43 protein-coding genes (1 of these 43 running past the window's edge) are annotated in these 57,671 nt (G+C 47.1%); 39 read left to right on the forward strand and 4 right to left on the reverse strand.

Annotated features, from left to right (window positions below; genetic code table 11):
• Positions 1 to 419 precede the first annotated feature (419 nt).
• The 10 genes from AC3WQ3_RS13830 to atzF all read left to right on the forward strand — a co-directional run bounded on the left by AC3WQ3_RS13830 (position 420) and on the right by atzF (position 11,006).
• Complete coding sequence (locus AC3WQ3_RS13830; protein ID WP_492472546.1) at positions 420 to 1,622, forward strand: glycoside hydrolase family 5 protein; 1,203 nt, start codon at positions 420 to 422, stop codon at positions 1,620 to 1,622.
• A gap of 217 nt (positions 1,623 to 1,839) precedes the next feature.
• Positions 1,840 to 2,379 carry a GNAT family N-acetyltransferase gene (locus AC3WQ3_RS13835; RefSeq protein ID WP_336781882.1) on the forward strand — a complete coding sequence of 180 codons (540 nt, stop codon included), beginning with the start codon at positions 1,840 to 1,842 and terminating at the stop codon, positions 2,377 to 2,379.
• Positions 2,380 to 2,702: 323 nt separating this feature from the next.
• Positions 2,703 to 3,386, forward strand: coding sequence for a biuret amidohydrolase (gene biuH / locus AC3WQ3_RS13840; RefSeq protein WP_492472547.1), 684 nt, complete (start codon positions 2,703 to 2,705; stop codon positions 3,384 to 3,386).
• Between the two features lie 48 nt (positions 3,387 to 3,434).
• Positions 3,435 to 4,442: an ABC transporter substrate-binding protein gene (locus AC3WQ3_RS13845; RefSeq protein WP_492472548.1), complete on the forward strand. Its 1,008-nt coding sequence runs from the start codon at positions 3,435 to 3,437 to the stop codon at positions 4,440 to 4,442.
• Between the two features lie 11 nt (positions 4,443 to 4,453).
• On the forward strand, positions 4,454 to 5,278 hold the full coding sequence (locus AC3WQ3_RS13850) for an ABC transporter ATP-binding protein (RefSeq protein WP_492472549.1): 825 nt from the start codon (positions 4,454 to 4,456) through the stop codon (positions 5,276 to 5,278).
• Positions 5,275 to 6,027: an ABC transporter permease gene (locus tag AC3WQ3_RS13855; RefSeq protein ID WP_095357493.1), complete on the forward strand. Its 753-nt coding sequence runs from the start codon at positions 5,275 to 5,277 to the stop codon at positions 6,025 to 6,027. The genes AC3WQ3_RS13850 and AC3WQ3_RS13855 overlap by 4 nt, the downstream gene beginning before the upstream one ends.
• A gap of 11 nt (positions 6,028 to 6,038) precedes the next feature.
• Positions 6,039 to 7,097 (forward strand): cyanuric acid amidohydrolase, encoded by a 1,059-nt coding sequence (gene atzD, locus AC3WQ3_RS13860; protein ID WP_492472550.1) that lies wholly within the window; start codon positions 6,039 to 6,041, stop codon positions 7,095 to 7,097.
• Positions 7,098 to 7,137: 40 nt separating this feature from the next.
• Complete coding sequence (locus AC3WQ3_RS13865; protein WP_154893917.1) at positions 7,138 to 7,572, forward strand: cupin domain-containing protein; 435 nt, start codon at positions 7,138 to 7,140, stop codon at positions 7,570 to 7,572.
• A gap of 16 nt (positions 7,573 to 7,588) precedes the next feature.
• Positions 7,589 to 9,196 carry a PucR family transcriptional regulator gene (locus AC3WQ3_RS13870; RefSeq protein WP_492472551.1) on the forward strand — a complete coding sequence of 536 codons (1,608 nt, stop codon included), beginning with the start codon at positions 7,589 to 7,591 and terminating at the stop codon, positions 9,194 to 9,196.
• A 31-nt stretch (positions 9,197 to 9,227) separates the two neighbouring features.
• Positions 9,228 to 11,006, forward strand: a complete 1,779-nt coding sequence (gene atzF, locus AC3WQ3_RS13875) for an allophanate hydrolase (RefSeq protein WP_492472552.1) — start codon at positions 9,228 to 9,230, stop codon at positions 11,004 to 11,006.
• A gap of 276 nt (positions 11,007 to 11,282) precedes the next feature.
• Here atzF and AC3WQ3_RS13880 read toward each other — a convergent pair whose 3' ends face one another.
• The gene (locus AC3WQ3_RS13880; protein WP_492472553.1) at positions 11,283 to 12,437 is read right to left on the reverse strand and encodes a glycosyltransferase family 61 protein; all 1,155 of its coding nucleotides are present in this window, start codon (positions 12,435 to 12,437) and stop codon (positions 11,283 to 11,285) included.
• Positions 12,438 to 12,874: 437 nt separating this feature from the next.
• Between AC3WQ3_RS13880 and AC3WQ3_RS13885 the strand changes: the two genes are divergently transcribed.
• The 13 genes from AC3WQ3_RS13885 to AC3WQ3_RS13945 all read left to right on the forward strand — a co-directional run bounded on the left by AC3WQ3_RS13885 (position 12,875) and on the right by AC3WQ3_RS13945 (position 32,642).
• Positions 12,875 to 14,401, forward strand: a complete 1,527-nt coding sequence (locus AC3WQ3_RS13885) for a response regulator transcription factor (RefSeq protein ID WP_492472554.1) — start codon at positions 12,875 to 12,877, stop codon at positions 14,399 to 14,401.
• A 48-nt stretch (positions 14,402 to 14,449) separates the two neighbouring features.
• Positions 14,450 to 16,273 (forward strand): sensor histidine kinase, encoded by a 1,824-nt coding sequence (locus AC3WQ3_RS13890; protein WP_127536833.1) that lies wholly within the window; start codon positions 14,450 to 14,452, stop codon positions 16,271 to 16,273.
• Positions 16,263 to 17,804: a response regulator transcription factor gene (locus AC3WQ3_RS13895; protein ID WP_492472555.1), complete on the forward strand. Its 1,542-nt coding sequence runs from the start codon at positions 16,263 to 16,265 to the stop codon at positions 17,802 to 17,804. Before AC3WQ3_RS13890 ends, AC3WQ3_RS13895 begins: the two co-directional genes overlap by 11 nt.
• A 178-nt stretch (positions 17,805 to 17,982) precedes the next feature.
• Positions 17,983 to 19,659, forward strand: a complete 1,677-nt coding sequence (locus tag AC3WQ3_RS13900) for a type 2 periplasmic-binding domain-containing protein (protein ID WP_336781870.1) — start codon at positions 17,983 to 17,985, stop codon at positions 19,657 to 19,659.
• Between the two features lie 128 nt (positions 19,660 to 19,787).
• Positions 19,788 to 20,753: an ABC transporter permease gene (locus tag AC3WQ3_RS13905; RefSeq protein ID WP_127536836.1), complete on the forward strand. Its 966-nt coding sequence runs from the start codon at positions 19,788 to 19,790 to the stop codon at positions 20,751 to 20,753.
• Between the two features lie 112 nt (positions 20,754 to 20,865).
• Positions 20,866 to 21,705: a carbohydrate ABC transporter permease gene (locus AC3WQ3_RS13910; RefSeq protein WP_251641078.1), complete on the forward strand. Its 840-nt coding sequence runs from the start codon at positions 20,866 to 20,868 to the stop codon at positions 21,703 to 21,705.
• The gene (locus tag AC3WQ3_RS13915) at positions 21,706 to 23,262 is read left to right on the forward strand and encodes a glycoside hydrolase family 43 protein (protein ID WP_492472556.1); all 1,557 of its coding nucleotides are present in this window, start codon (positions 21,706 to 21,708) and stop codon (positions 23,260 to 23,262) included.
• A 60-nt stretch (positions 23,263 to 23,322) separates the two neighbouring features.
• On the forward strand, positions 23,323 to 24,357 hold the full coding sequence (locus AC3WQ3_RS13920; RefSeq protein ID WP_419720027.1) for an endo-1,4-beta-xylanase: 1,035 nt from the start codon (positions 23,323 to 23,325) through the stop codon (positions 24,355 to 24,357).
• A 69-nt stretch (positions 24,358 to 24,426) separates the two neighbouring features.
• The gene (locus AC3WQ3_RS13925; RefSeq protein ID WP_336781868.1) at positions 24,427 to 25,413 is read left to right on the forward strand and encodes a glycoside hydrolase family 43 protein; all 987 of its coding nucleotides are present in this window, start codon (positions 24,427 to 24,429) and stop codon (positions 25,411 to 25,413) included.
• A 434-nt stretch (positions 25,414 to 25,847) separates the two neighbouring features.
• On the forward strand, positions 25,848 to 27,383 hold the full coding sequence (locus AC3WQ3_RS13930; RefSeq protein WP_492472557.1) for a glycoside hydrolase family 43 protein: 1,536 nt from the start codon (positions 25,848 to 25,850) through the stop codon (positions 27,381 to 27,383).
• Positions 27,384 to 27,530: 147 nt separating this feature from the next.
• Positions 27,531 to 29,231 carry an extracellular solute-binding protein gene (locus AC3WQ3_RS13935; RefSeq protein WP_492472558.1) on the forward strand — a complete coding sequence of 567 codons (1,701 nt, stop codon included), beginning with the start codon at positions 27,531 to 27,533 and terminating at the stop codon, positions 29,229 to 29,231.
• A 42-nt stretch (positions 29,232 to 29,273) separates the two neighbouring features.
• Positions 29,274 to 31,016 (forward strand): sensor histidine kinase, encoded by a 1,743-nt coding sequence (locus AC3WQ3_RS13940; RefSeq protein ID WP_336781865.1) that lies wholly within the window; start codon positions 29,274 to 29,276, stop codon positions 31,014 to 31,016.
• 3 nt (positions 31,017 to 31,019) lie between these two features.
• On the forward strand, positions 31,020 to 32,642 hold the full coding sequence (locus AC3WQ3_RS13945; protein ID WP_492472559.1) for a response regulator: 1,623 nt from the start codon (positions 31,020 to 31,022) through the stop codon (positions 32,640 to 32,642).
• Positions 32,643 to 32,837: 195 nt separating this feature from the next.
• On the opposite strand, the gene AC3WQ3_RS13950 is transcribed toward AC3WQ3_RS13945, so the two are convergent.
• Positions 32,838 to 33,593 (reverse strand): helix-turn-helix domain-containing protein, encoded by a 756-nt coding sequence (locus tag AC3WQ3_RS13950; protein ID WP_336782068.1) that lies wholly within the window; start codon positions 33,591 to 33,593, stop codon positions 32,838 to 32,840.
• A gap of 283 nt (positions 33,594 to 33,876) precedes the next feature.
• Here AC3WQ3_RS13950 and AC3WQ3_RS13955 point away from each other — a divergent pair, with 283 nt between their 5' ends.
• The 10 genes from AC3WQ3_RS13955 (at position 33,877) to AC3WQ3_RS14000 (ending at position 48,563) form a co-directional block, all read left to right on the forward strand.
• Complete coding sequence (locus AC3WQ3_RS13955; protein ID WP_492472560.1) at positions 33,877 to 35,232, forward strand: extracellular solute-binding protein; 1,356 nt, start codon at positions 33,877 to 33,879, stop codon at positions 35,230 to 35,232.
• Positions 35,233 to 35,344: 112 nt separating this feature from the next.
• Positions 35,345 to 38,242, forward strand: a complete 2,898-nt coding sequence (locus tag AC3WQ3_RS13960; protein WP_492472561.1) for an extracellular solute-binding protein — start codon at positions 35,345 to 35,347, stop codon at positions 38,240 to 38,242.
• Positions 38,243 to 38,300: 58 nt separating this feature from the next.
• Complete coding sequence (locus AC3WQ3_RS13965) at positions 38,301 to 39,218, forward strand: carbohydrate ABC transporter permease (RefSeq protein ID WP_376035425.1); 918 nt, start codon at positions 38,301 to 38,303, stop codon at positions 39,216 to 39,218.
• A 2-nt stretch (positions 39,219 to 39,220) separates the two neighbouring features.
• Positions 39,221 to 40,096, forward strand: coding sequence for a carbohydrate ABC transporter permease (locus AC3WQ3_RS13970; RefSeq protein WP_492472562.1), 876 nt, complete (start codon positions 39,221 to 39,223; stop codon positions 40,094 to 40,096).
• A 15-nt stretch (positions 40,097 to 40,111) separates the two neighbouring features.
• Positions 40,112 to 41,575, forward strand: coding sequence for a hypothetical protein (locus tag AC3WQ3_RS13975; RefSeq protein ID WP_492472563.1), 1,464 nt, complete (start codon positions 40,112 to 40,114; stop codon positions 41,573 to 41,575).
• Positions 41,559 to 42,194 (forward strand): Yip1 family protein, encoded by a 636-nt coding sequence (locus tag AC3WQ3_RS13980; protein WP_336781859.1) that lies wholly within the window; start codon positions 41,559 to 41,561, stop codon positions 42,192 to 42,194. The genes AC3WQ3_RS13975 and AC3WQ3_RS13980 overlap by 17 nt, the downstream gene beginning before the upstream one ends.
• A 16-nt stretch (positions 42,195 to 42,210) precedes the next feature.
• The gene (locus AC3WQ3_RS13985; protein ID WP_492472564.1) at positions 42,211 to 44,793 is read left to right on the forward strand and encodes a DUF5696 domain-containing protein; all 2,583 of its coding nucleotides are present in this window, start codon (positions 42,211 to 42,213) and stop codon (positions 44,791 to 44,793) included.
• Between the two features lie 53 nt (positions 44,794 to 44,846).
• Positions 44,847 to 45,692: a carbohydrate ABC transporter permease gene (locus AC3WQ3_RS13990; protein ID WP_095357516.1), complete on the forward strand. Its 846-nt coding sequence runs from the start codon at positions 44,847 to 44,849 to the stop codon at positions 45,690 to 45,692.
• Positions 45,693 to 45,709: 17 nt separating this feature from the next.
• Positions 45,710 to 46,654, forward strand: a complete 945-nt coding sequence (locus AC3WQ3_RS13995; RefSeq protein WP_110823077.1) for a carbohydrate ABC transporter permease — start codon at positions 45,710 to 45,712, stop codon at positions 46,652 to 46,654.
• A 211-nt stretch (positions 46,655 to 46,865) separates the two neighbouring features.
• The gene (locus AC3WQ3_RS14000) at positions 46,866 to 48,563 is read left to right on the forward strand and encodes an RICIN domain-containing protein (RefSeq protein ID WP_239299211.1); all 1,698 of its coding nucleotides are present in this window, start codon (positions 46,866 to 46,868) and stop codon (positions 48,561 to 48,563) included.
• Between the two features lie 128 nt (positions 48,564 to 48,691).
• On the opposite strand, the gene AC3WQ3_RS14005 is transcribed toward AC3WQ3_RS14000, so the two are convergent.
• Positions 48,692 to 49,834, reverse strand: a complete 1,143-nt coding sequence (locus AC3WQ3_RS14005) for a family 8 glycosyl hydrolase (RefSeq protein ID WP_492472565.1) — start codon at positions 49,832 to 49,834, stop codon at positions 48,692 to 48,694.
• 281 nt (positions 49,835 to 50,115) lie between these two features.
• Between AC3WQ3_RS14005 and AC3WQ3_RS14010 the strand changes: the two genes are divergently transcribed.
• The 6 genes from AC3WQ3_RS14010 (at position 50,116) to AC3WQ3_RS14035 (ending at position 57,019) form a co-directional block, all read left to right on the forward strand.
• Entirely contained in the window at positions 50,116 to 51,408 is a 1,293-nt protein-coding gene (locus AC3WQ3_RS14010; protein ID WP_492472566.1) for an SGNH/GDSL hydrolase family protein, read from the forward strand.
• 60 nt (positions 51,409 to 51,468) lie between these two features.
• A complete protein-coding gene (locus AC3WQ3_RS14015) occupies positions 51,469 to 52,236 on the forward strand; it encodes an alpha/beta hydrolase (RefSeq protein WP_492472567.1) in 768 nt (255 codons plus the stop codon).
• Between the two features lie 87 nt (positions 52,237 to 52,323).
• Positions 52,324 to 52,956: a glycoside hydrolase family 11 protein gene (locus tag AC3WQ3_RS14020; protein WP_336781852.1), complete on the forward strand. Its 633-nt coding sequence runs from the start codon at positions 52,324 to 52,326 to the stop codon at positions 52,954 to 52,956.
• A gap of 94 nt (positions 52,957 to 53,050) precedes the next feature.
• Positions 53,051 to 53,893, forward strand: a complete 843-nt coding sequence (locus AC3WQ3_RS14025; RefSeq protein WP_154893940.1) for a formylglycine-generating enzyme family protein — start codon at positions 53,051 to 53,053, stop codon at positions 53,891 to 53,893.
• Between the two features lie 248 nt (positions 53,894 to 54,141).
• Positions 54,142 to 54,855 (forward strand): beta-glucanase, encoded by a 714-nt coding sequence (gene bglS / locus AC3WQ3_RS14030; RefSeq protein WP_154893941.1) that lies wholly within the window; start codon positions 54,142 to 54,144, stop codon positions 54,853 to 54,855.
• Positions 54,856 to 55,381: 526 nt separating this feature from the next.
• Complete coding sequence (locus AC3WQ3_RS14035; protein ID WP_492472574.1) at positions 55,382 to 57,019, forward strand: extracellular solute-binding protein; 1,638 nt, start codon at positions 55,382 to 55,384, stop codon at positions 57,017 to 57,019.
• 118 nt (positions 57,020 to 57,137) lie between these two features.
• Here AC3WQ3_RS14035 and AC3WQ3_RS14040 read toward each other — a convergent pair whose 3' ends face one another.
• Positions 57,138 to 57,671, reverse strand: partial view of a response regulator gene (locus AC3WQ3_RS14040; protein WP_492472568.1) — the 3' end only. Its footprint extends 1,107 nt past the window's final position; the window shows 534 of its 1,641 coding nt (coding positions 1,108–1,641); the start codon falls outside the window, past its right edge — the gene reads right to left on this strand; its stop codon occupies positions 57,138 to 57,140.

The following is a 57,671-nucleotide window of genomic DNA, read 5'->3' on the forward strand; positions in this document are numbered from 1 at the left end:
CGAAAAAACATGTGAATATTATTGGAAATAGGTAGGCGAGAAATAGCTGAAATTGTTGCAAAAGCCAATAATCATTCAATGTCTACATCACTCCGAAAAAAAGTTGAATGGTATGTCTAATTGGTAAATAGGTCACAGCAATAATAGAGAAAAACTCTGAATATTTGGGCAGGATTTTTCTAAAGAATTTCTGAGTATGACGGGATATAGCCAATATTGGGACAGATTGTTTTCGTCGAAAATCCCATGCAGAATATTGTTCTTTATTTTCCATTTTTGTGTTATTCTGTTGATGATAGGCGACCATTTCATTGGTGTGATCGATATAGAAGGGAGGGACATCTGCTCGATTCCTTCAATTGGTATAAAGAGAGTAACGGCACTGCTTGTAAAAAATGACAATAAGCGGAGGTTTGGTTATGCTCAAAAAAATGAAGAAATTTGGCTTTTGCAGTTTGGCACTTGTATTGTTTGCGGCTGCGGCATTGACCGGGTGGAGTACGAAAGCATCGGCAGCGGATTTCAGATCATTGAACGCTTCACAGATCGTATCGGAGATGGGTGCAGGATGGAATCTGGGGAACCAGCTTGAAGCAACGGTGAATGGCGTCCCTAGTGAAACGGCTTGGGGCAATCCTGTCGTTACTCCAGAGTTGATTAAAAAGGTAAAGGCAGCAGGCTTCAAGACCATTCGCATTCCTGTATCCTATTTCAATCATATTGGAAGCGCTCCCAATTATACGATTAACGCTGCGTGGTTGAATCGAGTCCAAACCGTCGTTGATTATGCATATAATGAAGGTTTATATGTCGTTATTAACATTCATGGAGATGGGTATAATTCCATCCCGGGCGGATGGCTTCTTGTGAATGGCAGCAATCAGGCTGCAATTAAAGAAAAATACCAAAAGGTGTGGCAGCAGATTGCTACCAAGTTCAGCAATTATAACGAGCGTCTTATTTTTGAATCGATGAATGAAGTGTTCGACGGAAATTACGGCAATCCGAATGCGGCATACTATGCTAACTTGAACGCCTATAATCAAATTTTTGTGGACACGGTCAGGCAGACTGGGGGCAACAACAACGCCAGATGGCTACTGATTCCAGGCTGGAACACGAATATTGACTATACGGTGGGTAATTATGGCTTTGCTCTTCCTACAGATCATTTCAGATCCTCGGCAATCCCGAGTTCTCAGAAGAGAATTATGATCTCTGCACATTACTACTCTCCGTGGGATTTTGCTGGTGAGGAGAATGGAAATATCACGCAGTGGGGCGCAGCGGCAACAAATCCTTCGAAGAAATCAACCTGGGGTCAGGAAGACTATCTGAATGCACAGTTCAAATCGATGTACGATAAGTTTGTAATGCAGGGCTATCCGGTTGTCATTGGAGAATTCGGATCCATCGACAAAACGACGTATGACTCCACCAATAACGTTTATCGTCAAGCTTATGCCAAGGCGGTAACGGCAACTGCCAAGAAGTACGGGGCCGTGCCGGTGTATTGGGACAATGGCCATAACGGTCAGCATGGTTTCGCTTTGTTTAACCGCTCAAACAATACGGTTACCCAGCAAGGGATTATTAATGCCATTATGCAGGGTATGCAGTAATCCAATCATGCGTTTAATCGTATAAAAGGCATGTCCTCTCATAAGAAAGGACATGCCTTTTTTTATGCATTACTCGTTTGGTATCATTCAAACACAAATATCATATTGCCAAATGAATTTTACATAAGCCACATACAGAATTCATTAAACGCCACAATACCTTTTATATACTTAATTTGCTTATATAGCGAACTAAAAGGACTAGGTGGTAGACAGAATGTTAAAAAAACGCGATTTGCATGAATGCCACGCACTGTACTGCTTATTGAACGACCCCTCAGTGTCACCTTATGTTCGTTACCAATGTCATTCACCTGAGGAATATGTATTCCTGACCAAACAGTTGATAGACGAGGAAGAACAGAAAACCACGATTTCCCGTACAATTCTAAACGAAGCGGGCCTGCCCATTGGAACCATTGATTTGTATCATATCGTAAACCATACAGGGTTTCTGGCCACATGGATTGGAGCACCTTACTTCGGTAACGGATACAGTCAACGGGCGAAATCCATCTTTTTGAGTGAACTATTTCTCGAACATGCCATAGAAACGGTATTTTTGAAGATTCGCAAACAAAATATTCGGTCGAGCAAAGCTGCACAAAAACTGCCCTATGTAAAACTGGCCAATGTTTCGCATTCTGAATTATACGGATCCATCAATACCAGGGAGCAGATTTATGACCTCTATCGCGTGGAACGGATCGACTTTATCGAATACAGTATGATCCTGAACCAGGGAGTGGCTACATAACTGCACAATTCTATAAGGTCAAAGATAGGTAGTATTATCATCTTAACAACTCATACCAATCAAGAGTCGCTGAATCAGCGGCTTTTTTTGTTGCTCTTTAGGCCAGGAGATAAAGGGTTATGTGATAATTTATAACACATTGATTGAATGGTTGTGAAAAATAACAAAAAATAATGAAGCTTTTTTATGGAAAACTACAAAGACATTCAGAAATGTTCGTAATATAATATGACACAAGAAGAATAAATGAAGGAATAAGTAAGGTTATATAACATCTAAATAAACACAGGGATCTCAGTTTCTGTTCTGAAAGGAGAATATCTATGCAAATTACAGCAGCACCTTACAGTTGGCCTTACGACGGGAGCATTGATCCCCGTAAAACCGCATTAATCATTATTGATATGCAAATCGATTTTTGCGGCAAAGGCGGGTATGTGGAACAGATGGGGTATGACTTGTCTCTGACGGCCAAACCCATTGAGCCTATTCGAAAGCTCTTGCATCGGGTCAGGGAGATAGAAGATTTTCACGTCATTCACACGAGAGAGGGACATAAACCGGACCTATCCGATCTGCCTGCAAACAAACGTTGGCGCAGCAAACAGATCGGGGCCGAGATCGGTTCTTCCGGACCGGCAGGGCGCATTTTGGTTCGAGGTGAACCGGGCTGGCAGATTATAGAGGAGCTCGCTCCCATCGAAGGTGAATCGATCATTGATAAGCCGGGTAAAGGCAGTTTTTATGCTACAGACCTGGATCTAATCCTCAAGAATAAAGGCATCACTCATCTGATCTTAACGGGAATTACAACGGATGTTTGTGTGCACACAACCATGCGTGAAGCCAACGACAGAGGATATGAATGTCTGATTCTGGAAGACTGCACGGGAGCAACCGCCCCTGATAATCATCGCGCAGCGCTCCAGATGGTCAAAATGCAGGGAGGCGTGTTCGGCAGCGTCAGTAACTCCAGCGAGGTTTTAAAGGCGCTAGCTGCCTTTTAAGTAACACTGCCATAGCAATAGAAAAACAACAGCATGGGAGGAAATCATATGTGGAGATGGTCCAGAAAGTCACTGCTTATCGTAATGTCGGTTTGTTTGCTCGCACTAACAGCTTGCGGGTCGAACGATGTGCCTAGCTCTGCTTCAGGAGATGGAGAATCCGGTGAACTGAAAAAAGTGGTTCTGCGTCTAAAATGGGTTCACCAAGCACAGTTTGCCGGCTTCTATACCGCCGTAGAGAAGGGGTTTTACAAAGAAGCGGGTTTGGATGTTGAGATCAGACCAGGCGGCGCGGATTTTCCTTCTGTACAGATGATTGCATCAGGTGCGGAGCAATTTGGCGTGACGGGCGCAGATCAAATCCTGATGGCCAGGGAGAAAGGGGTTCCCGTGAAGGCGCTGTCCGCCATTTACAGAAAAACGCCATTTGTGCTATTTAGCCTCAAGGATTCAGGGATCACGAAAATGGAGGATCTGGTCGGCCAGAAGATCGGTGTGAAGCTTGGAGGAAATGAAGAGTTGACTTACCGAGCGATGGTGAAGAATGCGGGCATAGACGGAACCAAGGTGGAGGAAATGCCAGCAAAATATGATCTCAGCCCATTACTCAGCGGACAGGTAAAAGCATGGCCGGGTTATGTCATTAATGAGGTCCTCGCCGTACAGGAGCAGGGGAATGAAGTCAATATTATTGAGCCGAGCGATTATGATATTAACTTTTATGCGGATACGTTGTTTACGACAGAGGACATCATCGAGCGTGATCCCGAAATGGTGAAAAGCTTTGTACAGGCTTCCATGAAGGGCTGGAGCTACGCTATTGAGAACCCGGAAGAGGCTGCCGAATTTGGCTTGAAATACGGGGATAAATTGACCATTGATCATGAAGTTAGCATGATGAACGCAAGCATTCCTTTGCTGGAGCCGGAGAATCTTCCCCTCGGCAAGATGGAATCAGAGGCATGGGACGTACTGCAACAGAACTTGATCGATCTGGAATTCTTGAAGGAAGAGCAAAAGCTTGAAGACGTCTTTTCAAACGAATTTATCGAATAGGGTGTGATTTTATGCTAACAACGGCCAGTGGTCTGGAGAAAGAAGCTTCGGGGCTGCATGAACAACAGACAACCAATTCTTCCAAAAGCGACATCGCGGTTACGTTGAAAAATTGCTCCTTATCCTTTGGTGACGTCAACGTATTGAATAATGTGTCGATTGATATTTATAAAAATGAGTTTGTTTCCATTCTCGGCCCAAGCGGCTGCGGGAAGTCTACGCTGCTCCGGTTAATGCTCGATCTGCTTCAACCCAATGCAGGAGGAGAGATCGTCTATCCATCGAAGGATCTCTCGCTCGGCATGGTGTTTCAGAAGCCTGTATTGATGCCCTGGCTAACCGCAATCCAAAATATATCCCTGCCTCTCACCATCGGAGAGAAGAAGTTCACCAAAAAAGAGATCAAGGAAAAAGCGGAATCCTCGCTGCGGCTGGTTGGACTTCAGGATTTCATGAATCATTTTCCGCATCAGCTGAGCGGCGGCATGCAGCAGCGGATTGCGATTGCAAGGGCACTTGCTGCAGATCCGACAGTATTGCTTATGGATGAGCCCTTTGGGGCGCTCGATGAATTTACGAGAGAAAAGCTGAATTTCGAGCTGCTGCGTCTATGGGAGAGTCCCGAAACGAGCCTAAGTACAGTTGTTATGGTTACCCACTCGATTCAGGAATCCGTGCTGCTATCCAACCGCGTGATCATGATGTCACCAAGGCCTGCCGGCGTGGAGGATATTATTTCGGTTCCCCTGCCTTCACCAAGGGAGATTGGAATGGATGAACTTCCGGCCTTCCACCAGACTGTCAATGAGTTAAGAAAGCGGGTCAAACACCTATGAAAACCAAGATCAAAGATGCCATGTATCCTGTCGTATTCGCCGTTGCCTTTCTTATATTATGGGAACTCATTGTACGCCTTTTCGACATTCCCCTTTATTTGCTTCCATCTCCCACAGGCATCTTATCGGTAATGGACAGCTCCTTATGGTCACATATGCTGGTCACGCTGCTGGAAGCTTTGGCAGGCTTCGTGCTTGCCAATGTCCTGGGATTGATTACCGCAGTGATCTTCGTGCATTCCAAACCCATTGAAAAGGGAGTATTCCCGCTGGCGATTGCACTCAAAACGACCCCGCTTGTCGCTCTGGCCCCGCTTCTGGTCGTATGGATGGGGACGGGATATTCCTCCAAGGTCGTAGCCTCCATGCTAATCTGTTTCTTCCCTATTTTGGTCAACAGCGTAAAGGGTCTGAAAGCCATTGAGCACGAAGCATGGGAGCTGTTCTCCACATATAAAGGCACCAAGTCGGAAATTTTCTGGAAATTACGGCTGCCTGCAAGTTTACCCTATGTGTTTTCAGCGTTGAAAATTTCGACCTCGCTGGCTATCGTGGGTGCCATTGTCGGTGAATTTGTCGGCGCTAACAAAGGGCTCGGCTATGTCGTCTTGGTATCTTCATACCATATGGATACACCTGTGATGTTCTCCGCAATTATTGCATCCGCACTATGCGGACTGGTTCTCTTTTGGGCCATCAGCTTACTTGAGAGAAGAATTATATTCTGGCAAAGGACGGATGACCTATGATGAGATGCACGGTGAACCGTATTCCAAGCCGTTCGCCTAACGATACGGCTGCGATGGAGAAAGCGATCCAAGAGGGAATCATTGATCCTCAAGATGTGGTTGCAGTATTAGGCAAAACAGAGGGCAATGGCTGCGTGAACGATTTTACGCGCGGTTATGCTGTGCTGGCGTTAAAGCAATTTTTTGCCGAATATCGGAAAGAATCAACTTCTTCCATATCCTATGTCATGTCTGGAGGAACCGAGGGCATATTGAGCCCTCACTTTACAGTGATTAGCCGTAAAGGTGCTTATATTCAAGATGGTCAGAAACAAGATCAGAAATCGCTGGCCATTGGCGTCGCGAAAACACGTGATTTCCTTCCAGAGGAAATAGGAAGGCTGGCTCAAGTGGACGAGGTGGAAGCTGCCGTTCAGCGGGCCATAGCGGAAGCCGGCATTGAATCTTCGGCAGATGTACATTTTGTGCAAATTAAGTGTCCGCTGCTAACGTCGGAAGGAGTGCATGATGCATTGAGCAGATCTCAAACCACTGTGACAGAAGATACCTACAAATCCATGGGATATTCACGAGGAGCCTCTGCACTAGGTGCGGCAGTTGCTCTTGGCGAGGTGGAACGGGCTGGACTTCAAGATACGGACATCTGCGATTCATGGCATCTGTTCAGCAGTGTAGCCTCCACGTCGGCAGGCAGCGAGCTGGCGTATTGTGAGGTGATCGTCTTCGGCAATTCTGACTTTGCGGAAGGTCCGTATTTTATCGACCATGCTGTAATGAACGATTCTATTGACGCTCCTGCACTCAAGCGCCTGCTGGATGTTCATGCAGATGCTGAAATGGTGCAGGTGATGGCTAAGGCAGAGGCTGATCCCACCGGATTCATCCGGGGTCACCGGCACACGATGCTTGATGATTCGGATATCAACCATACGAGACATGCGCGAGCTGTCGTCGGAGGTGTGCTTGCTTCGGTGTGTGGTGATCCAATGATCTATGTGTCGGGTGGAGCCGAACATCAGGGGCCGGCTGGCGGCGGGCCGGTGGCGGTCGTTTTTAAACGTAGGAAATAGACGGGATACATCCATAAAAAACAAATGGAGGAATGACACGATGATTACAGCCAAGAAAACTGAGGTTATCACTGGAGAAGACATGCAATGGGGATTAATGCCGAATCATATTCACCTGTATCACCGCGAGATTGTGTCTGCGGAACAGGCAGATCAGATGGGGTTTCGTGCCAGCTCTGTTTTGTGGGAAAAGATTGGAGTCGGCGGTCAGGTACTGCCTCACTATCATGATGTAGCCGAAATCATTCACATCACGGTAGGTAAAGTGAAACTGCTGTGCAATGGAGAATGGAAGAGCTACCAGGCAGGAGATACATTCCATGTCCCGGCAGGCGTTATTCATTCGGTAGCCAATGACGATGTACAGCCGACAGAGCAGATCAGTATTTTTTTGCCGGTTGAAGAAGATACTCCGGTTAACTCCTTTTTTAATACGACATTAGTGGAAGATGTCTTTACCACCAAATTGAAATAGTCAGGCGGGATGGGAGATGGCAGATCACAAGAAGGCAGGATTCACGTGCAGTGATGTTTTGTTGATCCCCGACTTTAAGGAAGCTGTCGTCTTGGCTGGAGCGAGTGGCATGCAGCGAATGATTAATCGTGTCAACGTGATGGAAGTGCCCGATGTGATCGATTGGGTACGCCCGGGGGAGTTTCTGATTACCAGTGGATTTCCATTTCGTGATCAGCCGGAGGCTATTGCGGATATCATACCGCAGCTGGTGGAGAAAGGTGTATCGGCGCTGGGGATCAAAACCAAACGATTCATCGATCATATTCCTGCCCGTGCACTCGAGCTGGCTGACCAATTGGGCTTTCCGATCTTCGAGCTTCCGGCCGCGACCGTATTTTCGGATGTTGTCCGGGATATTATGGAGCGGGTCCTTGTGCAGGAGGCAAGAGAGCTTTCGCTGTTGCAAAGCCGTTTTCAAAAGCTTTCTCAACAGCTCCTGTACGGGAAAGGTTTAGAGGAATTTTTGCAAACGCTGGATGGCATATTGAACAATCCCATTGTATTGCTTGATGACTCGAATCATCTGTTCCTCTCTCCCCAGGCAGAGGAGATTGTGGAGGCAGATAATCCGATACTGTGGTCCGGTCTGCGGGAGGAGAGCAGCCTCGGTGTGAGTTTCATAACACTAGGCGAGCGCCGAATTCGTGTATATGTATCAGCCGTTAATGACAAGCAATACGACAAATGCTTGCTGGTTCTGCTGGAATGGAATCAGGAGCACTCGGTTGTCGATCGACTGACGATCGACCGCGTAGGTGTTTTGGTAGGACTCGAGATGATCAATACCAACGCCAGGCGGGAAGTAGAGCTGAAGTACGTCGATCAGTTTCTGCAGGACTGGGTTACGGGCCGAATTGTAACCATTGAGGATTTGAGGCTGCGAGCGGAAGCGTGCGGGCATGCACTTGATGATGATCAAACGCGGCATGTCGCGTTAGTGCGATTTCTGAACGTCAAACCTAGCATCAGGACCATGCAGCAGGCGATTAAAAGATTGAGAACCAAATCCAGATGTGTGGGGCTTCAGGCAACCATACTGGAGGGAGAGCTTGTCCTTCTTTTCGCAGAAGAAATGCATGGAATTCGGAATGTGGCGATGGAAGCCATTATCGCTGATATGAAAGTGATTTTCCCTGCTGAGAGCTATTCTCTCTGTATCGGCAATCGAACCGAAGCTGCGGAGAAGGTATACGAAAGCTATAACGATGCCAAAAAAATTCATCATATCAGCTCCATTTGCGATTACCGTGAACCTTATGTGGACTATATGAAGCTAGGCGTGTTTCAGCTTTTATACCATCTGCCTGATACGGAGGAGGTTCAGGAGTATCGTGATCGATTCATTCTGCCCTTGCTTGCGTACGATGCGAAACATAATTCCCAGCTGTTTGAAACGTTAAAGGTATACTTTAAGCATAATCGTAATGTGAAAAAGACGTCAGCGGAGCTTTTTACCCATTATAATACCGTTTCCTATCGTGTAGAGCGGGTGTGTGAATTGCTGGGGATCAGCATGGATAATGGCGATGATGTGCTGCAGCTGCATCTAGCGATGAAGCTGAATGAAATGAGACCAGCCTGATTGATATGTACGCGTCAAGGAGGGATGACGGATGAGTAAGCTGGATATGAAAATACCGCGTGAACTGACAATAAACTGGCTACAAGCGCAATATGGGAGCGGGAAGCTCAAGCCGGAGCAGGTCATTGAAGAGATCATCCGCCGTTCCCGTGAGGACGAAGGGATGAATATTTGGATCACTCCGCCTGTGCTGGAGAGAATCAAGCCGTATTTGGACCGTCTCCAAACAATGGATACTTCCTTACCACTGTGGGGTGTACCCTTCGCCATTAAGGACAACATCGATTTGGCTGAAACACCAACAACGGCTGGCTGTCCCGAATATGCATTTGTTCCAGACAGGCCTGCTACAGTTGTAGAACGATTGTTAAATGCCGGTGCGATTCCTGTAGGTAAAACCAATATGGATCAATTCGCAACCGGGCTTGTAGGCACTCGGAGTCCTTATGGTGAGACACATAACGCACTGAGCGCTGAATGGATAAGCGGCGGGTCCAGTTCGGGATCGGCTGTAGCGGTAGCGAGGGGACAGGCGGCATTCGCCCTGGGCACGGATACAGCGGGCTCCGGAAGGGTTCCTGCGGCGCTGAACCGTCTCATCGGCTATAAACCGAGTCTCGGAGCCTGGTCGACAAAAGGTGTTGTTCCCGCTTGTGCCAGTCTGGACTGTGTAACTGTATTTACCCATTCAATAGACGAAGCAAGGATTGTCGATATGCAAGTACGAGGCCTTGAATCATCAGACCCATGGTCCAAGGAAATGCCGCGATTGGTCGATAAGCTTCCCAAAAAGTTGTATCTGCCTGAAAAACCATTAACGTTTTTTGGTCCGTTGGCGGAGGAATACAGCAAGGCATGGGATTCAGCCGTCCAGAGGATCAAACGATTGGAGCTGCCAGTCGAGTATGTTGATTACGCTCTCTTCGAGGCGGCTGCCACACTTCTGTATGATGGACCTTGGGTAGCTGAGCGCTGGGCCAGTGTAGGTGAATTCATTGAATCAAGTCCAGGAGTCACTTTCCCGGTGACGGAACAAGTCTTGCGATCAGGCGGATCAGGCAAGCATGACGCAGCTTCCGTATTTACCGCGATGCATAAGCTTCAGGAGCTGCGAATGATAAGCAACAAGCTTCTCCAGGAAGCGGTTCTAATCATGCCGACCTGTGGAGGCACATGGACGAGAGGACAGGTTGAAGCCGATCCGATAGCTACGAATTCGGACATGGGGCGGTATACGAACCATTGTAATCTTCTAGATTTATGTGCGGTGGCTGTACCAGCGGGTGATGCCGCGTCTCAGATGCCTTTTGGAATTACGTTATTTTCGCTGTCTGGCAATGAGCACTTGATGGAAAACGCTGCGGCCGCGTTTCTTGAAGTAAATTTGCCGCCTCTGGAAGCAAAAAGGCAAGAAACGATCCTGGTTGCCGTCTGCGGCCTGCACATGAGAGGTTATCCACTGGAGAAGCAGATGCTGGAACACGGGGGTCAATTTGTTCGTGAGTCGCATACGGCGGAGAAGTATCAAATGGTGAAACTGCCTACAGTTCCGGCTAAGCCCGGGTTGCTGAAGAAAAAGGTAGGAGGCACTGCTATTGCGCTTGAATTGTGGGAGATGCCTATAGCATCTTTTGGCGCGTTCGCTGCATTAATTCCGGCCCCGCTTGGTATAGGCAAAATTGAATTGCAGGACGGGACAGAGGTGTCTGGTTTTATATGCGAGGGCTACACTGAAGAAGGGGCAGAGGATATATCCGCCTGCGGAGGATGGAGAAACTTAGATAGGTATGAAGAAAGCGGGTTCGCTTAAACGATCGTCCTTCGATCCCAAGAACCGAATATTGTGACAAGGGAAAACAACTATGAGAGCATAAAATTCTTTCTCTTTTTGCTGTCACATGAATAGTCCATGATGTTATATGCAAATTCATCGGTCCATAATCATCAGTCTGATGCATGTCCCGAGTTCAACAAAGGGCTGCTGACTTCCTAGTCAGTAGCCCTTTATATTTTAAGTAATGACCATATAGGAACCCGCTTCCTTACCGATTAGTGATGAGTGGCTCTAAGGGACCTGAACGGCTGTTCAGGTATCCCTTTTATTCAGTCCAGCTATACGCAGCGTTTGCTCCAGTCGATCCAGATCCACGGTGAAGTCCTCTAATCCCGGAAAAAGGTCCGGTGTCGTTCCGTCATCTTGCCCATACATCATATAATAATCAAGTTTGTTATGGTTGCTGATCATCCAGTAAGTAGGGACTACATGCCGGATATGAAAAATTTCTACGACAAGGGTGTCCTTCATGCAAAAAGCGAGATTGGCCAGCCCGGCTCCGTGCGGTGAAACGATCGCTTTTGACGAAGCAAAGAGCTGAATCTGCTGGGCAACACTCCAATCTTCCAGATAGATCGGAACAAACCCGTACGTCTCCAAAAGCCGGATGACTTCACCCTCGTTAGCTATCCGTCGTGCAGCGGCTTTGTTCCGGGAAATGAAAATGCGTTCCGGTGAATGCAGCGTTGTGTCTCGTTCAGGTAGCATAAACATGCGAAGGACAGATGTAGCCCAAGGCGGATAGTGCGAGTTCATCATTAAGGAAGGCACGACCAACCTGTCAGCCTGAAGTTCCCGATTGTCTCCAGTACGAATCACGGACGATTTCGATACGCCAAACATCAATAACGTTTCTTCTACAAATGATGCATAAGGATTCGGATTCATGATCAGCGATTGAAAAGGAACATTTAAAATTCGAAGCATACCCAGTCGCGGCAGCACATCATATAACCAATGAAAATAATTATGACTCCCGCAAAAAGTCAAAACGGCCGAAGTCCCATGGAGATACTGTTGCTCCTGTACCTTACTCCGATACAAAGCAGGGTGTTCTTCCAGTGTCAGCATTCTGTTAAGTCTTCCATCGTATTCGGGAGAAAGGTCGAAGATCAGTTTTTCATCTGATGTCAGGACAGAACCTGATGTTCCCCAAACACGACCATTCGATATGTATGCAACATACCCGCCTTCGGGATGAACTGTATAGGGCATCAGATAACGATGAATTTTCGTTTCAAGGGTTTTCGGTACCTCGTATTTAGCGGCTTCACCAAAATCAAAAGGGGAGACTTTTTCATCTCCGCCGGAGGAAACGGAAGCTCCCCATTCCCAAATGTCCCTGTAGAAACGGGACTTATTAGAATTTGTGCCTGTCGATTTGGCATTTTTACATATTTCATTCATTTTTCAGCCCTCCATAACCTTGTGTTGCTATGAAGCTAATTTATGCATGCAGGCCTCAAAGTGATTAGGGCTGATCATATCCTTTATTTCTTCTGTACAATTTACATGCAGATCTCTTCATTACGCTGTGAACATGTCGCAGTATCATTATTTACTATTAAATAGTAAAGCTTTGGATGCTAAATCAAGTATTGTATGTTGTATATGTGCTAAAAGCTCTGGATAATTAGAATGTTACACAGTTATTATTATAGTCACTTAGACCTGAGGATAGTGCCAGATGTGTTGAATCTCTCTCCATCAGGAGAGAAGATCGACGTATTTTTTAGGTTTAATGATGCTAAGCATATGATAGTATTGGTTGAAAGAAATGAAACATTATAAGTTCGCTATCAAACACGATACGTGCTTCATTTAATGGAGAGGGGGAAACATAAATGATGAATGTTTTGTTGGTGGATGATGAGCCGTGGGTGCTCGAAGGACTGAGAACCATGGTGAATTGGGACAAATACGGTTTTCGCATTTGTGGTGAGGCGGAGAATGGCAATGCCGCCTGGTCCATGATCGAAAGTCTTCAACCGGATCTGGTGTTTACAGATATTCATATGCCCTCTGTGAGTGGCCTGGAACTGATTGACCGTTCCAAGCATGAACTGGCCAAAGCACCCCGATTCGTTATATTAAGTGGATATGACAGCTTTGAGTATGTAAAAACAGCGTTGGAGCAGAGAGTAGAGGACTACTTGCTCAAGCCTATTGATGAAATCGAGATAGAAAACGTATTGGAACAGATGGGCCGTAAAATCCAGGAAGAACAGATTTCGGCAGAAGTACACCAGCGTGATCGTGCCCTGTATGTGAATTGTTTGTTTGATCGCCTGATTCAAGGGGAAGACAGCATGGAGCTGCAGGACGAAGTGAATACCATGCTGCAAATGGAAGGTCATGAGGATATGGCCTGTCTTCTAATTGCCACGGATATCAGTAAAGATGACGTGAAAGGGCGAATACACGCTTTTGGTGGTGTCCATTGGTCGGAACCTTTTGTGGATGCTGAAGGAAACCTAGGTGTGTTCGCTGCCGATATCGATAATTCTTTGAACCTGCTTGAGTCAATGGGCAGAAATATTGTGGAGACCTATGCTGGTCATTCCTCCATGATTGTGGCCGTTGGACATCATTCGGGCACACAAATCGGTATGCGGTCAGCCTACGAGAAAGCTTTATTCGCTCTAAAATGGAAGCGTTATCAGGGAGGGGGCGGATTTGTTCAACATCAGGATCTGCCGCAGAGTGACCCATTGGCCAGCGTAAATCAAAAAGCTTTAGCCAATCTGATGGAAGTCATTCTTTCTGGTGAACAGGATAGGTTGGAAGGGAAGATTCAAGCACTTCTTGCTGATCCTGACTTAGGATTGCCCTTCTCCAATATGGAATACGTCCGGGTTCAATTGCTTGCCCTTGAAATGAGTGTTCTCAAGGAGTTGAAAGAGCTGGATGGAGATATGGGCAGTTTTATGCTTCACGTTCAAAATAAGGCAGGCGGCATTACTAAAATCGACTCCTATCCAGCATTTCGGGATTATGCACGTGTGTTAAGTTTGAACGCTTTGGAGGCGCTGCAGGAGCGGAGAAAAGAGAAGGAATCCAGCACCATTTTTCGTGTGGTGCAATATGTCAATCAGGAATTCCGTAAGAAGCTGCAGCTTCAGGAGCTCGCACATCAATTTCACATGAACGCCAATTATTTGGGGCAGGCATTCAAGCAGCAGACGGGCAAAACGTTTCGGGAATATTTAAACGATAAACGGATTGAGGAAGCAAAAAGACTATTACGCCAAAGCTGCGCATGCGTTGCTGACATTGCGGTACAGTCTGGTTATCCGAATGCAGACTATTTTGTAAGTCAGTTCAAGCGAATGACCGGCATGGCGCCTTCGGCATATCGTAAGCAGCAATAGATCCCCCGAGAGATGAAGAAGTACGAATGAAGGATGGCGATAGCAAACATGTTCAGAACATTCCGTTTTCGCAGCATCGTGAACGATATACCCTTGAATTACAAATTTATCTTGATATATGTCATTGGTATTTTGCTTCCTATCTTTGTAAGCAATGTTTTGTTTATGGATCGTATGTCAGGGTTGATCAAGGAACGGGAAGAGCAGAATTTACAAATCTCACTGGAGCGTGCGAGAAAGGATATTCATACCATGATTGATGGTGGCGTCGCCGTCAGTCATGCCTTGATTACGGACAAGTTGTTGACCGAATCCATGGATCGGGTGTATGACAGTCAGCTGGATTTCTATAACACACTCGATGATCAGCTTCGTCACCGGGTGACTTCCTATATTCCTGTGAACAACCAAATTCAGCGAATAGGGGTTTACACCGAAAATCCGACCATTGTGCCTGGCGGGGATTACTATGTTCTGGACAACGACGTACGCTCCGGAACCTGGTTCGAGCAGTGGAAGGCCGCTGGGGAAACACTCAAAGTGCTTGCATACCGTGATCAGGCAACGAATGATCGTGCAGCAACCTCTTCGTATTTAAGCGTGATTGAAAAAATGGATTACTACAACGCCGACAACTCTTATCAGAAATTGGTACGCATCGATTTCTACGTTAGTCGCTTCTATGATGTGATTGCCAGAGAAAAGAGTTCTCTGGATCTGTATCTGGTGAATGCCCAGAATCAAATTATTGTATCTGCGGATGACAAGTATCAGGGCGAGATGGAGAGTAGCTATGCTTTGTTTGATATGAGCAAAGCGGCAGACAAAGACTTGCATATCGTTCCAATCGGCAGTGCTAGTTATGTGAAAGGCTGGAAGCTTATTGGTGTTCCTCAGGAAACACGTGTCAAACAAGCAATGTTATCCATGCAGCTTTATTTTGGAATGCTGGCCGGGATTATTACCCTGATCACTTCCATTTTCATTTATGTCATGCTCCGTTCCTACAATTATCGTGTCAAGCGGCTGTCGAGACATATGCAGAAGGTGGGTAACGAGAAATTCGAACTAATCAACATGGATGGTGGACATGACGAGATTGGCCATTTGATTAGCAATTTCAATATGATGACGGCACGAATCCATTCATTGATCAACAACGTGTACAAGCTAGAAATTCAGCAGCGAAGCCAGGAGGCTGAGCGCATTCGAGCAGAGCTTAATCTGCTGCAAAGCCAGATGAATCCTCACTTTCTATTTAATACGTTGAATGCGCTGCTTGTAGTTAGCACGAAAAATAACTATGCGGACGTGAAGGATATTATCAAGGATCTGTCCAAGCTGCTTCGCCGTCTGTTGAACTGGAAGGACGATGTGGTCACGCTGGAGGAGGAAATGAGCTTTACGGTCATGTACCTGGGAATTGAGAAATTCCGTTTCCGGGACAAGTTTGAATACTATATTGACATCACTGAAGAGGCAAGGCGATATAAAATACCCAAAATGAGTATCCAACAGCTGGCGGAAAATGCTTGCAAACATGGCATCCAGGCCATTGAGGGGCTTGGCTATGTGAAGATTCAGGCTGAAATTGTGAACGAGCATCTGCGTGTTGTCGTATCTGACAATGGAAAGGGTATGGACAAGGAACGGCTTCAAGAGGTTCTGTATCACATGCGAAGCAAGGAAGAGAGCGGTGGATACAATATTGGAATACGAAATGTGTATCGCCGTCTTGAATTGTACTACGACGATAAAGTGAATTTTAATTTGGTAAGCAGGATTGGGGAGGGGACTGAGGTATCCTTTGAAATCCCGTTGCAATTACTGGAACGTCAGGATGTAAAAGGAGGCGTGGACGATGGCATTTAAAGTGTTGTTAATTGACGATGAGCCTTTGGCGCTTGAGGGTCTGCAGTTATGGATACCATGGGAGAACCTTGGCTTTGAGGTGTGCGGGGTCTGCGGAAACGGTTCGGAAGGCCTGAAGCAAATGGAGGAGCTGAAGCCCGAACTGGTCATGGTTGATATTCATATGCCGGTGATGAACGGCCTGGAGATGATTGAGGAGTGGAGACGCAGGGGCAACGAGTCTACCAAATTCATTATCCTGACAGGGTACAGTGATTTTGATTATGCACGAAAGGCACTCAAATATAGAGTTTCACGCTATTTGCTTAAACCGCTGGATGAGGAACAGGCCGAGCTAGAGATCCGTCAGGTGGGACAGGAACTGGCTAAGGAGCGGGAACAACTATACGTCGGGCAGGTGGCACAGAGAGAGAAGGAAAATCTGGCGATAAAGGAGGCTCTGATTGGCAAAGGATTGTCCACAGAAGCTGCTGGTGTACTGGAGTCCTTGTCTGGCTCCTCTCATGTTTGGAATGTATGCCTCGTTCAGATCGCGGCAGAGGATTATTGCAGGTGGAGCACGGTTGCTGCGGAATTTTTGGACAGGTCAAAAGCCATGTATGTGATTCGCTTGCGAAATGATCTGGTTTCCATCGTGTTTGGCAGTGCTGAACCAGCCTCCCATGGTTCGAGCAGCACAGCCAGACACCGATTGGAGGAATTGGCACGCCGTTTGGCGAACTTTCGCGCATTTATGGCTATTGGTGAAGCGGTGTCTTCACTTCTTTTCATTAATCATTCCAGGGTCACAGCAGAAAAAGCGCTCCTGCATACCTTTTATGAAACGAATAGGAACAGCGTGATGGACTATGAGAGCCTTAAGGATCTTACGTTCCAAAGACATGATGATCAGGTGGAGCTCACAGCGAGAATCTTGGGGGCATTTCAACTCATTGATCACGATGCTTACAGGTCAGCAGTGGATTATATGGAGCGATCTTTTCGCCAGTTACGAGTTCACCCGGAGGAGGCCCGCAAATACGTGATCTACCTACTTCATGAGATTCGAGCATATATGAGATCCGAACTGGCAGAGGATACGAGTGCTCCAAATCGTCTGTTTGATATTCCCAATCTGGATGAACGCCTACTGACATGGATTGATCTGGTCGACATGCTGCAGTCGTGCGGGAGAGTCTGTTTTGAACTTTTGCTTAAGGAGAATGCTTCCGAAGCGCAGGGTATAGTACAGGATATCAACGATTACATTCATGAGCATTACCGGGAAGGCTTGAGCATTAAAATGCTTGCCGAGCGTTTCTTTTTGCATCCAGCCTACCTGGGACAGCTGCTTATACGAAAAAATGGCATTGGTTTCAACGAACTGCTACATAATTTGAGGATTGAGGAAGCTTGCCGTTTACTCCAATTGAATCAGTACAAAAATAGCGAGGTCTCGGAAAAAGTTGGATACTCCACCTACCATCATTTTTTGAAGCAGTTTGAGAAAAGGCTGAACATGTCTCCGAATGAATATAAGAAACATGTCTAACAAAATACCTTTATAAAATCGCGAACGGTTGAATCTATAGATTATAGAATGAAAACCTGAGTTTTTCTCGGAAAGAGCTATAATTCGGGTGTATTTTCCATTTAACATTAAATTTATAATGAAATTATTCAAATGAAAGGGCTTTCATGAAGGCGTAATCAAACTTTGGAGGTGCTTTATGGGGGAAAGTAAAAAGAAGTTTTTCCGTATGGGGGCAACCATGTTGTTGTCACTGAGCGTTGTACTGGCTGGTTGTTCCGGTGGTACAAATGACTCAGGCAGCGGAGAAGAGGGAAGTGGTACAGAGGTAGGGCCTGACAATCCGATAGAAATCTCGGTATTCCTTAACGAGGCCGGACAGCAGCCAACCGCTGACAACAAGATTTACAAGAAAATGAAGGATGAGCTTGGCGTATCATTCAAGTTCGAATTTCTGGCCGGTGACAAAAACCAAAAGCTTGGCGTTATGATTGCTGGTGGGGATTATCCAGACCTGATCTCAGCTGATACCAAACTGACAGCTGCAGGTTCAGTCATTCCGCTTGAAGATCTGATTGAGGAACACGCCCCGAATTTGAAAAAACATTATGAGAAGTACTGGAATCAAATGAAGGATCCAAATGATGGACATATCTACTACCTGCCAAACTATGGTGCATATAACGGCGAAGTAGCTGACACCTATTACAGCGGTCCGGCGTTCTGGATTCAAAAAGCCGTACTGAAAGAGTTCGGTTACCCGACTCCAAAAACACTGGATGAATACTTCGACCTGATCGCGAAATACAAAGAGAAATATCCGACGATTGACGGCAAGCCGACCATCGGTTTTGAGGTCCTGAACTATGACTGGAAAAACTGGGGCTTGTTGAACCCGCCTCAGCATTTGATCGGTCATCCGAATGATGGCGGAGTGGTCGTCAACGATGGCAAGGCGGAGATCTTCGCCGATAAGGATTATGCCAAACAGTACTATCAAAAGTTAAATGAAATCAATGCCCAAGGCTTGCTTGATAAGGAAGCGTTTGCACAGAACTACGATCAATACATGGCCAAATTGTCCAGTGGTTCCGTACTCGGCATGTTTGATCAACATTGGAATTTCCAAAGCGCGGAAGATTCACTCATAACGCAAGACAAAATTGAACGCACTTATGTAGGTTTCCCGCTTGTGTATGACAGCAACACTAAAGATTATTATCGTGACCGCGCAGCACTGAATCTCAACAATGGTTTCGGTATTACCGTGAGTGCCAAAGACCCTGTAAAAATCCTCAAAGTGCTCGACAAACTGATGGAGGAAGAATGGCAGAAAACACTCACTTGGGGCATTGTGGATGAAGACTATTATGTCAATGAAGAAGGCCGCTTCATGAAGACACAAGAGCAACGCGATAATGCATCGGATGCTGCTTGGAAGCTTGCCAACAAAGCTGACGCATTTTATGGAACTGCGCCGAAAACGGAAGGGTACTTTAGCGATGGCAACGCAACTTCGGCAAGTAATCAGCCAGAAGAATACCAGGCAAGCTTGAAACCGTTTGATAAGGAAGTTTTGGATGCATATGGTTTCAATAGCTATGTCGATTTCTTCAGTGCTCCACCAGAGAATCCGGTAACTTACCCTGCTTGGTCTGTCGATGTGGTAGAGGGATCTCCAGCCAAGATTGCCAATACGAAGTTGAACGAATTGTCGACCAAATATCTGCCAAAAGCAATCTTGGCCGGTACATCAGAGTTTGACAATGTTTGGAACGAATACGTTTCCGAGATTCAAAAGCTTGACATCAAGGCATATGAAGATCGTATCAATGAAGTGTTGAAGTGGAGAATTGATAACTGGTCTGTGAAATAAAAACAACTTATGTCAGGAAGGAAGATAACCTTCCTTCCTGATTCTTTTGAAACATGGTTATGGCAGATGTGTTCTGGTTGTTTCGACGTTTTCCTTTGATTATAAAGATGGATAGGGAGCTTGATATTATGGAGGAAATTGTAGTGGGTACCAAGCCGCTCCGCCCGAAGAAAAAACCGAAAATTAGGCGGATAACTTGGCAGAATATTAAAGCACAGAGACAACTCATTTGGATGTCTGTTCCTCTGCTTGCGTACATTATTGTCTTTGCGTATGTACCTGTATGGGGTTGGACGATGGCCTTTCAGGATTATAAACCGGCCCGGAGTTTCTCACAGCAGACGTGGGTAGGATTTAAGCATTTCCAGTTTTTATTTACCGATGACAATTTTTTGCGAGTGCTTCGCAATACGCTAGCGATGAGTATCATCAACATGATTCTGGGTTTCGTAACCGCTATTGTTCTGGCATTGCTGCTTAATGAGATCAAAAAGGTCATGTGGAAGCGGACGGTACAGACGATCTCGTATCTGCCTCACTTCTTATCATGGATTATCGTTACCGGAATCGTAGCGACATCGCTTGCTTCTGACGGTATTGTCAACGATATCCTGATGAAATTGCATTTAATTGATGAGCCTATTTTATGGCTGACGGAAGGCAAGTATTTCTGGGGCGTTGTTGCAAGCTCCCACATTTGGAAAGAGGTTGGATGGAGTACCATCATTTATTTGGCGGCCATGGCCTCGATTGACCCGGCACAGTACGAAGCTGCAGACATTGATGGAGCTAACCGTTATCAAAAAATGTGGAATGTCACCTTGCCTGGAATCAAGCCTACCATTGTCATCCTGTTGATTATGTCGATCGGGCATATTCTAGAGGCCGGTTTTGAGGTTCAATATTTGCTGGGTAACGGATTGGTTGTTGACTGGGCAGAAACGATTGATATCTTTGTGCTCAAATACGGGATTGCACAGGGTAACTATTCGCTTGCGACTGCAGGCGGTATATTCAAGACCGTGGTCAGCATTACGATGTTGCTTGTAGCGAATTGGACAGCCAAGCGGCTTGGGGAAGAGAGGCTCTTATAAGATGAAAAAAACACCATTGTCCGGTTTAGGAAATACATCGGCGCTTTCTGTACGCCGTCCTGGTGCCAGAGGACTTGAACCGTTTCTGTTCGGCACCTTTAATACGATCTTCATGATCGTACTCGTAATTGTGACGCTGTATCCATTTTTAAACACCATTGTAGTTTCGTTTAATGCAGGGAATGACACCATTCGGGGAGGCTTATATTTATGGCCTCGTGATTTCACCTTGCAGAATTACAAAGCAGTTTTTGCTTCGGGCACGATCTATAATGCATTTTTGATTTCAGTTGCGCGGACCGTACTTTCTACTCTGCTTAATATTTTCTTGACCACCATGCTGGCCTACACGCTGAGCCGGCGCGATTATATCTTCCGTAAGCTGATTACAACTGTTTTTGTACTGACCATGTATTTCAACGCTGGTCTGATTCCGGGATACTTCCTTATGAAGGATTTGCATTTGATTAACTCCTTCTGGGTGTATGTCCTGCCATCACTGGTAAGTGCGTTTAACCTGATCGTCATTCGTACTTATATTTACACGATACCTGAAAGCTTGATTGAATCTGCGAAAATAGACGGTGCAGGAGATTTCCGAATTTTCTGGAAAATTATTTTCCCGCTATGTAAACCTGTACTGGCGACCATTGCGCTCTTCGTTGCGGTCGGGGCTTGGAACTCCTGGTTTGATGCTTTTCTGTACACGTCGTCTCGTCAAGAGCTCAGCACGCTGCAATATGAATTGATGAAATTGTTGTCTTCCAGCATGAACGCCAACAGCAATCCTTCCGTTGCCAATGGTATAGGGGCAGAGCATTCGACTCAGGTAACTCCAATTTCCATTCGTGCGGCCGTGACCATTGTGGCTTCCGTTCCGATTTTGCTTGTATACCCGTTCATGCAAAAATACTTTGTCGTAGGACTTAATGTAGGGAGTGTGAAGGAATAAATGTCACAGCTTCAAGTACAACAAATTCGCTATGCGAACCCGATTCTTCCCGGATTCTATCCGGATCCGAGCATTGTGAAGGCAGAGGATTACTTTTACCTTGTTTGCAGTTCGTTTGAGTATTTTCCGGGGGTTCCGATTTTTCGGAGCCCGGATCTGATTCACTGGGAGCAGATCGGCAACGTATTGGATCGGGTGAGCCAGCTTGATTTGACTGGTCAGAAGAGCTCGGACGGGATTTATGCCCCTGCGCTGCGATACCACGAAGGTACGTTTTATATGATCACGACAGATGTTAGAGGTATCGGGAACTTCTATGTTACGGCAACCAACCCTGCCGGACCTTGGTCTGATCCGATTCGCATTCCGTATGGAGGAATTGACCCCTCTCTGTTTTTTGACGATGACGGAAAAGTGTATGTTACGGCTCAGCAAGGAGCCGACTACGATTCTCATGCCATTCAATATGAGATCGACATCACGACAGGAGAGGCGTTGTCCGAACCGCAGGTGGTATGGCACGGAGACGGTGGACCGTGGACCGAGGGGCCGCACTTGTACAAAATCAACGGGATGTACTATATGATGTCTGCTTCCGGAGGGACGGCCAAGGAGCATCGCGAAATCATCGGTCGCAGCGAACATCCGTATGGCCCGTTCGAACGGTATCCAGAGCCGATTCTGACTCACCGCCATTTGGACCACCCTATTCAGTATTTGGGCCATGCCGATCTGGTGGAGGATCATCACGGAGAATGGTGGGCTGTATTCCTTGGCGTCCGCTTGACAGAAGACGGATATAGCGTGCTTGGACGCGAAACATTCCTTGCGCCGGTTGTCTGGAATGAGGGCTGGCCGCACATTGACAACAATGAAGGTACGGTAAGCCTGGACATGACGATTCAGCGTATACCGATGTCAGTTCCTTCTCAAGCGGATGGTAATGCAGCAATTGTTGCAGGCCGGGATGACTTCAATGAAGAACTGGGTCCGCAGTGGATGTTTGTGCGCAATCCGTCAGAAGGAGCATGCTCCATAACGGATAATCCGGGTTCTTTGACACTTTACGGGCAAGAGGCAAATCTCAGCGACGTTGGTCAGATTACGTTTATTGGCCGTAGACAGCAGCATCTTCAGGCCAGCTACACAACCAGCATGACATTTGTGCCGACTGCTGATGGAGAAGAAGCGGGCATGTGCATTCGCCGGGATGAGGATGCACATTATGAGCTTGGTGTTAAAAGGTCGGAAGGACGCAACCTCATTTTTGCCCGTCTGACGGTACGTGGAGAGTCGAAAATCGTGTACGAGAATGAGACTGAAGCAGAGCAGCTGTTTCTTCGGATTGAATCAACGGAGACGGACTATAAACTGAGCTGCTCCTTGGATGAACAGGACTGGGTAACTCTTGGCACGGGTTCGGCACGGGCCATCTCTCCGGAGGACTTTGTGCATAAAATGTGCTTTACCGGAGCGGTAGTCGGGTTATATGCCACGGGCAACGGCCAGGCAAGTCATACACCTGCATGCTTCGATTGGTTCGATTATGAAATCTAGCTAACTGATCTAACGAGACGAACTAATATTACTTATTCGGTAATCAGGAGGAGGGGAATTATGGAATCCAGGCGTGAAGAGGAATCATTGAAGGCGTTATATAAGGATGCTTTTCATATCGGTGCAGCGGTTAATCCCTTGACGATCGACAGCCAGCGCTCACTGCTGGCCCACCACTTCAACAGCTTGACCGCAGAAAATGAGATGAAATTTTCAAGCCTACACCCAGAGGAGAATCTGTACACGTTCGAGAACGCAGACGTCATAGCGGCATTTGCCAGAGAGCAAGGCATGGCACTGCGAGGACATACGCTGGTCTGGCATAATCAGACTCCCGATTGGTTGTTCGAAAACGAAACGGGCGGAAAGGCGGAGCGGGATTTACTTCTTGAACGGCTTCGCTCGCATATTCAGACTGTCGTCGGCAGATATAAGGATGTGATCTACTGCTGGGATGTTGTGAATGAGGTCATCTCTGATGAGAATGATGAAAGTGCATTTTTGCGGCCTTCCAAGTGGCTGGATATTGTCGGGGAGGACTTTATTGCCAAAGCATTCGAGTTTGCTCATGAAGCAGATCCACAGGCTCTCTTGTTTTATAACGACTACAACGAGTCCAACCCGCATAAGCGGGAGCGCATCTACCGGCTTGTTCGTTCACTGCTGGATCAAGGCGTACCGATTCATGGGGTAGGTTTGCAGGCACACTGGAATTTATACGACCCGACGCTGGACGACATGCGTGCTGCCATTGAGCGTTATGCCCAGCTTGGCCTTCAGCTTCAGCTCACTGAGCTTGACGTATCGGTATTTCGCTTTGACGACCGACGTACGGACCTGACTCGTCCTGAGAAGGGAATGCTGGAACTTCAAGCCCAGCGTTATGAATCCATTTTCCGTCTTCTTTACGAATATCGTGAACACATCAGTGCCGTCACATTCTGGGGAGCAGCCGATGATTATACCTGGCTTGATCATTTCCCGGTCAGAGGCAGGAAAAATTGGCCATTTTTGTTCGATGAGTCGCATGCTCCCAAACCGGCTTATGAGCGCGTCGCTCAAATTCCGAAGCGTGCTGCAATGGAGAAAAAGTGATACTTTTATCGTTAAAGCGTCCGAAAAAATGTTGAAATTGAATCATCTTTTTTGAAAGGGAGTATTTGAATGTCTGAAGTGCCTAAACCGCATCAACCGTTAGTCACCCACATCTATACTGCAGATCCATCAGCACATGTTTTTGAAGATCGGATCTATATCTATCCATCTCATGATCTGGATCATGACGGTCCGGTGAATGACAACGGAGACCAATACAAAATGGAGGATTATCATGTATTGTCCATGGCCGATCTGAATTCACCGGTCGTGGATCATGGTGAAGTGCTTCACGTTAAGGATGTCCCGTGGGCATCCAGTCAGATGTGGGCGCCAGATGCTGCATACAAAAACGGAAAATATTATCTGTTTTTCCCCGCACGTGATCATGACGGCATCTTCCGGATCGGCGTAGCAACAAGCTCTTCTCCCCAAGGTCCATTCCAACCTGAGGAGCAGTACATCCCAGGCAGCTTCAGCATTGACCCTGCCGTATTTATTGACGAGGACGACGCGGCCTACATGCTCTTTGGCGGGCTGTGGGGCGGACAGTTGGAGAAGTGGCAGACGGGAAGCTACGTGGAAGATGCCGAAGGTCCTGCTCCGGATGCGCCTGCCCTTGGCCCAAGAATTGCTAAGCTCAGCGAGGATATGCTTTCTATGTCTACGGAAGCATTGGAAATTGTAATCTTGGATCAGGAAGGCAAGCCACTTACCGCGAGCAACGAAGAAAGCAGATATTTCGAAGGACCATGGATGCACAAGTATAATGGCAAGTATTACTTGTCTTACTCCACGGGGACAACGCACAAGCTGGTATATGCTACAGGTGACAATCCTATGGGACCATTCACGTTCCAGGGCACTATATTACCGCCTGTTTTGGGATGGACCACACATCATTCCATTGTTCAATTTGAGGATAAATGGTATTTATTTTATCATGACTGTTCCCTCTCCGGCGGTGTCGATTACAAGCGCTGTGTCAAATTTGCCGAACTGACGTATAACTCCGATGGAACCATTCGCATGATTGACCCATACCCGGAAAAATAACAAGTTTAAGGGGAGGCCTCACGGGCCTCCCTACTTATATAATCATCCTTGAAGCCGCCCTTTAAATCTTTTTTTGGGCATGTATTTGGTTTTAAAGAGAAGGTCACATTGGCTTATCTATTTTTGAAAGCGCTTAAATAATGATTTTATTACTCCACCTTTTACTATAGGATGTGATTGTTCTTGCATCCATAAAATCACTAGCACTCGTCAACTCATGATTAATCTTCTTGTCATATAACGATTGCATGGGAATTTATTATGCTGTATGCGGAAGTGGTATCAACCTTCATTATAGTGGAGAACGATGTTATTTTTTTCTGTTGCTTCTGGATTAAAACATGTAAAATGGGTTTGACTGAGGAGTCAGTGTTTGAATTGCTATTTTTAACGATATTTTTACAATATTCAAAATAAGTGGGGTGTATTAAGGCATGGTTCATCACAATCCCATTCTATGGGCCGATTATCCGGATCTCGATGTCATCCGCGTTGAAGATACGTATTACATGGTGAGTACGACGATGCATATGATGCCAGGATGTGTCATCCTGCGTTCCTATGATCTGATGCAATGGGAAGTGGCAACTCACGTGTATGATAGACTGGATGACACGCCCGCCCAAAGACTGGAAGACGGCAAGCAGATTTATAGTAAAGGAATGTGGGCAGCTTCACTTCGGTATCATCAAGGGACTTTTTATGTAATCTTTGTAGCGAACGATACGCGAAAGACGTATTTGTACACCTCTTCATCTATATTGGGGCCATGGAACAAACGCATTGTTGATGGCTTTTATCATGATTGCTCTCTTTTCTTTGACGATGACGACCGGGTATATCTGGTACATGGCAATACCGAAATTCATCTGATCGAGTTAAAGACTGATCTGTCAGGACCTAAACCGGGGGGATTGCAGCGTTTAATCGTAAAAGAGCGAGAGCCTTACCATCTGGGGTACGAGGGTGCCCATTTCTATAAAATCGATGGAAAGTATTATGTGTTCCTGATTCACATTTCCAAAGAGGCGGGACGAAGAACCCAGGCATACTTTATGGCGGATTCGTTAGATGGTGAATTTGTCGGTGGAGAATGTTTTAACGACGATATGGGGTATTTCAATTCTGGTGTTGCTCAAGGAGGGATCGTCGATACTCCGGATGGTGAGTGGTACGCCATGCTGTTTCAGGATCATGGAGCCGTGGGTCGGATTCCGGTACTTGTTCCCATGCATTTCGAAGGCAGTATACCCGTTTTTGCAAGCAAGGCACCAAAAGAAATTGATATTCCTAGCACAAGGCCGGATTATCAATACAGCCCACTGGTAGGCAGCGACGATTTCAGTTATCACATTGGAGAAGACGGTAGATTACGCCTGCGTGATTTTTGGCAGTGGAATCATACGCCCCATGATGAACTTTGGACTGTAACCGAGAAGCCTGGTACATATCGTATTCGGAGCGGTCAGCTCAGTCCGAACTTAACGTTTGCCGTAAACACATTAACCCAGCGCGCGATGGGACCTGCATGTACGGCTAACGTGACACTGGACGGCAGCGGATTAAACGATGGTGATTATGCAGGCATATGTTTTTTAATAGGAACTTACGGTCTGATTGCGTTAACTAGGGATGAAGGACAGTTCTACCTTGTCATGCATGCACGGGAAAGTGAGGATTCCAGCATATTCGGGAATTTGATTGATCAGGAGCCTGCCACGGAACATGCTCGAATCCCCGTAGCCGGGCCGGTCGTTACTCTCCAGGCGTCAGGTCATTTTGTGAACAATCAGGATGAGTGTTCGTTTGCCTACCTCGATGGCACAGAGTGGAAGTCGCTAGGCATTCCCCACAAGATGTTCTATAAACTGGATCATTTCATGGGCTGCCGGATTGGCTTATTCCTCTACTCAACGAAGGTTATTGGAGGTATAGCCGATTTCTCCAATTTCGAATACCGGGTCATCTAGGCAACGAACACACAATGGTATGCATAAAGTCGCCTGGTGGCGGCTTTTTGTACGCCTACAGATCTTTAGGTATAGAATGATTGAATTCCGGATGATCCATAAAATAAATGGCATGATTCATTCCAATAGAAAGTGGGGCAAGTTGTCGTGTCTAATCGATGGAAGTACAGAACAAGATGGACCTTGATTCTGCTCCTTGCGGTGCTCATGCCTGTAAGCCTTATGCAAGGAATGTCTGAGCAGACGCAACCGTTACCCACGGGGCAGCAGGGAGAGCCTTCCGAGGAGAAAGGAAAATATGTTCCGTCCATACAAGTCACTTTTGTCAGGGAAACAGAGGAGGAACTGGAGCGAATGGTTGAGGAGTTACCGGGTGAAAGTCTGATAGATAATCGCTGGACACGCTTGTATGAAGAAGAATTGGGAATTCAGATTCGTTATGACTGGATCGCAACGGGTGATGTTTATAATCAGAAGCTAGGGGTAGCCCTTGCTTCAGGCCGTTTCCCTGACGTTGTCAAAGTAAACCCATACCAGCTCAGGCAGTTAAGCAATGCCGGATTAATTGAAGACCTAACCGAAGTGTACCAAACGCAAGCCACTCCTCTTACCAAAAAAATATTGGAGGCTGAGGGTAGAGGTGCGTTCGACGCTGCTACCATAAACGGTAGACTGATGGCCATCCCTGAATCGTCATCTTCCATTGAAACCGCGCAGTATCTGTGGATCAGAAAGGATTGGCTGGAAAAACTGGATCTACAGCCCCCAAGAACGATGGAGGATGTCCTAAACATATCGGAAGCGTTCACCAAAGGGGACCCTGATGGTAACGGGAAAAACGACACCTATGGAATGGCGATGACGAGTTATTTGTGGGATCCCGTCATGGGTGTATCCGGATTCATGGCGGGTTACGAGGCTTATCCGAATATCTGGATCAAGGACAAGAAGGGGAATCTCGTTTACGGTGGCATACAACCAGAGGTCAAACAAGCGCTTGAGATGCTGCGAAACTTATACCTTAATGGCCAGGTGGATCCCGAGTTTGCCTACAAAAACGGAAGCAAGGAGTCTCGACTGGTTCAGGACGGTAAAATAGGCATGCTGTATGGTGAACAGTGGACCCCATTCATGCTTCAGACTACGCGCGATAAGGACCCGAGCGCAGAGTGGCAAGCATACCCTCTTGTGGCCGAGTCTGGAAAAGACATACGGGTCCCGCTGCGTTCCAATACAGGACAATATTTTGCCGTAAAAAAAGGATTTGCCCATCCTGAGGTCATCGTTAAGCTTATGAATCTGCATCTGGACAAAAACTGGGGTGAACAAGCTGAGTATGAAAAGTACTACAATGATGACTCACTTGCCGTGTGGAAGCTTTCGCCAGTAACTCCGTTTCCAGGAACCAAAAACATAGATGCTTACAGAGATATTCGTGACGCCACAGAAAAAGGAGACTACTCCAGCCTGGAGAATGAAGCACTTGCGATCCACAAACGAATAGTTGCTTATGACTCCGAAGGCGTAAAGAGTGGATGGGGATGGAAACAGACCTATGGCCCTTCGGGTGCTTTTAGCATTGCCGATGCCTATGACTTGAACGGACAGTTGATGTACGACGAATATACGGGTGGGATAACTGAAAGCATGGTTGACCGGCAAATTATTCTTCGAGATCTCCAGCTTGAAGCCTACATGAATATTATCCTTGGTTCACCCCTCGAAGAGTTTGATCGGTTCGTCGACGATTGGTACAAGCTCGGTGGGGAAGAAATTACATCGGAGGTGAATGCGTGGTTCAGAACCAATGGTGGAGGGGATCACGGCTCGTTGGCATCTTCGAATTAATTCACAATCCTTTCGTGGTTTGGCTTACAGGAGGTGAAAGGGTTGTTTAGGATCCCTGCCCAGTCGTGGCTCAACAGCATATTTGCAAGACTAATCATGACTTACCTGGCTTTTGTCATTCCGCTGATTCTTCTTGGGGTATATCTATATCACTGGAGTTACGATACGGCAAGCCAGGAAATATCCTTGTCGACTGATCGGCGCTTGAACCAATTTGCCATGGAGCTGAACAGGGAGATCGAATGGATGGAACTGCAGCAGTTCGACATCGCGGAAGATCGCAAACTGAACCGGCTTGCCATTCTATGGAACATGATGGATCAAGTGGAACGACGTGAAACGTTGAATTATTTATCGGAACGATTGGCTGCTTTCAAAAACAGCAGTGCTTACATCCGGAACGTTTACGTACATATCCCTTCGGTCAACAAGAGCGTATCGGCCGTGCAGGGCATTGATGACTTTGATCAGGAATCCTTTAGCTACTTTAGTTCAACTCGAGAAGAAAAAGGGATTCGCTTTACTGTGAAAGGTGACAGCTTGAATCTTAGCGCTGTTAGACTAACAGGCCAAAGAGGTGAGGATCCGCTGTTTGTTGTCCAAGTGGAACTGGATAACGCGGAAGTTCAGAATGAATTGTCACAGCTTAATCTTTATCCCGAGAGTGCAACATTGCTGATCGAGGACAAAACGGGGCTTGCCATCTCGGACCAGCGGCGTGATGCCATTCTGTCCAGTCACCGCAAGTCCAGCCTGACAAACTCGCAAACCAACTTTCAGGTGAGTGTGGACGATACCGTGTATCATGTGAACCAGCTTCATATAAGTACGCTGGGCTTGTCCGTAGCCACCTATTTGCCGGAGGAAATCGTAACTAAACCTCTCAGCAGATTTGTTCAATGGGCCTGGATTTTTGCCATCACTTCATTTATCGCCATTGCAGCGTATCTGTATTCCAGCTACAAGCTGATCCATATGCCGCTGCTGCTGCTTGTCAAAAGGTTCAAGAAAATGGAGGGAGGCGTGCTGGACATTCCAATCAACCATCATCGAAAAGATGAATTCGGTTTTTTGTACAGCCGTTTCAATCTTATGATCGAAAATCTTCGGCAGCTGATTGACCGTGATTTCAAAATGACCATGATGATGCAGCGGGCAGAATTAAGACAGCTTCAATCCCAGATTAATCCGCATTTTCTGTACAATAGCTTCTTTATTTTAAATTCCCTGGCGAGAACAGGAGATACGGATCGCATTGAACAATTTACGAACATGCTTGGCGAGTACTTCCGCTTCATCACCCGAAACGGGACAGATCATGTTCCCTTGAAGGAGGAAGTGGAGCATTCGAGAATCTATACGGAAATTCAGCAGCTGCGATTCTCCAGACGCATCAAGGTGGACTTCGGGCAGGTACCCCTGGAGATGGAACAGATTCAGGTGCCCAGGCTGATTATTCAGCCGATTATTGAGAATGCTTACGAGCACAGTCTTGAAAAAAATACAGATACAGGTCTCTTGCGCGTACATTTCTATATGGAGGAATCCTATATCGAATTTGTCGTGGAAGACAACGGAAACGAGCTGCGCATGGAAGATATTAAGCTCCTCCAGGAGCGGCTGCTGAATGAAACAAGTACAGATGAAATGACCGGATTAATGAATATACACCGGCGCCTTAGACTGACCTATGGGGAAAAAAGCGGTCTTTTTCTCTCCAGGAGTGAGCTGCAGGGGCTAAGGGTCGCTGTTCGGATTCAGGCGGAAGGAAGGGGAGACGAATAACGAATGTATAGACTTTTGATCGTGGACGATGAGGAGATTATCACGGATAGTCTGTATGAGACGTTTGCCAGATATATGCCAGACAACCTTGACGTGTGCAAAGCCTATTCTGCTGCGGAGGCGTTATCTTGGATGCGGCGCTCCAGGATAGACATTGTACTGACAGATATCCGCATGCCGGGAACAAGCGGCCTGGAGCTGACCGAGGAGATTAAGGCCCGATGGCCACAATGCCGCGTTATATTCTTGACAGGACACAGTGATTTTGATTATGCCTACAAGGCTTTTCAAATGGGCAACGTAAGGTATTTACTCAAAACGGAGGGCTATGACAAAGTGATGTCCGTCGTCGAACAGGTGATCCAAGAGATTCGGCAAAGTCATACCATGAATGAAGTGCTGGAACAGTCTGATGAGATCACTTCCAGATTAGCCGCTATGCAGCAGGAGGAATATGTGCGTAAGCTGCTTCAGCAGTGTAAGCCGGCCGGTTCAGCAGATGAGATCCAAGCTGAACTGACTCGAAGAAACATTGAATTGCAAGCCGATTCCCCGGTGTACCTGGTGCTTGGACGATTTAACACAATGCCTGTAAACCCGGCTGATCTCGAACATGTTCAAGCATCCATTCGAGTGATCGGCTCTTCGCTTATTCGTGAACATGCGATATCTGCCAGCGTAACCGATCATTATGGCGATGCGGTCTGGCTGATTCAACCGAATAGAGAGAACATCAGCTCGGACGATCATTTTGTCACCTATGTCGAAGGGACATTGGAACTTGTACAAGAAGCTTGCCAGTCCTCATTAGGTGTATCCATTGCATTTGCATTAAGCGGACAGGGCTGTCCATGGTCCCAAATTCCTAGACAATACGAACGTTTGCGTCTCCTGCAATGGATGAAGATCGGGGACGGGATATCCATGGTGTTAACAGATAAAACCGAAGAAACTGCAGTGGGAGCTTCCAAGGATTATTTGCGCATTTCAAGCCGAATCGAACTAATGATCGGTTATTTGGAAACCGGCAGGTTCCAGTCTTTTTATGACGTCTTTGAAGAGCTGATCAATGAATTGCTGCATCAGGACATGATTATGGAGCGAGCGATGGAGACGTACTATCACTTGGCACTGATGCTGTACACCACATTCAATCGTTGGAGGCTTCCGCATGAGATCCCTGATCAGCGAAGCCTTCTTCATCACGGAGATTATCGAAGTATACGGGAGGCCGTACACAACCTGTACCAGGCAGCTGATCAGTTGGTTCAATTCAAACAGGCCAATGAAGCGGAACGGGCTAATTTGGTGACCCAAACGATATGCACATACATCAAAAATAATCTGGAGAAGGATTTATCCTTGGTCCGACTGGCTGAATTGAATCATTTCAACCCATCCTATCTCTCCCGATTCTTCAAGCAGGAAACCGGGATCAACTTGTCCGAGTTTATTGACGATTGCCGCATTCGAAGAGCCAAGGAGCTGCTGGCCCATACGGATCTTATGGTACGGGAGATCGCGCTGCAAGTCGGTTATGAAGCAGCTCATTCGTTTACTCGTCTATTCAAGAAGCTGACAGGTATGACGCCGCAGGAATATCGCGAATCCTTACTGGTTCGATAGTGGCTATGTAAGAAACAGACATGAATGGCTGGGACAGGTTACAAGATTCAAGTATGCTTTTGTACATTTACGATAGGTTAACTGTCTTCATCAGATGTCATAAGGATCCGGATATGATAAAAACGCAGGAGCAGATGCTCCTGCGTTTTTGGTTTGACTGGAAGAGTTCCAAATAGTAAACAGATTCATTCCTACCTATGCCGTATGGGTTTTCTGTCTCCGGTAGGCATTGGGACTTGAACCGGTATACGATTTGAACTTTTTGTAAAACCAATCAATATCCTTATAACCGACCTCTATAGCTATTTCGTATATTCGCAAACGGGTTGAGGATAGAAGCTGCTTGGCTTTCTCCATACGCTGTTGAAGCAAGTAATCCGTGAAAGACATATTTTCCTCCAGCTTGAACTTCTGGCCCAGGTAGGCGCAATTGAAATGCAGCATATCGGAAATTTTCCTTAACGTGATTTCATCCCCCAGATGATCCCGGATATAGGCTTTGACAAGGCGGATGACATGACTGGAGTTCATTGCTTTTCCGTAGATTGGAATAGGGGATTTACTAGGCATACTTTGTTTGACTGGTTCAGAGCTCAGCCTGCTCTGCATGCCAAGTAAACTGTTCAGCAGATCCGAGGGACGGACTGGACCAGACAAATAGTCATTTACCTGATAAGCCAGTGCTTTCCGCACAAGTCGGTAGTGATCTCTTCCACCCAGTAGAAGGATTGGAATATCACTGGTTTTCCGTATGTGGTGACATAACCACAGCCCAGCCGTATCATACTGCTCCGTAAATACAACAACAATGACAAATTGCCTTTCAGACAAAGCAGTCAGGGCTGCAGGAGCAGAATGGACACATTCACCGATCACATACTGCGATTTGTTATGGTTCAGCAGATGCTGAAGTTCTCTGCACCAACGGCGACTGTAATCGACAAGCAGCATATTGTACAAGAAGCATGACCTCACCTTCCTGAATTTCGTTCGGGCGGTTCATCTCTGGATAAAGGCATATTTTTATTATGGGAATAAAAGAAAGCGCATACAATGTGCAACTTTTTTCAGACAGTGCATTTCTTTACCAATTCACATTAAAAAGACAGCGTATCTCTTTCAAATCCTGCATTTCTATAATTTGACAGGGTAAATATCTAAGTTTCATCGGGTTGTTTGCGCTTTCATCCGAGAGATACACTGTGGGAGCAAACGACAATCAGGGGGGAAGACGATGAGAAAAAACAAGTTTATGCTGCTGAGCCTGGTATTCGCGGTCATGCTACTAATTGCTGCATGCAGTTCTACGCCAACCGCACAACCTGAACCGGAGAAACCGGCACCTCAGGAGGAGCAACAACCTGCCGAAACGGAGCCCGAGAATGAAAACTCCACGCCGGAGATGGATTTTGATATGGGCGGCCGGACCATCAAAGTGGTTGCTTGGTGGGATATGGAGATTCAGGACAATAACCCGGACAATATTCAGCGCCTCGAAAATCTAGAAGCACTGAAGAAAAAACACAACTTTAACATCGAATATGTTTCCATCGACTTTGGTGAGTATCAGGAGAAAGTGGTGGCTTCCCTGATGGCAGGTGAACCGCTTGGGGACTTTGTAAGGCTCGGTAAGGATTACGCCATCCCCGCATTGACCAAACAGGATCTGTTGTGGCCAGTGGATGACTATATCAAAAACGACAAGGTATTCAACCAGAAAACGACCAAGGAATACATGCAGTACGAAGGCAAGGGCTACGGGTTTACCGAAGATCAATCTTCATTTATTAACGGCATTTTCTACAATCGGACCCTTATGCAGGAACTGGGCTTGAAGCCATTGCAGGAATATGTGGATGCCGATGAATGGAACTGGGATACATTCCTTAGCGTCGCAAAAGAAGCAAACAAGGATCGAAACAATGATGGCAAGCTGGATACGTGGGGACTTGCTCAGACAGGTCTTCTTGAACCCGTTTTGTATTCCAACGAAGCTTCTCTGACCAAAGAAGATAAGCAGAACCTGGAAGATCCGAAGACCAAAGAGGCGCTGAACTTCCTGTCCAAAATGGCAACCGAGAAAGTCGGCAGAGCTTCAGAAGGCGGCGACTGGACAGAACCATCCACCTTCTTCCGTCAAGGTAATACACTGATGTACGCAGGAGCAATGTACGAGGTGGAAGGCATTATGACGGATATGAAGGATTATGATATCGGCTTTGTACCTTTTCCCAAAGGACCAAGTGCTACGGCGTATCACTCCGGTGAATCACGCTACCAGGCAATTACAATCCCTAAAGCGGTGGAGAATCCGGAACAACTGATGTACATCTGGGAGAAAATTAACGAGATTGATTCGATCTACGAGTATCCCGGCCAATCCACGCTGGAGACACACCTGACGGATGAGGCAGACATCAATAACGCTAGAGAGGTTGCAGAGGGCATGCTTGTACTCGACCATAATACATTCCCTTCCTTGCCATTCTGGGACTTTGATGCAGAGCTTAAAGAGGGCGTATCCGTATCTACGCTGATTGAGAAATACAAGGCTCCCTTCCAGGCAGCGATTGATGAGGTATATAAATAAGCACCTACACTATACACGGGCAGAACGTATCCGTATCGGTGCGGTCTGTCCGGGTTAGTTAGTCAACCGTTTTATGGTCGCTACGCTTACAGGAAAGGGGATACATTCGAACATGCGGTCACGTAAGAAAATGGGGCTGATTCTGGTGCTTGTCCTGGCCTTAGTGTTCTCGATCTGGACGATCTATCCATCGCGTGATCAAAGCACGGGAACGGTACATGCGCTCGAAGATTTTGAAGCGGTCTCGAACACGGACGATGAAAGCAGCTATGAACATTATCAGAGTATGCATGCCAGCAGCGCCAAGCCGGACAACGTCATACGAATTGAAGGTGAATCTTATGTTCAGGCGGAAGGCGGAGCATTCGAAGTTGTACAGGGATATGAGGGATTAGATGGCAAAGCCGTCATTACGCCTGAAACCGGAAGCATTCGCTGGGATGTGCCCGTTCAAGTGAGTGGTCTGTACCATGTCCGCATCCACTATTATCCCGTTGAAGGCAAGAGTTCAGGGATTGAACGCAGGCTGGAGCTAAACGGGCACGTTCCATTCAGGGGCGCTGACGTCTTGCTGTTCGACAGGGTGTGGGGCAATCGGGAAGAAGACATCAGGCGGGATGACCGTGGCAACGATCTCAGGCCGAGACAGGTGGAACAGCCCGAGTGGCAGCTCGCTTCCTTCAGGGATAGCGCAGGTTACTTCGAGGAGCCGTTCCAATTTTATTTTGAAAAGGGTACACAGGATTTAACGCTCACCTCGCTTAGAGAGAGCATGGCCATTGATTATATCGAACTGTATCAGGAAGAGGACGTCCCTTCCTATGCGGATTTGAAGGCAAGTTATGAGACACGTGGCTTGAAACCGGCTGAGCCTGTCATGTTGAAGGTTCAGGCAGAGCAGGCAGCGAGCAAGTCCTCGCCGACACTGTCACCCATCTCGGATCGATCCAGTCCTTCACTGGAGCCATATCACGTTTCGAAGATTCGGATTAATGCCATTGGAGGGATAAACTGGAAGCTGCCTGGTGAATGGATTGAGTGGGAGATTGACGTGCCGGAAGACGGGTTATATCAGCTCGCGCTGAAGGTGAAGCAGGACCAACTGCGCGGCATTTATGCCACCCGCAGTCTGACCATTGACGGCAAGGTACCGTTCAAGGAAATGAAACGCATTCGTTTTAATTACAGTCCTTCCTGGCAAACGCAAGTCCTCGGAGCCGGAGAAGAACAGCCCTATCAGTTCCATCTTGAAAAAGGGAAACACCGTATTCGGATGACGGTCACACTGGGTGATATTGCCCCGCTGCTCCGTACGGTGGAGTCCAGCGTGCTGGAACTGAACGAGATGTACCGCAAAATATTAATGATCACTTCGAACCAGCCTGATCCGCTGCGGGACTATCAGCTCGAACGGCGTATTCCGGAGATGACCGAGGTGTTTGAACGACAGGCGGATACACTTAGCTCGGTAGCAACCTATCTGGAGCAGGCCACGGGTGAGCAGAGCGATAAAGTCGCGATTCTGAATGCAATGGTCGTTCAGCTTAGGGATATGGTAGCCAGACCGGAGACGGTACCGAAACGATTGGATACATTCAAGATTAACGTGGGCGGACTTGGCACCTGGATTCTGACCGTGCGAGAGCAGCCCATTACGATGGATTACCTTGTCGTATCCCAGCCAGGTGGGTCTTTGCCGGATACAAATTCTTCTGCCATCCAGCAAGTAAAGCATGAACTGGGTGCCTATGTGGCTTCCTATACGGAAGATTACGACAGTATCGGCAACGTGGAGCAAAAGAAAGACGCGATTACCGTCTGGATTACAACTGGACGGGACCAAGCCCAGGTGCTTAAGGGTCTGATCGATGATTCGTTTACCCCGGATACCGATGTCTCGGTACAATTGCGTCTTGTTCCGCCCAACATTCTGCTGCCTGCAACGCTTTCGGGGGAAGGACCGGACGTGGCCATGCAGATGGGTGAGGACATACCCGTGAACTATGCGATGAGAAATGCGGCAGCGGATCTGAGCAAGTTCCCGGACTTCGAAGAAGTTTCCGGACGGTTCCGTGAAAGCGGACTGACGCCTTACCGTTACAATGACGGGGTCTACGCGCTGCCGGAGCAGCAGCACTTCCCGATGCTTTTTTACCGTAAAGATATCCTGAATGAGCTGGGCCTTGAACCGCCGAAGACATGGCAGGACGTCTATAACGCTATCGCGGTGCTGCAGAAACACAACATGGAGTTCTATCTGCCCATCGAGGATACGTTGAACAATGCAAACCTTGTACCGAACTCTACTTTTGCCATGCTGTTGTATCAAAATGATGGCACCTTCTATACGGAAGATCAGAAGAAGAGTGCACTGGATTCGGAGATTTCAATGGATGCTTTTAAACGCTGGACCCAGTTCTATACCAATTACAAATTTCCGCTCAAGGCAGACTTTCCAAACCGATTCCGTACTGGGGAAATGCCGATTGGCATCGCCGATTATACGACGTACAACATGCTGACGGTTATGGCACCGGAAATTCGCAACCTCTGGGATTTTACCATTGTTCAGGGTACTGAGCTTCCGGACGGTTCTATACGGCATGAGGTAGCCAGTGCGACCAGCGCCGTGATGATGCTTGAAAATGCAGGCAACAAGGAAGCTGCATGGAAGTTCATGAAATGGTGGACCGATGAGCAGACCCAGATCGAATACGGAAGAGAAATGGAAGGCCTGATGGGAGCGGCTGCCCGCTACCCGACGGCGAATATTAAGGCATTGCAGCAGCTGCCTTGGCCCGTGAAGGATTATCAAAATCTGGAGAAACAATGGAAATGGGTACAAGGTATCCCGCAGCTTCCGGGAGGTTATTTCACAGGCAGGCATCTGGACAATGCATTCCGTAAGGTGGTTAACGCCAACGAAAACCCGCGTGAGGCCCTGTCGGACTATGTCCTGTATATCGATGATGAAATCGAGTTAAAGCGCAAGGAATTCAATCTGAAGTAGAAGGAAGGGAGGGTAACGGTTGCAAGCCAAAACAACCAAGACAGCAGCCGCTCCTGCCATCCATACGCGTCCAGCGGGCAGGTGGTCCCTTTTGAAGAGGGATCTGTATCTCAGCAGACACTATTACGTATTGATGGCACCGTTTATGTTGATCTTTTTCATGTTCACTGTCATACCGGTCGGCATTTCGCTTGGGCTCAGCTTTTTCCATTTTAATATGCTGGAGCTGCCGCGTTTTATCGGCTGGCAAAACTATTCACGCCTGTTCCTGGGGGACGATGTCTTTTTAATTGCTCTGAAAAATACGCTGCTGTTTGCCGTTATCACCGGCCCAGTCAGTTATATTGCCTGCTTTTTGTTTGCCTGGATCATCAATGAACTGTCGCCTAAAATCCGGGCGGTCATGACGCTGGTATTCTACGCTCCATCCATATCCGGTAACGTGTTTTTCATCTGGCTGATCATCTTCTCCGGTGACAGCTACGGGTACATGAATGGCTTCCTGATGCGTCTGGGTGTCACCCTGGAACCCATCCAATGGCTCGCAGATGAGAGATACGTGCTGGCCATCGTCATTATCGTTCAGCTATGGCTCAGTCTTGGAACCAGCTTCCTGGCTTTTATCGCAGGTCTGCAGACGATTGACCGCTCCCTGGTGGAAGCCGGTACAGTGGATGGGATCAAAAATCGCTGGCAGGAGCTCTGGTATATTACCCTGCCATCGATGAGACCCCAACTCATGTTTGGCGCGGTCATGCAGATTACGGCTTCATTTGCTGTAGCTGAAATTTCGATTGCCCTGGCCGGTTTCCCAAGTGTTAACTATGCAGCGCATACGGTCGTTACCCATTTGATGGACTTTGGCACCATTCGCTTCGAGATGGGATATGCCTCGGCCATTGCAACGGTGCTGTTTGCACTGATGCTTGGTACTAACGTCTTGACGCAAAAAATGCTGAGAAAGATAGGTGAATGACAATGACCAGCAAAGTACGTGCCGTGTTCGGCATGCCCAAAAGACTGAATCGGTCATTTACCGTCAGCCTGATGCTGTTTGCCCTGCTGGCCGTGTTTGGATCATTTATGGTGTTACCTCTCATCTATGCTGTTAACAACGCATTTAAGCCACTGGATGAATTGTTTATTTTTCCACCGCGCTTTTGGGTGAACAATCCAACAACGGAGAATTTCGCGGATCTGATCAATTTGATGGGCAATTCGTGGGTACCGCTATCCCGCTATATTGCCAATACATTGCTCATTACGATCCTGGGGACGGCAGGACATATCCTTCTGGCCTCTGCGGCGGCTTATCCACTGGCGAAATATCGTTTTCCCGGTTCTAAGGTATTGTTCACGATTGTCATTCTGTCCCTCATGTTTTCGCCGCATGTCACTGCCATCCCGAACTACATGGTGATGTCCTGGCTCGGCTGGATTAACAGTCATGCTTCGATTATCGTGCCATCCCTAGCGTTCTCCTTAGGACTGTTCCTGATGAAACAGTTCATGGAACAGATCCCGGATGCACTGCTGGAGGCAGCGAAGATTGATGGCGCGAATGAATACCGTATTTTCTGGAGTATTGTGATGCCTAATGTGAAGCCGGCTTGGCTTACTCTGATGATTTTGCAGTTTCCGGCCCTCTGGGGAACAGACGGTGGAAGTTTTATTTACAGTGAAAATCTTAAAACATTGCATTACGCGCTCAGCCAGATTGTTCAGGGAGGAATAGCGAGAGCGGGAGTTGGTGCAGCGGTAGCACTGATGCTAATGATCGTACCGATTACCCTGTTCATCATCTCCCAGAGCAGCGTCATGCAGACGATGGCTACTTCGGGCATGAAAGAGTAGAAAGGAGGCAGCGAGGTGCGGAAAAGCACATGGAACAAGCAGGGCTGGATCATCATGGGCATGGTCTGCCTCCTGTGGTTCAGCCAAGAAGCAGTACCCGCGAGTGCAGATGGCAAGCAGGATGCTTACCAATATTCCTACTGGGGCGATTCCGTTCCGGCTCCTGCAGCATACGAGGCCACGTCCATCATTACGGGAAAAAAAGTGAACGCTGGGGCATTCAAAGAACCAAGTGACATGCATGTCACCGCGGATCAGCGAGTGTTCGTACTGGATTCCGGCAATGGTCGCATTGTGGAAATGGATCGTAATTTGAAGCTGGTCCGGACGATTGATTCCTTTGAACGTGAGGGAAAGAAGGAGCAATTCAATAATCCGCAAGGGCTGTATGTGAGTGAAAAAGGGGATCTTCTCATTGCGGATACCGACAATCAACGGGTCGTTCATCTGAATGAACAAGGCCAATTGGTCAAGGTTGTGGAAGAGCCGAAATCGGATCTGTTACAAGCGGATTTTCAATTCAAACCCGTTCGGGTTGTCATGGATAAAGGAGAGCGCATTTACGTCATGGCAGCGGGTGTATTTGACGGATTCATGGAGTTCAGTGCCGACGGTACATTTTCCTCCTTTATCGGAGCGAACAGGGTTCAAGTTGACCCGGTAGAGTATTTGTGGAAACGGTTTGCCACGCGCGAGCAGCGCAGTCAGATGGTCATGTTCACGCCGACGGAATTCACCAACCTGGATATGGATGAAGAGGGATTCATCTATGCCACAAGCGGTGACCGCGGCAAAGATCCAATCAAGAAGCTGAATGCCCAGGGGACCGATATCTTGCGCAGACAAGGCTATCATTACCCACAAGGTGATCTGATGTACACGAATGAAGCAGGGCCATCGCGCCTGATTGATGTAGACGTGGGAGACAGTGACATGTATTCGGTGCTTGACTCCAACAGAGGGAGAATATTCACCTATAACGGTGATGGATACCTGCTCCATATTTTTGGGGGGATAGGCAATCGGTTGGGACAGTTTAACACACCAGTTGCACTGGAACGTGCAGGAGACCGAATACTTGTGCTGGATAAGGCGCTCGGTGAGATTACGGTATTCGAGATCACGGAATACGGGCGTACGCTGCACGAAGCGGTGCGCAGTTATTACAACGGGGATGAAGATCAATCCTCGGTGCTGTTCGCCAAGGCCGCCGAGATGAATGCGAATCTGGAGTATGCCTATGCGGGTATTGGCAAGTCGCTGCTTCGCCAGAAGGATTACGCCGAATCTGCGCAATATTTCAAACGGAGCATGGAGCGGCAGGGTTACTCCAAAGCTTTTCTCTTGTTCCGCAAGGAGCTGATGCGTGAGCATTTTTCGTGGATGATGTCCGGTCTATTCCTTGCTGTTGCTGCGTTTGTTACCGTCGTCATCGTTCGCAGGCAGAAAAGGAGGACAACAAATGCAAGCGCCAAGTAAGCAGCTTTACAAGTATCCGATGCACCTCATCTTTCACCCGTTCGATGGGTACTGGGAACTGAAATATGAACGTAATCAACGAACGACATTGCTGATTGCCTGTATGATCATGCTGCTGCTGACAGTTACCAAGATTTTGCATGCCCAGTACAGCGGATTTCTCATTAATTTTAACAATCCCAAGTATCTGAACAGCCTGCTTGAAGTGTTGTATGTCATGATCCCGGTACTGTTCTGGTGTGTCGCCAACTGGTCGTTAACGACCCTGATGGACGGGGAAGGCAAGTTTTCGGAGATTTTCATGTCGACGTGTTTTGCACTGGTGCCGCTGCTCCTGATTCATTTCCCGTGGATCTGGCTGAGTCTCGTCATTTCCGCGCAGGAGACAGCCTTTTATTATTTCTCCAATGCACTTGCTGTGGCTTGGACGGTGTATCTGTTATTCGTAGGCAACATGACCGTTCATCAGTACACACCGGCTAAGACGGTGCTTACGATGCTGCTTACCCTCGTAGCCATGGCTTTTATGGCTTTTCTGTGCCTGCTTTTCTTCAGTCTTGTGCAGCAGATCATATCGTTTGTCGTAACCATCTATCAAGAAATCGTGCTTCGGGGCTAAGGAAGGAGGACATCCAGTGAAATATGCTGTAGCAAAAAAAATAACCGGAATGCTGCTGATTGGCAGTCTGCTTCTAAGTGGCTGCCAGTTCTCGCTATCACCGCAAGCTCGTGAGGCAGCAGCAGCTGTAGATCAGGCCGATCTTCCCTCCCTGCCTCCCGGAGAACAACTGAAATCTTCTTTCAGCGATCCTCGCCTACAAGGCATGATTGGTATTGCCAGGAATGAAGCCTTGCAGCTGTTTATCGATGAAAAGACGGCAGAGATTGCTGTCCTGGACAGAAAGAGCGGACAGATCTGGCGCAGCAATCCGGCAGATCGAGAGCAGGACGGGATAGCGGCCGGGATTAACAAAGATCTTCTGTCATCCCAGGCCAGACTTAGCTTTTTCAACAGCCAGGGTCAGAGCAGTACGGTGAATTCTTATACGGATAGTATCGGTCACAAGCAGGTTAGCTACGAGGCTATGCCAAGCGGGGTCCGGGTTCACTATCAATTCGGGAGCACCGAGCGCTCAATTGAAGATTTGCCGGTCAAAATCAGCAAGGAACGATTTGAGCAAAAGTTGTTAGCACAGCTCGACAAGGCAGGAGAACGCGCCTTGAAGATCGGGTATACCGAAGATAAAGATGAGGGAGTCTATGTTCGAATTGACAAGGCCCTGCAGGGACTCCAGTTGTCCCGTGCCCTGAAGGCATTTGACACGGCTGGTTATACGGAAGAAGACCTGGCACAGGATCATGCCGAACACGGGATTGATCAGGAGCGCAGTGGACCGCGGCTCTTCATGATGACTTTGGAATATGAATTGGATGGAGAGAATCTGCTGGTGCGTGTTCCAGCATCCGGCATTCATTTTCCGGAAGAATATCCGATCAACACCATTTCCGTACTGGAATATTTCGGAGCCGGAGGGATGAAAGAAGAGGGGGCGATATTTGTACCGGACGGCTCGGGAGCACTGATCCATTTTAACAATGGGAAGCTCCAATATCCAGGGTATCAACAAGATATTTATGGCCCGGATTTGACGATGAAGCTGCGGGAAGCCGGATCGGCGGAAGCCAAAGCCCGGTTGCCAGTCTTTGGTCTAATTCGCAAAGAGGGAGCTTTCCTTGGCATTATCGAGGAAGGGGACGCTGTGGCAACGGTGAATGCGGATATCAGCGGCAAGCTGAACAGCTATAACAACGTATATCCAAGCTTCTATGTCATGAATAAGAGCGATGTAACGCTTCAGGCAAGTGACATGGTGCGAACACTTCCCAAATTCCAGAAAAAACCGACAGCGTCAGACTTTGTTGTCCGTTACGCCTTTGTCGGCGGGGAGAAGGCTTCCTATTCGGGGCTGGCCGAACTCTATCGGAATTACCTGTTACATACCGGCGGACTGCCCGAGCAGCAAGCGGGTAAAGAACAGGCCGGCATTCCATTTTATCTGAAATTGTTCGGCGGGATGACAACCAGGCAGCATATGCTGGGGATTCCTTATGATTCGACAGAGGCGCTTACGACCTTTGAGGAAGCCAAGCAGATTCTGTCCACGCTGACGGAGAAAAATGTATCCAACATTCAGGTTCGCTACGCCGGATGGTTCAATGATGGACTGCACCATCGGCTGCCGGATTCCATTTCGGTGGACGGAGCCATTGGCGGCAAGAAAGGTATGCGTGACTTTAGTGATTACGCACGGGAAGCGGGTATCGCATTTTATCCGGATGTGGCTCTGCTGAATGTGCAGTCGAAGAAAGGATTCAAACCGAATAGAGAGGCTTCACGAACGTTAACCCAGGAACCGGCTGTCGTGTATCCGATGAATCAAGCCTTACAGCGCCGTGATCGGGATAGGTCACCATCCTATGTACTTTCGCCCAACAAGCTGGATCAGGTTACAACAGAGATGCTGGATGAGATGAAGTCGATTTCAAAAGAAGAGCAAGCGCATTCACTGAGCCTGAAGGATCTGGCTGAACAGCTGAACAGCGACATGAATCCCAAGAAGCAGCTGGATCGAACGGAAGCGTTGGGCGTGGTCACCAAAGCCCTCGAACAGATCAAACAGCAGGCAGGCTCCGTTGTGGCCGAAGGTGGAAATGGCTACGCGCTGCCGTATGTTACCGGACTGACGGATGCGCCAATGAACAGCAGCCAGTTCAAACTGGAGGATGAGGAGATTCCATTCTTTCAATTGGTGGTTCATGGAAATATTAGTTACACGGGATCTCCATACAATCTTTCGACGTATACGAACCCGAGACAATATGTGCTAAAGCTGATCGAATACGGTGCAAGTCCGTACTTTGCCTGGTTTAATGCACCTAATCATGTAGTCAAACAGACCGATTATGACGATCTGTACGCGGCAAATTACAAGCAGTGGGTGGATCTGGCTGCCGAGATGTACAACGAGGTCAATCAGACCAATCTTCCATTTGCCGGGCGTTTCATGCAGTCGCATGAAGCATTGGCGGAAGGTGTGTACCGAACAACCTATGATGGCGGTGGCTTCGTGATCGTGAATTATAATGATTTTCCTGTAGAGGTTGAGGGCCAATCCGTGGAAGCCCAAGGTTATGTGACTGGTGGTGAGCAGCTCTGAAGACAATCCTGAAATGGAAATCGGGAAGTCGTACGTACGCTCAGCAGAAAGCCATGTGGGGCGTCATCTACGTGCTTCCATGGCTGGTTGGATTCGTATTATTTTTCTTCATCCCGCTGCTCGCGTCGCTGCGTTACAGCATGAGCACGATTCAGGCCAATGCGGAAGGCATTGCCATTCAATTCACCGGGGTCGCCAATTATATTCAGGCACTCACCGTCAATACCAGTTTTAACCGAGCGTTGATCGAGTCGATTACCGATGTGCTTGTCAATGTGCCTCTTATTGTCATATTTAGCCTGTTTCTCGCCGTCATTCTGAACCAGAAGTTCAGAGGCCGGGCAGTGGCACGTTCCATATTCTTCTTGCCCGTTATTTTGGCATCCGGTGTCATCATGTCACTGGAGAGCACCAGCTTGATTGATGCTGTTAACCAGAACAGTACTGGAGGAAGCGCACTAGGTACATTTGAGCTCGAAAATCTGATGTTGGATGCCGGGGTGAGCGAATGGATCGTAACGTATCTGAGCAGTGCCGTTGATCGGATTTATCAGATTGTCAGCCAGTCGGGCGTGCAGATTTTGATCTTTTTGGCTGGCATCCAGACCATTTCGCCTCAGCTCTATGAGGCATCCAAAATGGAAGGTGCTACCGGGTACGAAGCATTCTGGAAGATTACATTCCCGATGGTCAGTCCGCTGATCTTTGTCAATGCGATCTACACCATTATCGACTCGTTTGCCAATAACGCCATGACTGAACTGATCCGGGATACCGGATTCGTGAAATTCGACTTTGGCCTCAGCTCGGCGATGGCATGGGTGTATTTTCTGGCGATTGCCATCATTCTCGTGATTGTATCCATTATTTTCTCGAAACGAGTCTTCTATCAAGATTAGAAAGGAGGACGTTCAGCGTGACGACTTCTCGATTATTATCGCTGGAACACTGGAAAGGCTGGCTCTGGTCCGTGATTCGGTTCGTACTGATTACTGGACTTTCCTTTGTTATCCTCTTTCCAATATTTCAGAAAATCTCAACGTCCATCAAAGATAAGGGTGACCTGTATTCTGCAGTGGTGGTATGGATCCCCCAGAATTTCTCGATCGATAACTTTCAGCAGGCTATCCGGGTTATGGATTACTGGGCGACGCTGTTCAATACCTTCGCGCTGTCAGCGACAACAACACTGTTAACGACAGCGTCCTGTGCCCTTGCAGGGTATGGTTTCGCCCGGTTGAAGTTCAAGGGGAGCAATTTGCTGTTCGCAGGCGTGATTCTCACGATTCTCGTTCCACCCACGACGATTTTGATTCCGGTGTATCTGAATCTGAAAAGCTTCGACCTGATGGGCTTGATGACACTGATTACCGGCAAACCGGTGAACCTGCTGAATACCTACTGGCCGTTCATTCTGACCGCCATTACGGCCAATTCGCTTAAAGCCGGGTTGTATATTTTCATCTTTCGTCAGTTCTTCCGCGGCATTCCGAAGGAAGTGGAAGAGGCTGCATATGTGGACGGGGCAGGCATTGGGCGGACCTTTGCCCGAATTATGCTCCCGAATGCAATTCCATCCATGGTGACCGTGATGCTGTTTTCCTTTGTATGGCAGTGGAATGATAGCTTCTACACGACTACGTATCTGACTTCAAGTAAGGTCATGTCGACCCAACTGTCTTCGCTTCCATATAATCTGGCCCAACAAGTAAGTGATGGAGCCTCTAAGGCGGATCCTTTTTATCTAAGCATGATTCAGGATACGGGAATATTGCTCGCCATTCTGCCTTTGATTGTCATCTATCTCTTCGTGCAGCGTTATTTCGTGGAGAGTGTAGAACGTACAGGAATCGTTGGCTAAAACGTTAGGCTTAACCGTGAAGAAAGATCCGAAACAGATCGATACGATCTGAAGAGAGGAGGAGGAGGAGTCTTGCGCCTGAACGTATGGAACGGGTTGCGGAAGCGTGCGCCAACTGAAGCTTAGTCTACTCGTAGATTTTGCTGCAATCATCGGATATTGCATTGAGGAAAAGCAATCGATCATGACAGGAGGATATAAAGTGAAAAAGATGTGGATGTCTTGTAAACTTTTACTCGTATTGGCTTTACTGATTACGATTGCTCCATGGGGAGGAAGCCGCGCAGAGGCGTGGGTTGGCATGCCTATGGGCAAGCTTCACGTAAGTGGCAAGAATCTGGTGAACAGCAACAATCAGCCTGTGCTTCTGAACGGTTGGCATCAACCTTCAGGTGCCTACTGGACGTATCAGAACAGCAATTATTATCTTAATCTTCACGGCAACAATCGTCATGCGGCTACCCTGGCTTACCTGAAGGACATTACCGATACATTTGCGGACACAAGTCCGAAATACGGCAGCAATCATGGATGGAACATGAATCAGGTACGTCTGTTCATTGATCGTGAGGATATGGGTGATGTGGCGGCGGGTACATATAATTTTGCCGGTGTGCAAACCGTTACGCAGAACGTCATTATCCCGTACATTCAATATGCCAAAACCAAAGGCGTGTATGTCGTCCTGGGACTCGACTTTACGTTGAAGGATGACCAGGCAACCACCGCTTCCAACCTGCAGAAATTTAATCAAATCTGGGGATATCTTGCGTCTCGTCCCGAGATTAAAAGTGCCGATAACGTTCACTTTGAGCTCATTAACGAGCCAGTGAAATCGTATGCGAATGGACATTGGGGCGGATACAACGGGGAGAATGACTTTGTGGATCACTGGAATGATCTGCGCAATTTCCAGAACTCCATCATCTCCACGATTCGTAACCAGGGTGCCGATAACGTAATCTGGGCTGCAGGTCTGGGGTATAACCAGTTCTACAGTCTGACGGCAAGCCATCCACTGACGGATCCCCTGAACAACTACGGATATGCGGTTCACTGGTATCCGGGTTACGGCGCGTACGATAACTTCTCCATATTGCAAGATCAGTGGAATACCAATGTGAAAGCAGCTGCAGACAAGTATCCGATCAATATCACGGAAGTAACCTGGTTTAAAAACAAGCCTGGTGATTCGGCCTATTGGAACCTGTTTAATGGCAGCAACGAAGGTTTCGGTACCAATACCAAAACCATCTTCAACGCGGCTGGAAACGTTAGTATTGCGGCTCACATGAACGGCTTCATTCTTGAGCCGGGGCAGCGCAGCTCTTTTGCCGATCCAACGGCTGGACTGAAATGGGATGGCGATGCTTCACGAAGTGCCATGGGACGATTCCTGTTCAACTGGTACCATGAACGTGCTCAATCGTATCCAGGTAGCGGAAATGGTGGTGGACCCACAACCGGGCTAGTGTCAGGTGCAACCTACAAAATTGTGGCCAGACATTCCAATAAGGTCATTGACGTTCCTGGGGGGCAAAATCAAAACAATCTTCAGCTTCAGCAATGGAGCGATCTGGGCGGCAATCCTCAGAAGTGGGTTCTGACCTCCATCGGTGGTGGCAGCTATACCCTAACCAGCGTGAACTCACCGGACAAAGTGATTGATATTCGCAACGGTACTCTCACGAACGGTGAAGCGGTTCAGCTCATGAGCAATCTGAACACGACCGCACAGCATTTCAAAGTCAACGATCTGGGGAATGGATATTGGAGTATCATTAACGTGAACAGCAACAAAGCGATTGAAGTGGAAAACGCTTCCACATCCGATGGTGCCAAGTTGCAGCAGAATACGTACACGGGTGCAACGAATCAACAATGGAAATTTATCGCGGTTAGCAATTAACATTATTGAACAAGAGGACCTTCACGGCTGTTATTGCCGGAAAGGTCCTCTTTACGTTGAGATTTCAGTCTGTGCAATGCGCTGTGATGCTTATGAACTCGTTTGTACGATGACTCATTGTAGAGTGATTAATATATCCGATATCTGCCGCTTAAAGCCAGCAAGCTGAAAAAATACAGACAGTTATCATAATAGCGGCGCTGACCCTGGCGCAGGGGGGTGTTCCAAAAGAGGCGTACGAAATGTTCCACATGTGGACCATCTGCAGCCAGTGAGGCCATGGCGTTGGTAGCGAGCAGACCGATCGGATGCAAGGAAGGTTCATCGAACGGTTCACCCTCAATGGTATATCTGCGATATTCGGCGACATCAATGCTGCTGAAGAAGGAATGAATTCGATTGGACTGCTCCACCTGCCAGGGATCCTGGCGGAACCATTCCCAGTCCAGAGCTATATTCGCGGCAACCCGGTAAGCATCGCTGTAAAAGTGTCTAAAATCACCATGCGGCTGAACAGGAGCGGGTGATCCGTCATAGTTCGCATATTCAGGCGAAAGCCCGGTTACAGGATGACAGGCGGTATGCAGATAAGCTCGACTTGCCGCCGCTGCATCTCTCCAGAAGGCTTGATCGTCTTCATCCGCATATAATGCAAACAACTCATAGAAATGGGGGAGATGGTAGGATGGATCACTGAATGGTGATTCCGGTACAAATTTGATCAGCTTGGTTTCCGGGTCCCACATGGGATCTCCCTCGCCATTTTCACCTTGATGAATGCATGCGCGGAGGATTTTTCTGGCTTGTTCCTTATAGTTAAAAGGGGCATCCCCATCACCCCAGCGGTTAGAAGCAAAGAACAGAGCCATGGCGAAAAACTCCTCACCATCAGGTGCAGGTCCTTGAGATAAGCGGGTTCCATCCGGTTTGCAGTGCCAGGCAAAATAATCCTTGTATCGACCTTCAGCATGCTGCATGAACGTATGGGAATAATTCCAAAGCCGATCGAATTCTTCTTTTTTGTCCATCTGCACAGCCATCATCATGCCATAAGACATGCCTTCGGAGCGAACATCGTTATTACCGGTGTCGAGTAAATAGCCTTTGTCCTGACCCATCGGGTAATAGATTCGCGTATTCTCTTCTCCATAAAACAGCTCGTTCCACGACTCCTCCAGCCGTGCGTTTATTTCCTGTTCATCATAACCAAACTTGTGAAAGAGATTGATATATGTATTGGTATCATAGGCGCCTTGACCGGTGATATTCATGGGTTTTCCTCCTTTTAATGCAAACGTTAAACCCATTATATCACGGTAAATGTGTATAAATTAAAGCGTTTACATTGGAAATCTTAGTTCTTTCCTTTTTCCGATTATCATGACCAAAATGAAATGATATGATTGCTGCAAGTCCTATACTTTATCGGGTATCTGTAAAATTATGTAAGTGTTAAACTCGTGAGGAAGGACCCACCAAGCATAAAGTTTTACCCGTTTGGATTCCTTCAAATGACATGAACTTTATGATCGAAGAAAGGATGGTGGTAAACATGGTTCGCGATGCAGGAGATACACCAGAAGCAGATATTCACCAAGGGATAACTGCACCGCGCGATCCCGTTGGAGTGAAGGAGACGAATAACGAGGCAACGTTCGATTACTGCTCCCCTGAATATCACAACATGATTAGCCAATCTCTTTTGAACAAAGGTCACAATGCCAGATTAAAACGGGCGATTCAGAAGGCTGGACAGGGTGAACCTGTTGTTATGGCTTATATCGGTGGTTCTATCACCCACGGCGCTGGCGCAATTCCTATTCATCTCCGTAGTTACGCCTATCGATCGTATGAGCGGTTCAAGGCGATGTTTGCTCCATCAGACAGTCGTTCCATTCAACTGGTTAAAGCCGGAGTAGGCGGAACGCCTTCCGAACTGGGAATGATACGCTATGATCGTGATGTGCTTGGAGATGGTCAAATTCAACCGGATATCGTCGTCATTGAGTTTGCAGTTAATGATGCGGACGATGAAACCCGAGGGAACTGTTACGAAAGTTTAATATTGAAAGCGCTTGCTGCAGATAACAAGCCTGCCGTCATCCTTTTGTTCAGTGTCTTTGAGAATGACTGGAATCTACAGGATCGTCTAGCTCCGGTGGGCTGGCATTACAATCTGCCCATGGTGAGCATGAAGGATGCTCTTGTCGAGCAATTCCACAAGACCAAGCAAGAAGGTAACGTCGTAACCAAAGAGCAATATTTTCATGATATATATCATCCGACCAACCTGGGACATCAGATCATGGCCGATGCACTGGGTCACCTGTTTGATGCAGTGAATCATGCCGAACTGGACCAGGAAGATCATGATCTGAGAAGGCCGCCTCTGATTGGGGACGATTTCGTGCACGTGAAACTGCTGGATCGGAAAAATGGCAATCAGCTTCCCAAAATCGATCCGGGTTGCTTCGCGCAGACGGATACCGACCTGCAGATGGCCGAGATGGATGATCACGATTATGCTACGCCGCTCTTCCCGCACAATTGGATGTATACCCGCGATGAGAGGGCCGAAACGCAAAAGTTCAAGCTGCAAATGCGCTGCAGATGTCTTCTTTTAATCTTCAAAGACTCTGGAAGCGACGAGTTTGGAACAGCCCGGATCAAAGTGGATGGTGTTCTCACCAAACAAGCCAATCCGCATGAAGTAAATTGGACACGCTGTCATGCCATGCTCCTGATTCAAGATAAGCACGTCAGCGAGCATACTATCGAGATCGAAATGGCAGAAGGGCACGAGAATAAACACTTCACGATTCTTGGTTTTGGCTATGTCAGTTAACAAAACAAAAGCCGGAGATTAATCCAATAGCTAAATGCACCTATGAAGGGAGTACTGTACATGATATCTTCAGCACCGGCTGGATTTGACCAATACCGCAATGATATACCTCGCGGAGCAATAGAGACGATAGAGTATGATTCCACTACGGTTGGGAATACACGGAAAGCACTGGTGTACACACCTCCAGGATTTTCTTCCGAAAACACATACCCTGTACTTTATCTGCTTCACGGGATCGGTGGAGATGAGATGGAATGGCAGCAGCATGGTAGCCCGCAGATCATCTTGGACAATCTGTACAACGATAACCTGCTTGAGCCTATGATAGTTGTTTTGCCCAACGGTCGCGCCATGCCCAACGATCGAGCCGAGGGTGATCTATTTGACCCGGAGAAAATACAAGCCTTTGAACGATTTGAATCCGACTTGATTCATGACCTTATTCCTTATATTGAATCCAACTATCCCGCAAGTACAACCAGGGATAATAGGGCAATTGCCGGCTTATCCATGGGCGGAGGCCAGTCCTTAAACATAGGGCTGGGCAATCTCAACCATTTCGCTTGGGTCGGTGCCTTCTCTCCCGCTCCAAACACCAAAGCGCCAGAGCTGCTCCTTCCTAATCCGCAGGAAGCAATCTCGCTTTTGTCGCTCCTTTGGATCTCCTGTGGTGATCAGGATAACCTTATCCAAATTAGCGTTGACGTACATCAATATTTGGAACAGCAGGGCGTACCGCACATCTGGTTTGAAGAGAGCGGAGGTCATGACTGGCCAGTGTGGAAAAATGATTTGTATCTGTTTTCCAAACGTCTATTCAAATAAATACCAATTCAACTCCAACTCCAGTGTCTACCCGGAAAAAGTACCGAATTATTCAAAACCTAATCCAAATATCAGGAGGTTTTTACCATGTTTAAATTCGGAAAAAAATTGTTGACTGTTGTCCTTGCCGCTTCCATGAGTTTTGGTGTATTCGCCGCTACGACAGGTGCTACAGATTACTGGCAGAACTGGACAGATGGCGGGGGTACTGTTAATGCCGTGAACGGTTCGGGAGGAAACTACAGTGTAAACTGGCAGAACACGGGGAACTTTGTTGTCGGTAAAGGGTGGACTTACGGTACACCTAATCGTGTAGTGAATTACAATGCGGGTGTATTCTCTCCATCCGGCAACGGATATTTGACGTTTTACGGGTGGACACGGAATGCACTTATTGAATACTACGTGGTGGACAACTGGGGAACATACCGGCCAACCGGAACATACAAAGGCACAGTAAACAGTGATGGCGGCACATATGACATCTATACTACGATGAGATACAATCAGCCGTCCATTGATGGGTATTCAACATTCCCGCAATACTGGAGTGTTAGACAATCCAAACGTCCAATCGGTGTAAACTCCCAAATTACGTTCCAGAATCACGTAAATGCGTGGGCGAGCAAAGGCATGTACTTGGGTAACAGCTGGTCCTATCAAGTGATGGCGACCGAAGGATATCAAAGTAGCGGTAGCTCGAATGTGACCGTTTGGTAAGCGCTCTCTTTTCAATCGGCTAGTCTAAAACTTAGGCAAGGCAGGTCTATGGATCTGTCTTGCTCTCCATTCCCGTTTTAAAGGAGACCTACAGATGAGAAAGTGGATGATATTTCTGCTCATCGCAGCTTTTGTTGGATTAAGTGCTTGTTCGACAGGCAGCAGTACTACCGTGAGTGATGATCTTGTATTGGTAGAGGGTGGGGCATTCAAGAGCAGTAAAAGCAATTATAGTGGCAAAGACATCATACTGTCTGACTTTTATATCGGCAAATATGAAGTGACCCAGAAACAATGGGCTGACGTTATGGGGGACAATCCCTCTGGTTTTAAAGGGGAAGAACGGCCCGTTGAAAGGGTGAGTTGGTATGATGCGATCGAGTACTGTAATGCACGCAGCATGAAGGAAAACCTTAAACCGTATTACACTATTGATAAAGAAACGCTGGATCCGAATAATAAGAATGAAAATGATAATGTTAAATGGACTGTAACCATCAATGAAGATGCGAATGGATATCGTCTGCCAACGGCAGAAGAATGGGAATATGCCGCAAGTGGCGGACAAAAGAGTGAGAATTTTACTTATAGCGGAGGCAACAATCCAGACGAAGTGGCGTGGTACTGGATGAATGCCGGTGAAAAGCCGTTAACAGGAGACTGGAACTGGCCAGCCATTGAAAACAATCGGAATCAAACCAAGCCAGTAGGTCAGCAGAAGGCCAATGAACTTGGTATCTATGATATGTCTGGTAATGTTAGAGAATGGTGCTGGGAATGGCACAGCCATCCGGAGACCCCGGACAACACCTGGAGAGTCAGCAAGGGTGGGGGCTGGGTCAGTAGTGTAAATACAGCAGAGATTTCCTATCCAGGAAAATTCGATGCGAATGGCATTGGTCCCGATCAGGGATTACGAGTCGTACGTAGTAAATAACGAGGCCCATTCTTTAAAAATGGGCTTTTATACATGACAACTGAAAAAGGAAGAACGATCTTAAAAAATGAATATGTTTTCTTTAAACTTTGCTATAGTTCACCCATTATGGACCATATAAAATGGAAATACCAACCAATGTAAGCGCTTTTATAACTGATTAAATCAAGCACGGCTGTTGAATCTAGGAGCGAAGGTAGTTTCAGAAAATTGTTTACACGGTTGGAATACGAAATGGAGGTGTATTGATGAAGAGGAAGACTTGGTTCACATTAATGGTATCTGGAGTGGTTTCATTATTTATTTCGGTAAGCGCTTTTGCTGGGTGGGTGTTTTGGGAACCGCTGACGTATCACAATGCAAGTACCTGGCAGAAGGCAGATGGGTATTCCAACGGTTCCATGTTCAACTGCACGTGGCGGGCGAATAATGCTAATTTTACGAATGATGGCAAGCTGCGCTTGAGTCTGACAAGTCCTTCATACAACAAGTTTGATTGTGGAGAATATCGGTCAACGAATACTTACGGCTATGGTCTCTATGAAGTAAGTATGAAGCCTGCTAAAAATACAGGAATTGTATCCTCTTTTTTCACCTATACCGGTCCTTCTGATGGCACACAATGGGATGAGATTGATATCGAGTTCCTTGGCAAAGACACAACGAAAGTACAATTCAATTATTATACAAACGGCGTTGGAAATCATGAGAAGATCGTAAATCTGGGCTTCGATGCGTCCCAGGGATTCCATACGTATGCGTTTGATTGGCAACCAGGTCACATTAAGTGGTACGTCGATGGCGTGCTGAAACATACAGCTACAACCAATATTCCGAAAACACCAGGTAAAATTATGATGAATATCTGGAATGGAACGGGTGTGGATAGCTGGCTCGGGTCTTATAATGGTGCTAATCCATTGCATGCTGAGTATGATTGGGTGAAATATACGAGTAATTAACAGAAACTCACGATCAGGTCCAACTAGTGCCATAAACTGCAAGAAACAGAGGAGCGGATTTACTTCCGCAATCCACTGTTTTTTTATGATCATTTTCAACCTTTACAGAACAATCGTAACGTAAGATGATGAGGGAAAAGGGTGGAAATGAAATGAACTCGACATACAGTGGACGGAAAACCATGAGTATGAGTAACAGCAGCGATACCAATAACAATTGATCACCCGAGCAGTTTATCGAACCGTTAGGCCAACCATAGGATGCCAAGCAGATATAAACCTTGCTGGAACCTTTCGGTCACCCTGATAAACAAGAGAGATAAGAGTAAGACGTTGTACTAATACAACATCCGTATTCACTTTTTAATATCCTAAATTAATACAATAAATGTTGCAATATTAGTATGGGCATTCATATGGTTCATTCATTATGATGGACTCTGTAGACAACATCACTACATACAGGGGGACTCACAAGTTGAAAACAATCAAGAAAAGAAAGATTGGCGGTTTGGCTTTGGCAGGAATGTTGGCGCTTACAGCAGTTCTTAGCGGATGTAACAGTGGAGCAAGCAAAGAGGCTGCACCGAGCACACCGAGTACTGCACTGGAATTGAAGGACGGGAAGTATGATCCACCCGTAACACTTACTTATTTACGTCCCTGGGGACCCGAAATCAAATTCAAATCTGGTGAAGATCAGGACAATAACGTGCACACCAAATGGGCAAAAGACAAGCTCGGCATTGAACTAAAAAATCAGTGGGTATCACCATCGACCAACAATGCGTTTGAAACGAAGCTTCGCCTGTCGCTGGCTTCCAATGCAGAAATGCCGGACATCATCTCATATCGCGGCGACTTCAATCTGGCACGTGAGCTGATTGAAACGGGCAAGTTCGTTGATGCTGGTGAATTGTTTGATCAATATGCAAGTGATACCTGGAAAGCTGCCGTGAATGAAGATCCTTCCGTATGGTATCCGTACATGCAGGATGGTAAACGGATTGGTATTCCGATTCTGGATTACTCCTACAATAGTGATCCAGTGATGTGGATTCGCGAGGATTGGATGAAGAAGTTTAATTTGAAAGCACCTGAAACACTGGCTGATCTTGAAGCGATTATGGAAACGTTTACGAATAAAGACCCGGATGGCAATGGTAAAAAAGACACCTACGGTCTGACCATCGGATTCAAAAACTGGCTCAGCACATGGATGTCTGATGCTGGTTGGGTCTTCGGAGCCTACGGCACGATGCCAAACCAGTGGAATCTGAACGCAGAAGGCAAGCTGGAGTACGGTTCTGTAAATCCAGGAGCAAAACAAGCTTTGGCAACACTGGCTGACTGGATGAAAAAAGGATATATTCCAGAAGAGGCTGGGGTATATGATGAAACCAAAGCAGCAGAAGAGTTTACAGCAGGTAAAGCCGGAATTGTTGTGGGCCCTCACTGGATGCCGTCATGGCCGCTTGAAGATGTGAAGAAAAACCATCCGGAAGCGGAGTACAAAGCTTACCCGATCCCATCTGGACCTGATGGAAAGGCAGGCAGACGAGGTACCGCGAACGACAACGGTGTAATTCTGATTAACAAAGATATGAAAAACCCAGAAGTCTTTTTCACATATCAAAACTATCTATTTGATCACTATGCTAATCCAAAAGCAGGTGATGAATTCGAAAATGGCTTCGCTGAAGGATATGACTGGGCAATGAAAGACGGCAAAGTAACAACGGATGCTAGTGTGACAGGCGGTTATGCACCTGAGAAATACACATTAACGTTTGATGGTGCACGTATCCCAAGTCTGAACATGGCTACGCTTGCGAAGTTTGCTAACGGTGAAGAAGCCACAACACCTTTCGAGAAAAAACTTAAGTCCGGTGTACCGGTACCAATGGTGGAAGCGGCCAAGATTGTTCAGGATCAAAAAGATATCGCTTTAAAACAGATGTTCACAGGTGCACCAACGATGTCGATGCAAATGAACAACGACATCTTAACCAAAATGGAGAAGGACCTGTTCTCGCAAATCATCTATGGTAAAGCTCCGATCGATGCTTTTGATACGTTTGTAGAGAAGTGGAAGTCTTCAGGTGGAGATCAAAATACGAAGGAAGTTAATGAGTGGTACCAATCCGTTACGAGCGGAAAGTAAGTACGAGCCAAGTAATTAAATCTTATCCGTTATTTCGTCCTAACCAAGCTGCTAAAGCAGGTGGAAAAGTACAAAGAAAAGGCCTTGCTGGAAATCATTCCAGCGAGGCCTTTTTGCTTCAAACCGGCAGATTCTCTCTATATTCCTGCGGTGTCAGATCGTAAAACTTTTTAAATACCCGAATAAAATACGCCGTGTTGTTGTAGCCGACAAGCTCCGCAATTTCGAATACCTTGGCGCTTGAGGATCGCAAATAATAAGCTGCTTTTTCCATCCGTAACCGATAGACATAGGCTGTCAGCGCTTCTCCTGTCTCCGCCTTATATACCTTGGATAGATACACAGGGTGCAGGTGGACATGTTCGGCAATAGCCGGTAAAGATACATCGGAAGCCAGATGCAGGTCCACAAAGCTTTTGACACTGCGAACGATGGTGCTGTGATTGTCCTTCAGCTCCTGTTCTGCGTCTTCACTGATGGAATGAAGTGTACGGATTGACCAGTCTTTCAACTGCTGGGCGGTAGCATAGCTTGGAGCCTGGAAGTATTTGTACGTTTCGGCAGGCAGAACAGAAGAGATCTGTTTTCCGTTCTTGTGGATGATATAAGCAAAGGCCCCAGCCAAGGCATGATACACCTCAATCGTCGTTTC

Source organism: Paenibacillus sp. FW104-T2 (assembly GCF_058789975.1).

Bases quoted from the DNA above. Each gene is read 5' to 3' on its own strand.
- AC3WQ3_RS13830 (WP_492472546.1), top strand. From the start codon at position 420: ATGCTCAAAAAAATGAAGAAATTTGGCTTTTGCAGTTTGGCACTTGTA.
- AC3WQ3_RS13835 (WP_336781882.1), top strand. From the start codon at position 1,840: ATGTTAAAAAAACGCGATTTGCATGAATGCCACGCACTGTACTGCTTA.
- biuH (WP_492472547.1), top strand. From the start codon at position 2,703: ATGCAAATTACAGCAGCACCTTACAGTTGGCCTTACGACGGGAGCATT.
- AC3WQ3_RS13845 (WP_492472548.1), top strand. From the start codon at position 3,435: ATGTGGAGATGGTCCAGAAAGTCACTGCTTATCGTAATGTCGGTTTGT.
- AC3WQ3_RS13850 (WP_492472549.1), top strand. From the start codon at position 4,454: ATGCTAACAACGGCCAGTGGTCTGGAGAAAGAAGCTTCGGGGCTGCAT.
- AC3WQ3_RS13855 (WP_095357493.1), top strand. From the start codon at position 5,275: ATGAAAACCAAGATCAAAGATGCCATGTATCCTGTCGTATTCGCCGTT.
- AC3WQ3_RS13865 (WP_154893917.1), top strand. From the start codon at position 7,138: ATGATTACAGCCAAGAAAACTGAGGTTATCACTGGAGAAGACATGCAA.
- AC3WQ3_RS13870 (WP_492472551.1), top strand. From the start codon at position 7,589: ATGGCAGATCACAAGAAGGCAGGATTCACGTGCAGTGATGTTTTGTTG.
- atzF (WP_492472552.1), top strand. From the start codon at position 9,228: ATGAGTAAGCTGGATATGAAAATACCGCGTGAACTGACAATAAACTGG.
- AC3WQ3_RS13880 (WP_492472553.1), bottom strand. From the start codon at position 12,437: ATGAATGAAATATGTAAAAATGCCAAATCGACAGGCACAAATTCTAAT.
- AC3WQ3_RS13885 (WP_492472554.1), top strand. From the start codon at position 12,875: ATGATGAATGTTTTGTTGGTGGATGATGAGCCGTGGGTGCTCGAAGGA.
- AC3WQ3_RS13890 (WP_127536833.1), top strand. From the start codon at position 14,450: ATGTTCAGAACATTCCGTTTTCGCAGCATCGTGAACGATATACCCTTG.
- AC3WQ3_RS13895 (WP_492472555.1), top strand. From the start codon at position 16,263: ATGGCATTTAAAGTGTTGTTAATTGACGATGAGCCTTTGGCGCTTGAG.
- AC3WQ3_RS13900 (WP_336781870.1), top strand. From the start codon at position 17,983: ATGGGGGAAAGTAAAAAGAAGTTTTTCCGTATGGGGGCAACCATGTTG.
- AC3WQ3_RS13905 (WP_127536836.1), top strand. From the start codon at position 19,788: ATGGAGGAAATTGTAGTGGGTACCAAGCCGCTCCGCCCGAAGAAAAAA.
- AC3WQ3_RS13910 (WP_251641078.1), top strand. From the start codon at position 20,866: ATGATCGTACTCGTAATTGTGACGCTGTATCCATTTTTAAACACCATT.
- AC3WQ3_RS13915 (WP_492472556.1), top strand. From the start codon at position 21,706: ATGTCACAGCTTCAAGTACAACAAATTCGCTATGCGAACCCGATTCTT.
- AC3WQ3_RS13920 (WP_419720027.1), top strand. From the start codon at position 23,323: ATGGAATCCAGGCGTGAAGAGGAATCATTGAAGGCGTTATATAAGGAT.
- AC3WQ3_RS13925 (WP_336781868.1), top strand. From the start codon at position 24,427: ATGTCTGAAGTGCCTAAACCGCATCAACCGTTAGTCACCCACATCTAT.
- AC3WQ3_RS13930 (WP_492472557.1), top strand. From the start codon at position 25,848: ATGGTTCATCACAATCCCATTCTATGGGCCGATTATCCGGATCTCGAT.
- AC3WQ3_RS13945 (WP_492472559.1), top strand. From the start codon at position 31,020: ATGTATAGACTTTTGATCGTGGACGATGAGGAGATTATCACGGATAGT.
- AC3WQ3_RS13950 (WP_336782068.1), bottom strand. From the start codon at position 33,593: ATGCTGCTTGTCGATTACAGTCGCCGTTGGTGCAGAGAACTTCAGCAT.
- AC3WQ3_RS13955 (WP_492472560.1), top strand. From the start codon at position 33,877: ATGAGAAAAAACAAGTTTATGCTGCTGAGCCTGGTATTCGCGGTCATG.
- AC3WQ3_RS13960 (WP_492472561.1), top strand. From the start codon at position 35,345: ATGCGGTCACGTAAGAAAATGGGGCTGATTCTGGTGCTTGTCCTGGCC.
- AC3WQ3_RS13970 (WP_492472562.1), top strand. From the start codon at position 39,221: ATGACCAGCAAAGTACGTGCCGTGTTCGGCATGCCCAAAAGACTGAAT.
- AC3WQ3_RS13980 (WP_336781859.1), top strand. From the start codon at position 41,559: ATGCAAGCGCCAAGTAAGCAGCTTTACAAGTATCCGATGCACCTCATC.
- AC3WQ3_RS13990 (WP_095357516.1), top strand. From the start codon at position 44,847: ATGTGGGGCGTCATCTACGTGCTTCCATGGCTGGTTGGATTCGTATTA.
- AC3WQ3_RS14000 (WP_239299211.1), top strand. From the start codon at position 46,866: ATGTGGATGTCTTGTAAACTTTTACTCGTATTGGCTTTACTGATTACG.
- AC3WQ3_RS14005 (WP_492472565.1), bottom strand. From the start codon at position 49,834: ATGAATATCACCGGTCAAGGCGCCTATGATACCAATACATATATCAAT.
- AC3WQ3_RS14010 (WP_492472566.1), top strand. From the start codon at position 50,116: ATGGTTCGCGATGCAGGAGATACACCAGAAGCAGATATTCACCAAGGG.
- AC3WQ3_RS14015 (WP_492472567.1), top strand. From the start codon at position 51,469: ATGATATCTTCAGCACCGGCTGGATTTGACCAATACCGCAATGATATA.
- AC3WQ3_RS14020 (WP_336781852.1), top strand. From the start codon at position 52,324: ATGTTTAAATTCGGAAAAAAATTGTTGACTGTTGTCCTTGCCGCTTCC.
- AC3WQ3_RS14025 (WP_154893940.1), top strand. From the start codon at position 53,051: ATGAGAAAGTGGATGATATTTCTGCTCATCGCAGCTTTTGTTGGATTA.
- bglS (WP_154893941.1), top strand. From the start codon at position 54,142: ATGAAGAGGAAGACTTGGTTCACATTAATGGTATCTGGAGTGGTTTCA.
- AC3WQ3_RS14035 (WP_492472574.1), top strand. From the start codon at position 55,382: ATGTTGGCGCTTACAGCAGTTCTTAGCGGATGTAACAGTGGAGCAAGC.